The organism is Thermodesulforhabdaceae bacterium (assembly GCA_037482015.1).
Taxonomy (GTDB): domain Bacteria; phylum Desulfobacterota; class Syntrophobacteria; order Syntrophobacterales; family Thermodesulforhabdaceae; genus JAOACS01.
The window spans coordinates 288358-346028 of record JBBFKT010000001.1 but is presented as its reverse complement, the minus strand read 5'-3'; the positions used below and the strand labels follow the sequence as shown (position 1 = coordinate 346028).

At 43.1% G+C, this 57671-nt stretch carries 57 protein-coding genes and 1 riboswitch (2 of these 58 only partly in view); of the genes, 33 read left to right on the top strand and 24 right to left on the bottom strand.

What is annotated here, in order from left to right:
* Both WHS38_01565 and WHS38_01560 read left to right on the top strand, forming a co-directional pair.
* Positions 1-947, top strand: the 3' portion of a protein-coding gene (locus WHS38_01565) for an MlaD family protein (protein ID MEJ5299658.1). The gene continues 25 nt to the left of window position 1, outside the view; only the last 947 of its 972 coding nucleotides appear in the window; its start codon lies off the left edge, out of view; it ends in the stop codon at positions 945-947.
* Positions 944-1597, top strand: a complete 654-nt coding sequence (locus WHS38_01560) for a hypothetical protein (GenBank protein ID MEJ5299657.1) — start codon at positions 944-946, stop codon at positions 1595-1597. The genes WHS38_01565 and WHS38_01560 overlap by 4 nt, the downstream gene beginning before the upstream one ends.
* Here the strand turns inward: WHS38_01560 and dnaA are convergent.
* Positions 1581-3008, bottom strand: a complete 1428-nt coding sequence (dnaA, locus tag WHS38_01555; GenBank protein ID MEJ5299656.1) for a chromosomal replication initiator protein DnaA — start codon at positions 3006-3008, stop codon at positions 1581-1583. The two genes, WHS38_01560 and dnaA, sit on opposite strands and share 17 nt — an antisense overlap.
* A 663-nt stretch (positions 3009-3671) precedes the next feature.
* Here dnaA and WHS38_01550 point away from each other — a divergent pair.
* From WHS38_01550 to WHS38_01490, 13 genes are all read left to right on the top strand, one after another.
* Positions 3672-4232 (top strand): Spy/CpxP family protein refolding chaperone, encoded by a 561-nt coding sequence (locus tag WHS38_01550; protein MEJ5299655.1) that lies wholly within the window; start codon positions 3672-3674, stop codon positions 4230-4232.
* A gap of 21 nt (positions 4233-4253) precedes the next feature.
* A complete protein-coding gene (locus tag WHS38_01545; protein MEJ5299654.1) occupies positions 4254-4871 on the top strand; it encodes a sigma-70 family RNA polymerase sigma factor in 618 nt (205 codons plus the stop codon).
* Positions 4855-5157: a hypothetical protein gene (locus tag WHS38_01540; GenBank protein MEJ5299653.1), complete on the top strand. Its 303-nt coding sequence runs from the start codon at positions 4855-4857 to the stop codon at positions 5155-5157. Before WHS38_01545 ends, WHS38_01540 begins: the two co-directional genes overlap by 17 nt.
* A gap of 12 nt (positions 5158-5169) precedes the next feature.
* Entirely contained in the window at positions 5170-5607 is a 438-nt protein-coding gene (locus WHS38_01535) for a hypothetical protein (GenBank protein ID MEJ5299652.1), read from the top strand.
* A 92-nt stretch (positions 5608-5699) separates the two neighbouring features.
* Positions 5700-6203 (top strand): hypothetical protein, encoded by a 504-nt coding sequence (locus tag WHS38_01530; protein MEJ5299651.1) that lies wholly within the window; start codon positions 5700-5702, stop codon positions 6201-6203.
* Positions 6178-6783 (top strand): HD domain-containing protein, encoded by a 606-nt coding sequence (locus WHS38_01525; protein ID MEJ5299650.1) that lies wholly within the window; start codon positions 6178-6180, stop codon positions 6781-6783. Before WHS38_01530 ends, WHS38_01525 begins: the two co-directional genes overlap by 26 nt.
* A gap of 163 nt (positions 6784-6946) precedes the next feature.
* Positions 6947-7756, top strand: coding sequence for a DUF4198 domain-containing protein (locus tag WHS38_01520; GenBank protein MEJ5299649.1), 810 nt, complete (start codon positions 6947-6949; stop codon positions 7754-7756).
* A gap of 113 nt (positions 7757-7869) precedes the next feature.
* Positions 7870-8205, top strand: a complete 336-nt coding sequence (locus tag WHS38_01515; GenBank protein ID MEJ5299648.1) for a hypothetical protein — start codon at positions 7870-7872, stop codon at positions 8203-8205.
* Positions 8202-8588, top strand: coding sequence for a hypothetical protein (locus WHS38_01510; protein ID MEJ5299647.1), 387 nt, complete (start codon positions 8202-8204; stop codon positions 8586-8588). The genes WHS38_01515 and WHS38_01510 overlap by 4 nt, the downstream gene beginning before the upstream one ends.
* Positions 8575-9189 (top strand): cobalt transporter CbiM, encoded by a 615-nt coding sequence (gene cbiM, locus WHS38_01505; protein ID MEJ5299646.1) that lies wholly within the window; start codon positions 8575-8577, stop codon positions 9187-9189. Before WHS38_01510 ends, cbiM begins: the two co-directional genes overlap by 14 nt.
* Positions 9190-9418: 229 nt before the next feature.
* Complete coding sequence (locus tag WHS38_01500) at positions 9419-11458, top strand: magnesium chelatase subunit D family protein (GenBank protein MEJ5299645.1); 2040 nt, start codon at positions 9419-9421, stop codon at positions 11456-11458.
* A gap of 475 nt (positions 11459-11933) precedes the next feature.
* On the top strand, positions 11934-14147 hold the full coding sequence (locus tag WHS38_01495; GenBank protein MEJ5299644.1) for a sigma-54 dependent transcriptional regulator: 2214 nt from the start codon (positions 11934-11936) through the stop codon (positions 14145-14147).
* 691 nt (positions 14148-14838) lie between these two features.
* Positions 14839-14905: riboswitch (Fluoride riboswitch) on the top strand.
* A 57-nt stretch (positions 14906-14962) separates the two neighbouring features.
* A complete protein-coding gene (locus tag WHS38_01490) occupies positions 14963-16162 on the top strand; it encodes a cation:proton antiporter (protein MEJ5299643.1) in 1200 nt (399 codons plus the stop codon).
* Positions 16163-16173: 11 nt separating this feature from the next.
* On the opposite strand, the gene WHS38_01485 is transcribed toward WHS38_01490, so the two are convergent.
* Positions 16174-17205 carry a J domain-containing protein gene (locus tag WHS38_01485; GenBank protein MEJ5299642.1) on the bottom strand — a complete coding sequence of 344 codons (1032 nt, stop codon included), beginning with the start codon at positions 17203-17205 and terminating at the stop codon, positions 16174-16176.
* Positions 17189-18085 (bottom strand): DUF72 domain-containing protein, encoded by an 897-nt coding sequence (locus tag WHS38_01480; protein ID MEJ5299641.1) that lies wholly within the window; start codon positions 18083-18085, stop codon positions 17189-17191. The genes WHS38_01485 and WHS38_01480 overlap by 17 nt, the downstream gene beginning before the upstream one ends.
* 208 nt (positions 18086-18293) lie before the next feature.
* On the opposite strand from WHS38_01480, the gene WHS38_01475 reads away from it, so the two are divergent.
* The 4 genes from WHS38_01475 (at position 18294) to WHS38_01460 (ending at position 23021) form a co-directional block, all read left to right on the top strand.
* Positions 18294-20087, top strand: a complete 1794-nt coding sequence (locus WHS38_01475; protein MEJ5299640.1) for a VCBS repeat-containing protein — start codon at positions 18294-18296, stop codon at positions 20085-20087.
* 89 nt (positions 20088-20176) lie between these two features.
* A complete protein-coding gene (locus tag WHS38_01470; GenBank protein ID MEJ5299639.1) occupies positions 20177-20398 on the top strand; it encodes a NifU family protein in 222 nt (73 codons plus the stop codon).
* A 211-nt stretch (positions 20399-20609) separates the two neighbouring features.
* Positions 20610-21209, top strand: coding sequence for an XRE family transcriptional regulator (locus WHS38_01465; GenBank protein ID MEJ5299638.1), 600 nt, complete (start codon positions 20610-20612; stop codon positions 21207-21209).
* Entirely contained in the window at positions 21210-23021 is a 1812-nt protein-coding gene (locus WHS38_01460; protein ID MEJ5299637.1) for a radical SAM protein, read from the top strand. It abuts the gene before it with no gap.
* Here the strand turns inward: WHS38_01460 and bioB are convergent.
* Entirely contained in the window at positions 22997-23956 is a 960-nt protein-coding gene (bioB, locus tag WHS38_01455; GenBank protein MEJ5299636.1) for a biotin synthase BioB, read from the bottom strand. The two genes, WHS38_01460 and bioB, sit on opposite strands and share 25 nt — an antisense overlap.
* Before the next feature lie 378 nt (positions 23957-24334).
* Here bioB and WHS38_01450 point away from each other — a divergent pair, with 378 nt between their 5' ends.
* Positions 24335-25459 (top strand): HD domain-containing phosphohydrolase, encoded by a 1125-nt coding sequence (locus WHS38_01450; GenBank protein ID MEJ5299635.1) that lies wholly within the window; start codon positions 24335-24337, stop codon positions 25457-25459.
* Between the two features lie 76 nt (positions 25460-25535).
* On the opposite strand, the gene WHS38_01445 is transcribed toward WHS38_01450, so the two are convergent.
* The 8 genes from WHS38_01445 to WHS38_01410 all read right to left on the bottom strand — a co-directional run bounded on the left by WHS38_01445 (position 25536) and on the right by WHS38_01410 (position 31931).
* Positions 25536-25895: a NifB/NifX family molybdenum-iron cluster-binding protein gene (locus WHS38_01445; GenBank protein ID MEJ5299634.1), complete on the bottom strand. Its 360-nt coding sequence runs from the start codon at positions 25893-25895 to the stop codon at positions 25536-25538.
* A 15-nt stretch (positions 25896-25910) separates the two neighbouring features.
* Positions 25911-26801, bottom strand: coding sequence for an ATP-binding protein (locus WHS38_01440; protein MEJ5299633.1), 891 nt, complete (start codon positions 26799-26801; stop codon positions 25911-25913).
* A 3-nt stretch (positions 26802-26804) separates the two neighbouring features.
* Entirely contained in the window at positions 26805-27665 is an 861-nt protein-coding gene (locus WHS38_01435; protein MEJ5299632.1) for an ATP-binding protein, read from the bottom strand.
* Positions 27665-28024, bottom strand: a complete 360-nt coding sequence (locus WHS38_01430; protein MEJ5299631.1) for a NifB/NifX family molybdenum-iron cluster-binding protein — start codon at positions 28022-28024, stop codon at positions 27665-27667. The genes WHS38_01435 and WHS38_01430 overlap by 1 nt, the downstream gene beginning before the upstream one ends.
* A gap of 116 nt (positions 28025-28140) precedes the next feature.
* Positions 28141-28494 (bottom strand): DUF5320 domain-containing protein, encoded by a 354-nt coding sequence (locus WHS38_01425; protein MEJ5299630.1) that lies wholly within the window; start codon positions 28492-28494, stop codon positions 28141-28143.
* Between the two features lie 59 nt (positions 28495-28553).
* A complete protein-coding gene (locus WHS38_01420; GenBank protein MEJ5299629.1) occupies positions 28554-29201 on the bottom strand; it encodes a hypothetical protein in 648 nt (215 codons plus the stop codon).
* 226 nt (positions 29202-29427) lie between these two features.
* Complete coding sequence (locus WHS38_01415; protein ID MEJ5299628.1) at positions 29428-31083, bottom strand: acyl-CoA synthetase; 1656 nt, start codon at positions 31081-31083, stop codon at positions 29428-29430.
* A gap of 104 nt (positions 31084-31187) precedes the next feature.
* A complete protein-coding gene (locus WHS38_01410; GenBank protein ID MEJ5299627.1) occupies positions 31188-31931 on the bottom strand; it encodes a DUF6125 family protein in 744 nt (247 codons plus the stop codon).
* A 342-nt stretch (positions 31932-32273) separates the two neighbouring features.
* On the opposite strand from WHS38_01410, the gene ftsH reads away from it, so the two are divergent.
* The 7 genes from ftsH (at position 32274) to WHS38_01375 (ending at position 39656) form a co-directional block, all read left to right on the top strand.
* A complete protein-coding gene (gene ftsH, locus WHS38_01405; protein MEJ5299626.1) occupies positions 32274-34061 on the top strand; it encodes an ATP-dependent zinc metalloprotease FtsH in 1788 nt (595 codons plus the stop codon).
* A gap of 81 nt (positions 34062-34142) precedes the next feature.
* Positions 34143-35021: a dihydropteroate synthase gene (folP, locus tag WHS38_01400; GenBank protein ID MEJ5299625.1), complete on the top strand. Its 879-nt coding sequence runs from the start codon at positions 34143-34145 to the stop codon at positions 35019-35021.
* A gap of 138 nt (positions 35022-35159) precedes the next feature.
* On the top strand, positions 35160-36509 hold the full coding sequence (gene glmM, locus WHS38_01395; GenBank protein ID MEJ5299624.1) for a phosphoglucosamine mutase: 1350 nt from the start codon (positions 35160-35162) through the stop codon (positions 36507-36509).
* Positions 36510-36527: 18 nt separating this feature from the next.
* Entirely contained in the window at positions 36528-37346 is an 819-nt protein-coding gene (locus WHS38_01390; protein MEJ5299623.1) for a type III pantothenate kinase, read from the top strand.
* Between the two features lie 266 nt (positions 37347-37612).
* The gene (locus tag WHS38_01385; GenBank protein MEJ5299622.1) at positions 37613-38131 is read left to right on the top strand and encodes a hypothetical protein; all 519 of its coding nucleotides are present in this window, start codon (positions 37613-37615) and stop codon (positions 38129-38131) included.
* A gap of 30 nt (positions 38132-38161) precedes the next feature.
* On the top strand, positions 38162-38659 hold the full coding sequence (locus WHS38_01380) for a hypothetical protein (protein MEJ5299621.1): 498 nt from the start codon (positions 38162-38164) through the stop codon (positions 38657-38659).
* A 34-nt stretch (positions 38660-38693) separates the two neighbouring features.
* Positions 38694-39656 carry an LD-carboxypeptidase gene (locus WHS38_01375; GenBank protein ID MEJ5299620.1) on the top strand — a complete coding sequence of 321 codons (963 nt, stop codon included), beginning with the start codon at positions 38694-38696 and terminating at the stop codon, positions 39654-39656.
* Positions 39657-39736: 80 nt separating this feature from the next.
* Here the strand turns inward: WHS38_01375 and WHS38_01370 are convergent, their stop codons facing one another.
* Both WHS38_01370 and cobO read right to left on the bottom strand, forming a co-directional pair.
* Positions 39737-39928, bottom strand: a complete 192-nt coding sequence (locus WHS38_01370; GenBank protein ID MEJ5299619.1) for a hypothetical protein — start codon at positions 39926-39928, stop codon at positions 39737-39739.
* 15 nt (positions 39929-39943) lie between these two features.
* Positions 39944-40474, bottom strand: a complete 531-nt coding sequence (gene cobO / locus WHS38_01365) for a cob(I)yrinic acid a,c-diamide adenosyltransferase (GenBank protein MEJ5299618.1) — start codon at positions 40472-40474, stop codon at positions 39944-39946.
* A gap of 128 nt (positions 40475-40602) precedes the next feature.
* On the opposite strand from cobO, the gene WHS38_01360 reads away from it, so the two are divergent.
* From WHS38_01360 to WHS38_01345, 4 genes are all read left to right on the top strand, one after another.
* Positions 40603-42117, top strand: a complete 1515-nt coding sequence (locus WHS38_01360; protein MEJ5299617.1) for a carboxypeptidase M32 — start codon at positions 40603-40605, stop codon at positions 42115-42117.
* Positions 42118-42211: 94 nt separating this feature from the next.
* Entirely contained in the window at positions 42212-44227 is a 2016-nt protein-coding gene (locus WHS38_01355) for an ABC-F family ATP-binding cassette domain-containing protein (protein ID MEJ5299616.1), read from the top strand.
* A gap of 14 nt (positions 44228-44241) precedes the next feature.
* The gene (locus tag WHS38_01350) at positions 44242-44652 is read left to right on the top strand and encodes a hypothetical protein (protein MEJ5299615.1); all 411 of its coding nucleotides are present in this window, start codon (positions 44242-44244) and stop codon (positions 44650-44652) included.
* A gap of 91 nt (positions 44653-44743) precedes the next feature.
* Positions 44744-45967, top strand: coding sequence for a class I SAM-dependent rRNA methyltransferase (locus tag WHS38_01345; protein ID MEJ5299614.1), 1224 nt, complete (start codon positions 44744-44746; stop codon positions 45965-45967).
* A gap of 442 nt (positions 45968-46409) precedes the next feature.
* Here the strand turns inward: WHS38_01345 and WHS38_01340 are convergent, their stop codons facing one another.
* Positions 46410-47975 carry a 2-isopropylmalate synthase gene (locus tag WHS38_01340; protein ID MEJ5299613.1) on the bottom strand — a complete coding sequence of 522 codons (1566 nt, stop codon included), beginning with the start codon at positions 47973-47975 and terminating at the stop codon, positions 46410-46412.
* A gap of 130 nt (positions 47976-48105) precedes the next feature.
* Here WHS38_01340 and WHS38_01335 point away from each other — a divergent pair, with 130 nt between their 5' ends.
* Positions 48106-48753 (top strand): NUDIX hydrolase, encoded by a 648-nt coding sequence (locus tag WHS38_01335; GenBank protein MEJ5299612.1) that lies wholly within the window; start codon positions 48106-48108, stop codon positions 48751-48753.
* Complete coding sequence (locus tag WHS38_01330; protein ID MEJ5299611.1) at positions 48734-49228, top strand: GreA/GreB family elongation factor; 495 nt, start codon at positions 48734-48736, stop codon at positions 49226-49228. The genes WHS38_01335 and WHS38_01330 overlap by 20 nt, the downstream gene beginning before the upstream one ends.
* A 24-nt stretch (positions 49229-49252) precedes the next feature.
* Here the strand turns inward: WHS38_01330 and cobB are convergent, their stop codons facing one another.
* The 9 genes from cobB to cas10 all read right to left on the bottom strand — a co-directional run.
* Positions 49253-49990: an NAD-dependent protein deacetylase gene (gene cobB, locus WHS38_01325; protein MEJ5299610.1), complete on the bottom strand. Its 738-nt coding sequence runs from the start codon at positions 49988-49990 to the stop codon at positions 49253-49255.
* Between the two features lie 36 nt (positions 49991-50026).
* Positions 50027-50659 carry a hypothetical protein gene (locus tag WHS38_01320; GenBank protein ID MEJ5299609.1) on the bottom strand — a complete coding sequence of 211 codons (633 nt, stop codon included), beginning with the start codon at positions 50657-50659 and terminating at the stop codon, positions 50027-50029.
* Positions 50660-50699: 40 nt separating this feature from the next.
* Positions 50700-51818 (bottom strand): hypothetical protein, encoded by a 1119-nt coding sequence (locus tag WHS38_01315; protein ID MEJ5299608.1) that lies wholly within the window; start codon positions 51816-51818, stop codon positions 50700-50702.
* Between the two features lie 173 nt (positions 51819-51991).
* Complete coding sequence (gene csx20 / locus WHS38_01310) at positions 51992-53686, bottom strand: CRISPR-associated protein Csx20 (GenBank protein ID MEJ5299607.1); 1695 nt, start codon at positions 53684-53686, stop codon at positions 51992-51994.
* A gap of 39 nt (positions 53687-53725) precedes the next feature.
* Positions 53726-54847 (bottom strand): type III-A CRISPR-associated RAMP protein Csm5, encoded by a 1122-nt coding sequence (csm5, locus tag WHS38_01305; protein MEJ5299606.1) that lies wholly within the window; start codon positions 54845-54847, stop codon positions 53726-53728.
* An 84-nt stretch (positions 54848-54931) separates the two neighbouring features.
* Positions 54932-55951 (bottom strand): hypothetical protein, encoded by a 1020-nt coding sequence (locus tag WHS38_01300; GenBank protein ID MEJ5299605.1) that lies wholly within the window; start codon positions 55949-55951, stop codon positions 54932-54934.
* 13 nt (positions 55952-55964) lie between these two features.
* Positions 55965-56675 carry a type III-A CRISPR-associated RAMP protein Csm3 gene (gene csm3, locus WHS38_01295; GenBank protein ID MEJ5299604.1) on the bottom strand — a complete coding sequence of 237 codons (711 nt, stop codon included), beginning with the start codon at positions 56673-56675 and terminating at the stop codon, positions 55965-55967.
* 25 nt (positions 56676-56700) lie between these two features.
* A complete protein-coding gene (gene csm2 / locus WHS38_01290) occupies positions 56701-57105 on the bottom strand; it encodes a type III-A CRISPR-associated protein Csm2 (protein ID MEJ5299603.1) in 405 nt (134 codons plus the stop codon).
* A gap of 21 nt (positions 57106-57126) precedes the next feature.
* Positions 57127-57671: the final stretch of a type III-A CRISPR-associated protein Cas10/Csm1 gene (gene cas10, locus WHS38_01285; GenBank protein MEJ5299602.1), read on the bottom strand. Its footprint extends 2071 nt past the window's final position; 545 of the gene's 2616 nt are visible here — the last part of the coding sequence; its start codon lies beyond the right edge, outside the window — the gene reads right to left on this strand; the stop codon is at positions 57127-57129.

Sequence of the window (57671 nt, the reverse complement as noted above, 5' to 3'; positions counted from 1 at the left end):
ACGTCGGGCTTTTTCTGATCATTACGATTTTTCTGGGTCTAGCGGTTACATTCTGGGTTGGACTATCACAGCTTTTTGAAAAAAATAAACTATATGTTTCCTATTTTTCCGAATCAGTAAAGGGACTTCAAAAAGATGCTGTGGTGAACTACCTTGGGGTTCCTGTCGGAAGAGTAAAAAAAATCGGTATTGCCCCAGATGGAAGGCTCATTGAAGTCGTGCTTGCTATTTCAGAAGACTTTATTGTCGATGACACTCTTATTGTAAGGTTAAGGGAACAAGGTATTACGGGGCTTCGATTTCTCGAAATAGACAAAGCCCCACCAGATACGGACAAACTCACCCCACAGATTGCTTTCACTACACCCTACCCCATCATCCGCTCCTACCCGTCGGAAATGCAAGCCATAAAAGATGCTCTCGAGAGACTCTACGGAAAAATAGTCTCCATAGACTTCGAGGGCATCGCCAGAACATGGACAGAGACAGCTTCATCAGCTCAAAAAATTCTCTCAAACCCGGAACTTGAAAACTCTATAAAGGCTGTATCTATTTCTGCAAGAAATCTTCAGAGCTTTACAGAAGATCTAAATAAGGCTCTGAAGAAAGAACCTCCTGAAAAACTTCTTCGCTCGGCCGATGAATTTTTCAAAGAAGCAAAGAACACAGCAATGAGCCTGAATACAAAGCTGGCAAATATTGATTGGACAAACCTAAATAAAAGTCTCACGGCCGTGAATGAAAATATAGCAGCAATGCAAAAGACCATTTTAGACCTTGACCAAAATATGACCATAACTCTCGTAGAAACCCAAAAAGTCCTGAGAGAACTTCAAGCAACGGTTGAAGAAATAAAGCGTGAACCGGGAAGGCTTATTGTTAGTCCAGGTCAAAACGATCCGTTTGCTTTTAAGATCAAAGCACAATCATCTGAGAGGGCGAAATGAAAAGAACGTTACTTTTTATCCTGTGTGCCTTGATAATCTGGGGATGTGGAGGATCGATCATACCCAAAGCACCTCCCATAGAATATCATCAATTAAATTATTCCTACCACGGGATTACTCCACTATCCTGTTCAGCAATTCAAGACAAGGTTCTTAAAGTATGGTCATTTCACGCCGCCAGCCCTTTTGACAGCACAGAAATGGTTGTAGAATCAGGCAACTTCCAAGTGTCAGTCTCTAGATCTCACCAATGGATTGATAGACCCGGAACACTTCTTGCCGAATGGATTCGAAAAGATATCGACCGAGACGGTATGTTTTCCGGGGCTTATGAAACTATCGAAACCAGCGGCAAAATGATAGGAATGGAGTTAAGCGGAGTAGTAGAACGCTGGAGCTGGGTAAACACCGAAAAAGGATACTATGCCGTAATGGAAGTTACTATTACAGTATGGCAAAAACAGCCAAAGGCTTCCATTCTTTTTAAGAAGCACTATGAAATGAAAAGCCAGCCAGTATCCACAAACAATCCGGAGGCTTTTGCTCAAAAAATAACAGAACTCACCGAGCAGCTTTCCAAAACCTTTCGTAAAGAACTTTATGAAATACTTGCTAAAGAGTTGTGCCACGGTTCTAAAGCTGAACATTAAAACGAGCAAAGGCACACTGAGCTTTTAGTTTGCCTGCAACATAGTCAATATATTTACGCAACGGATCACTCTGAGAATTAATGTTTTTTTGAACTTCCTTAAGAGCGTGAAGAACGGTGCTATGAGTTCTATTAAAAGCTCGAGCGATGCTCTGAAGAGTTTCTCTTGTATATTCACGACTAAGATAAAGAGCGACCTTTCGAGCCATCATTATTTCCCTTTTTCTGCTTGCAGATAAAAGATCTTCTTTGCGAATGTTGAACGCTTCGCATACCAGATCCTGAATTAGAGAAATGCTCACAAGTGGCAGATTGCCCTGGACCGTAGCCACCACGTCCTTAGCCAGTTCCATGGTGATGGGGACACCAAGAATATTGCTTTTAGCAATTATACCCACGAGAGAACTTTCAAGTCTTCTTACATCGCCTTCAATGTATTCTGCCAAAAATTCCAAGACCTTGATAGGAATTTTAGCTCGTTCTTTGGTTGCTTTCTTTTTAAGAATGTTCAGTCTCGTTTCAAAATCGGGATAATCAATAGGAGTAATAAAAGCTCCAGAAAAACGTGATTTAAGTTCAGTGTGTAGGCGGGATATATCACGTGGAAGTTTAGATGAAGTGCAGATGATCTTTTTGCCGCGATCCATTAGTTCATCCAGAGTGTAGATAAGCTCAGACTGTATCTTTTCCTTGCCACCGAAAAATTCTACTCGTTCCAAAAGCAAGATGTCGCAGTTGGAACGATACTTCTCCTTAAAAGCCTCCATACGATCCTGTTTAAGAGCCGATATCATCTCATTAGCGAATTGCTCTGCGGTTGTGTAGTAAACCTTAACCTGGGGATTGTTCTTAAAAATGTAATTACCGATAGCCTGAGAAAGATGACTTTTTCCAAGACCTGAATCAGCCATTATGTAAAGAGCTTGAAGGCTATAGTATTTCCCCGTTGCCACAGCAAGAGAGGAAGCATAAGCTAGTTGGTTACATTGTCCAGTAACAAAATCGTCGAAGGTAAAACGAGGATTAAAAGGTGAAACCCTTACCGGATATACATCGCCAATGCTCAGTTGTCGTGGGAGTGGTGAAGTTGGTTTGGAAGCAGGCAGCTCTTCTTCGTTTTCGCCCTTATTATTGAGCACATCATTTTTTTTATAGTCATTTACAAGTTGATATCGGATTTTTCTAACCTGGGGAAGAACAGTTTGAATGACACCAAGAATCTTCCTTTCAAGTCGCTCTCTCATCCACTGAACATGAAACTCGTTCTGACAACCAAGAAAAAGAACTTCGCCTTCTGTTCCAAAGTATTCAAGAGGAGCAATCCATAAATCGAATTGCCCTCGCGTAAGAGTCTGCTCGAGCTTTGTTCTGATGTCCTGCCATACACCGGCGTCCAGCACACTTCCTGACACTCGAACACACTCCTTTCTTAGTCCCTACCCTAGCCCCAGCCTACAGGGCACAAAGGTGCTGTGCCCTGCCAACCAAAAATACAGTTACTAAGCACACTAAACTGATTGAGTATCCAAAAGTCACGTGATCGCCTTTTCTAACAATGCAAGAGATCATTATTTCTAATAACCACTCTAGAGAGAACTTTGACTGCCGAGCTAAGAACCTTCTGTCGCCACTAGCCTTATTGTTTTACTTCACGAGCTATCACCATTCTAAATTCCAGCGGTGTTGCTCAGGATTACTACCCCAAAGACTTCTGCTCGGTCAAAAACGATTGAGGGCAACTTTTCGATAATTCCAACTTGGACATCCCCATTCAAAATCATCTAGCGAGTCGGAAAGTTAGAAAAGAGAGAAAGGTAACCCTTCGGTTCAGCACATTTTTTCAAAAAAACGAAAAAGTATCACATAATGAGAAGTTAGCGGATTTCTAAGAAGCAAGATAGGGGTATGATAGCTGTAAATCTCCCCTAAAGGCGTTTTTTCTTAAAAAAACAAATTAAATCGTGAAGTAAGAAGAGATTAAAAACTTAGTAACTTTTTCACGGCTTACCGACTATTAAAACGAATTCGGTGGGTAAAAACCGAACAGATCAAAAAGTGAACAGGAGGATGTAAGGATGAAAACTCTAATGAAAGGACTGATCGTGATCGGATCAGTAATTGCTTTTCTAGGGGTGGCAAGGTATGGATTCAGTGAAGAACAGTCACCAAAACCGGCACCACAGGTCCAAGCTCAGGATCAACAACATCCAATGGTGGAGCCGCATCGTTCAATGATGGGCCCAAAGATGGGTATGGCAGCTCCTCACGGGACAAAGCCCCACAAACTATCTTGCCTGGCGAATTTACAATTTGACGAAAAGCAAAAAACTGAACTGAAAAAGATTTATGAATCTCACAGAGCAGAAATTAACAATCTCTGGTCTGAGCTAGACAACAAATCGGAAGCTCTTCAAAACGCCGTAAAAAGTGGAGACGAACAGACTATCAGGAAAGCCTTTCAGGATGTCAGCAAGGTCAGGGAAAATATGCTAATTCTAAGGTTGTCCATGCTGAAGGAAATCAAAAATTTGCTTTCCGACTCTCAAAAAACCCAGTTTGATAGCTGCATCCAGAAGCGATTTGACAAATTCCATCGAAGATGGGAAGGTGAATTAATGCGTTTCCTAAATGAATAAACCAAAAATATAAAAAGGTGCATGAACGATTTTTCTTCCATATCAGACGAACTGGTAATTGAAAGTGTTCTTGCGGGAGACATTCAAGCTTTTGAAATTCTCGTATTGAAATACCGGGACCATGTGGCGCGAATCCTATCGCGCCACGTCCCCTACCAGGATGTAGAAGACGTGGCTCAGGAAGTTTTCATCAGCGCCTTTTCCAATATCCCCAAAATAAAAGATCCTCAAGCTTTCTCAAGCTGGCTAAGCCGAATCGCTGTAAGGGCATGTGTGAATTACTGGCGGCAAAAAAGTAAACAGAAGGAACAAATACTTTCAGAATTGGGAGACGAACACGCGGATCTCCTGGAACGAAAATTAGTAGGAGCGGCAAATAACTCAGATGACGAGGATATTTCAGAAGAAGAATTCAAAAGACTCCAAGAATTACTCCAGTGGGCAATGGGGCGGCTTAATCCTGTGGATAGAATGGTGGTTGAACTCGTGTATTTTGAAAATCGAAGTCACAGTGAAGTTGCTGATTTAATAGGAGCAACAAGGGGTGGAGTAAAAATTCGTCTTTTTCGAGCAAGAAGGAAACTAAGATCAATGATCGATAAAGAACTAAGGAAGCGAGGTCATGGACAAAAAGTCTGAAGAAAGACTTTTTAGACTTTTAAAGCGCCTGTATAATGCTCAGCAGAACGTTAACTTAAGCGATAAATGGCAAGAAAACCTCATGCGGAAAATTTATGACATAGCAAATACTGCTGATTTCCTGCCATATTCCTGGGGCTTTCCATTCCCAATCAGCAAACGCTTTAGTATTGGTATTGCCTTAGCCTTATTTTCAGGTTTCGTCATGCTTCTTATCGTCCAGCAGCAGCTAAATCTTGATATAGTGGGTTTAGCTTTTGAATTAGAACAGGACATTATTTTGTAAGAGAGTAGACTTATGAAGGAATTCCTAAAAAGCGTCTATAGTAAAGTCCTGATACTCACGCTAATAGCATTTATATGCGGTTTCTTCTGGGGATGGGCCTGGGGCACTTACTACACCAAGAATAAAATTCACAAGATCTTCAGCCGAAAACCGGAAGATCGGCATATGCTGATAGTAGAAAGGCTTGACCGAGAACTTAATTTTACGCCAGATCAGTTTAAAGCGGTCGACGAAATTGTTTACGAAAGTCTAAAAAAAATAGAAGAGATCAGAAAAAGACATTTCCCTGAAGAAGATGCTGTATTCAGAGAGGGACTGGAAAAGATTGAGAAGGTTCTCACCGAGGAACAAAAAGAACGTTGGATCAAAATCAAATATAAACTTATTAAGGATAGAGAACGTTTCAGAAAACACCGTCTCGAATCACATCCACCGCCTCCTCCAGAGTAAACCCGGGCGGTTGACGGTCATACACTGAACTGCTATATAGCGGATGGTTTCTAAAACCTTATAATAAAAATATCATCATTGGCAGGGATAAAATGAGGGTTCGTGACAACACGGTTGTGACCTTTTCTTATTACTTTTTGTCTTCTCCCGAGGAAGACAGTAAACCAGAACCTAGCAAGATACACAAAATGGAGGTTCTTATCGGGCGTGATATGCTACCAAGAAACATTGAAATTGCCGTAATTGGCATGGAGGAAGGTGCTGAAACGACTCTGCCCATAAAGCTTTCTCCATCATCGCCACCCGATCAGGCAATTGAGTTCTTCCCCTTTTCGTCTCTTCCTGAAGGCATTGAGCCTAAAAAAGGAATGAAAGTTCCGGTTATTCAAGGCAACGGTTCTACTGAGATGATCTTAGTAGATGATGTGCTTCCCGATGGCATAATTGGCAAAAAAATTACCGAAGCCGATGAAGAACCTCGATGGATTAAGATTCGGATAGAATCGGTAAGATGGGCAACTCTCAGAGAATTCCAGGAAGGTAGAGTTATTTCTACAACGAGGCATCATCATGGGCACCACTACCACGTCAACTGATAGAGAAGGCATAGCCAAATTTCTTTTTGAACTGGGCATGCTTAAGAAAATGCCTCGCCTCGGCTATCCTTTTCTTGGTTCGGGGGGAGAATCTATTGCAGATCACTCATTTCGAGTAGCCTTTATATCTCACGTTCTCGCTCTTATGGCTGAACATCCCGATCCAGCCAAAATAGTTATAATGGCTTTGCTTCACGACATTCAGGAAGCCAGAACCGGTGACCACAATTACGTTCACAAAAGATACGTCTCGGTCAACGAAGAAAAAGCCTTCATTGACGCCACAGAAAACCTTCCCTGGAAGGAATTATACAGAGCCTACTGGAATGAATACAGGACTGGATGTTCAGAAGCAGCCAAACTCGTTCACGATGCCGATCAGCTTGATCTTTTGCTGGAACTAAAAGAACAGAAAGATCTTGGAAATCCCTACGCTTCTAAATGGATCGAGTATCTTCTTAAGAGACTTTATACCCATCAAGGAAAACTTTTAGCCGAATCCATTCTCGCAACTGACTGGACCGACTGGTGGTTCAAAGGCAACGATGATTGGTGGGTAAAAGCCTGCGAAAATCCATAAAATCTAACTTTAGGATGATTCTATTGACAAAATAAAAAGTAAAGTTGTATGCAATTACTGCTTTAGCTGAAGCTAAAGTGATACTGGTCAGAAGGCCAGCTTTTCCATACAGGGGAAGCTGGCTTTATTTTTTGTCAACCACTTAAGCGACAGGAGGAGAAAGATGCAAAAAGTAAAATTCTGTTTCATTTGTTTGGGTATTGTGATTTTCGGAGTGTTAATTGCGTCCTCTGCCAGAGCTCACTTTGGGGTCATCATTCCATCGGATGACATCATCATATCCAAAGATTCAAAGAAGATAATCCTTGACATCAAATTTATCCACCCCATGGAAGATGTTTACATGGAAATGGAAAAACCCAAGAAAGTGACTGTATTTCATAGCGGACAGGAGGAAAACCTGACTCAAAGCCTTGTGGCTAAAAAAGGTAAGGGCAAATCCCAGGACAAATCTTATACTTACTGGGAAACATCTTACACGGTCAAAAAAGCTGGAGATTACATCTTCCTGGTAGAACCGGCACCATACTGGGAACCTTCAGAAGATAAGTTCATAATTCACTATACAAAAGTCATAGTTAACGCTCTGGGAAAAGAGGAAGGCTGGGACAAACCGGCAAATCTTCCCATAGAAATCGTTCCGCTTACTCGCCCTTACGGTTTGTGGACTGGTAATGTTTTTCAAGGTCAGGTGCTAGTCAATGGAAAACCAGCTCCGTTCATTGATGTCGAAGTGGAATATTTAAGCTCTTCTCCAGAAAACAAAAAGAAAATATCCATCCCGGCTGATCCTTATGTAACTCAAGTAATCAAAACCGACGCTAATGGTGTTTTTACTTACGCAATGCCCAAAGCGGGCTGGTGGGGATTTGCAGCCCTCACTGAATCTCCTGAAAAAATCGCTCGAGATGGGCAGGAAAAAGATGTTGAAATAGGCGGAGTAATTTGGGTCCACGTGGTGGACATGAAGTAAAAAACATCATAGAGGTGATTACTTAACATAAAATTACACAGGCTGTAGAGATACTGCCAAGTGATCGCCTCTTGAATGAACATCAACAATCTAAAACCAGGAGGTCAAAGAAAATGTTTTCTCGTAAATGTGCTTTTTTGGCTGTTATGGTTAGCATCTTTACTTTTTCTGCTTCCCTTGTTTTTGCTCATAAAGTTCAAATCGCAGCCTATGTTGAAAAAGACAAGGTGTTTACCGAAAGTTACTTTGCAGATGGATCACCGGTAAAAGGCGGAAAAATCGAAGTTTACGGGAAAGACGGATCTAAAATTACTGAAGGCACAACGGATGATAAAGGCGCTTTTTCCTTTGACATCCCCAAGGACCCGGTGGGAACAAAAATCGTCCTTGACGCAGGAATGGGGCACAAATCTGAATATGTTCTCAAGAAGGAAGACATAGGAAAATGAAGATCATCGCAGGAATTTTGCTTTTTATTACCGCCATGTTTACTACGCTCGGGCTAGCATCAATACTTAAGGCTCAGGAAAATCCCTCTGTTTCAGACATTCAGAAGGCACCCCCTGAGCTATCTTCGAACCAAGTCATTTGCGATCTTTCCGCAATAAAAGATCAAATCGCTCAACAGTCCCAGGAATTCAGCCAGGAAATGCGACAAATTAAAAGAGAAATTGCTCTGCTTCGCCATACAATGGAAAAACCAGGACTGAAGGAAGTTTTTGCTGGAATTGGCTATATCTTTGGGTTATGTGGGGTTGCCTTTTATTTCAGCGCTAGGAAAAAAAGGAATTCCCGAAACTCCCGGGAGGATAGATCCAATGCACATAGCTGATGGAGTGTTGCCAACGTCGGTTGCGGTAGCAGGTTATGTTCTAAGCGGGGGAATTCTCGCCATAAGTCTTAGAAAAATTTCTCACGAAGATTACCCAAAGATTGCCTTAATGAGTTCGGCTTTCTTTGTGGCTTCCCTTGTTCATATTCCAATCGGTCCCACGAGCGTTCATCTTTTGTTACCCGGAGTGGTGGCTATTGTGTTAGGAGGAATGAGCTTTATCGCTATAACTCTAGGGCTTATCCTACAGTGTATTCTATTTCAATTCGGGGGCATTACCGCACTCGGAGCAAACACACTAATGATGGGATTGCCGGCTCTACTTTCAGGATGGTTCTTTCATTCAACAGCCAGGAAAACATCATCTCCTACTAGCATCGCCTTAATTGCAGGCATTGCCGGTGTGATGGGCGTGATTTTAGCCGGAACAATTCTCGCTCTACTACTTTTTCTTTCAGGCGAGGTATTTCTTAACGTTGCCAAACTCGTGTTGCTGGCTCACATTCCCGTTGCAATTATTGAAGGCATTGTAGCAGCCGCCATGGCAACTTTTTTGAGAAAGGCAAAACCAGAACTGCTAGGCATAGGAATAGCCCAATAAAGGGAAAGCTCTGTGATAACATCTGAAGCAAGGTGTTTCCGGATCGATATTGTTAATGGTTGATAGTTGATAGGTCCATCAACAATCAACTATCAACCATCATATACCACCTAAACCATTCGTCTCAAATCATTCAACTTCAATTATCCATCTGCATATTTGAGAAAGAACATACGCTTGGAACGTTTTTTCTTATCCTTGACCCATGTTAATTTTGGGTGATAGATAAATGCGACTTTGTTTTCACTTTCTTATGGATGATGGTTCGCTGCTTAAAGAAGGTGATACTTCTAATTTTATAACGCTAAGGAGAACTGGAGTAACTGTGGAACGCGTCAATTTCCCGTTTTCGGCTCTGGTAGGGCAAGAAATGATGAAGCGAGCGCTCCTTCTAAATGTCGTAGATCCATCGGTGGGGGGAGTGCTCATAAGAGGCGAACGAGGCACAGCGAAGTCAACAGGGGTTAGAGCTCTCGCCAATCTTTTGCCTCCCATAAGAGTCGTTGAATATTGTCCTTTTCAATGCGATCCCGATGATCCATCTCACCTCTGCGTATTCTGTCGGGAGCGTATGGAGCGAGGCGAAACTCTTCCGGTAATAGAAAGACCTATTCGACTGGTAAACTTGCCTATCGGAATTACCGAAGATCGTTTGCTTGGCACCATAAACATTGAAGAGGCTCTCAAGAAAGGTAAAAAAGCTTTTGAACCAGGGCTTCTCGCTGAAGCTCATAGAGGTATTCTCTATGTTGATGAGGTAAATCTTCTAAATGACCATATCGTAGATCTGCTCCTGGATGTTGCTGCTTCGGGTGTAAATGTGGTTGAAAGGGAAGGTATTAGTTTTTCCCACCCAAGTAGATTCGTGCTTGTTGGCACCATGAATCCAGAAGAGGGCGATTTGCGTCCTCAGTTACTCGACCGATTTGGACTTTGTGTTACTGTAAAAGGTCTTGCTTCAGCTGAAGACAGAATGGAAGTTGTAAAAAGAAGGCTTGCTTTCGAAGCAAATCCTGAAGGTTTTAGAAAAGCATGGAATGCGGAAGAAGGAAAACTGCGAGAAGTAATTTTAAAGGCAAGAGAGATTCTAGACCTGGTAACAATAACAGACGAAATTGTGAGTCTTGCGGCAAAGATATCGGTTGCAATGGAAACGGATGGGCATAGAGCCGAGATCACGATGATCAAGGCAGCTCGAGCCAATGCCGCTCTTGAAGGAAGAAGTTCCATTCTGCCGGAGGATATTCATATTGCTGCAAAATTAGCTCTTGCTCATAGAGTGAAGAAAAATCCATTGGAAAAAAAGGAACTCGACGAAAAGAAGATTCAAAAAATTCTTGATGAGCACAAAGAAAGTTCTGAAGAAGAATCGGGTCAATGGGAAGCTTACCACGCAAATCATAACCTAAAAGAAAAAAAAGATAATACTTCCTATACTTCGCCCATAGCCTGCGTAACACATCGATGTAACGGCCGTCCGCCTTTTGTTAATCCAGTATTTCCCTTTCATCGCCTTATGTTAGGCACTCACCCTGGAAGAAGATTTCCTTTACCTTCTCAAGACCGTTATGGCTTTTCTCTGGGAACTCGTCTTCCTAGACTTCATGAACCTCTAAAAGATATTTCCATAATTGGGACTCTTAGGGCGGCAGCACCCCATCAAAAAGTCAGATCTGATAATGGAAAAATAGTGATTAAACCGGAAGACATCCGCCTGAAGAAGCGTTTTCGCAAAACAGGTCTCACAGTTATGCTTATCGTCGATTCAAGCGCTTCCATGAGAACAAACGACTGTATGTCTATAACTAAGGGCATCATAGAAGCTCTGCTAAGGGACCTTTATCTGAAACGCGATAAAATCGGAATCATTACTTTCAGACACACTAACACAGAGGTTATCTTACCGATTACAACCAATATGCATGATGCCAGTTCCAGAATAGAAGACATTCCAGTAGGGGGACGAACTCCTTTAGCTCTGGGATTAAGCACAGCCCTGAAACTTCTTGACCAGGAAAAATACAAAAATCCTGAAGCCACCCCTGTCATTGTGCTTTTTTCTGATGGCAGACCAAATGTAAGTTGTTTTGGTAGAGATCCGATTGACGAGACTTTGGATTTTGCTACCGAGATAGCGCGTCGAGGTATTCAAGCCATTTTTGTAGATACCGAACAAAATCCTATGGCTATGGGTTATGGCTACTTAATCGCTGAAAGAATGAAAGCGATATATCTTCCAATAGACAGGCTAATTTCTAGAAACGGCTGAACTCTTATATTTGAACTCGGTATGGAACCACAGCCAAGTGCATTCGACAGAATACTCTGAGCTGATTCCTATTAAGGTTGTTCGAAAAAGATCATAGTGATAACTCTAGCGATTATAACAACATAGTAGGAACAAGGTATGCTTACCCATATCAGTACAAATAAGTGATAGTCTTCTAACACCATTTGGAATTCCTTGACAAAAAAAGGTTTTAAGTAAAATATATATTTCGATTTCGGATATTTTTTCACAGTTTTTTCCTCTCAGGAGGATGAAGTTTTATAATCCGAAAAAGTTTAGACTTTCTGAAATTTTGGAAATTTTTTCTACAACCTGAATCTCTGGCTATTCGTAATGCCTTCCTTGTGTTCTCCTTTTCCTTCTCCTGGAATAGATTGATCTCCTGAGAGGGAGTGGAAGGAAAGTTACCTTATAAATCGTTAAACATCACACAATTCTTTCGGGGAGAAGGAAAATGGGACAAATTACAGATGCGGTGCGAGTCTTTATTGAATCCGTCCCAGATCCTATAATCTGTTATGACCTTGCCTGTCACATTTTAGCAACAAACAGTAAAGGCAGATCACAAATTCTCAGAACATTCAACGACATAAGTCATCTAAAAGCCTGTGAAATAGTAGGAGAATCTCATTCCAGCAAGAAAGCCTGCAATCTTTGTGTTTATGAAAAGGTCAAACGAAATCACCAGGATTTTTCAATTGAAGGAGAGGTGATCCTTCCCGATGGGCAACGTAAACTATTCAACAGACATGTCTCACTGTGGCCTATCAATGGGAAAAACATTTTGGTGGAAATTTGGAAAGATCTTTCAAAGGAGTATTCTCTTGCGAGAGAAGTAGAACTCAAGAAACTCATAATTGATGGTTTTTTGGAACTATTTGATATTCCTGTTTTCGTTACCGATGAACATTTCCGCCTTGTTGGCATAAACAGGTTTTTTGAAAAGTTCGTTAAGATTCCCTATTCCCATATCATTGGACGCTCTCTGTGGGACGTCATAAAATTAGGAGAACAGGACACATACGGACTGACTAAAACAGGACAGCGAGTGCTTCTAAGAGCCAGGCTAAGCCGTAACCCAGAAGAAGAATGTAATGTTAGATTTTATGCTGTTGGACACAATGGCAAAGTGACGGGTCATGTTGGATTTATACTGAAAAAATGGCAACCAGGCATTCCAACTCACTATCCTCACTACGAAATGGAATATTTCTTTGAAATATGCCGGGAAGCTTCCCACAAAGAAACTCTTCAAGAGTTCGCAGCTTTTGTAAATAAGCTTGCTAGGGAGAGATTCCGGGTGTCTCTTGATATGGTCATGATATTATTGAATGAAGAACACAAGAACTTCATATGGATAGACGATAAAGAGCAGCCGGATAAATTTCAACAACAGATCAGGTCTCTTCTTTCTGGTCACGAGAAATTCTCTCTCTTCAACGCATCCCTTTATGGAGCCGAATCACAAATGCGGTTGGCTCATTCAGGCGATCCATCTTCTCTCCCGAGCCTAATGATACCTTTGGCGAGCAGTTATTCAGAGTGGTTTGGTTTTCCTATTACAACTCACAGGCGAGCTCTAGGGTATTTCTTCATGGGGTTTACGGACTTAGTGCCCCAATTCCGTGAAGGAATGTATTTCTTCTACGGGTTCATAAGTCAGATGGCAGGACACATACGACAACTAGTTTTGCGAGAACAAATGGCTAGAAGAGCAGGTAGCGAACAAGATATTCCTGAACGATTTGGTCGCATCATAGGAAAAAGCGAAAAAATGCAAGCCGTTTACGAACTCATAGAACTGGTAGCTCCATCTGAAGCAACCGTTCTTATTACGGGTGAAAACGGGACAGGAAAAGAACTTGTAGCCCTGGAAATCCACAGCCGAAGCCCCAGAGCAAGCGGTCCTTTTGTGGTTGCTCACTGCTCAGCCTATTCCCCTACTCTGCTTGAGAGCGAACTTTTCGGACACGAACGTGGAGCCTTTACCGGGGCTATCAAACAGAAAAAAGGCCGCATAGAACGTGCTCAGGGAGGAACCCTGTTTCTAGACGAAATTGGAGACATCGCCCCGGCTACTCAGGTGCTTCTTCTTCGATTTTTACAGGATAAACGCTTCGAGCGAGTGGGGGGTGAAAAGACTCTCACAGCCGATGTAAGAATTATCGCCGCAACCAATCGCGATCTTTACGAAGAAGTGCAGAAAGGTCGTTTTAGAGACGATCTATTTTATAGACTTAATGTTATAACTATCCATCTACCGCCTTTAAGAGAACGAAAAGAAGACATCCCTCTCCTTGCTAGGTATTTTCTTGAAAAATACAGTGATAGAGAAAAAAAATCGCTGAAAAATATTACCTCCGATGCCATGAAGCTGCTTCTAGAATATGATTGGCCTGGCAATGTAAGGCAGCTAGAAAATGCTATAAGTCACGCAGTCGTGCTCGCTCAACCCGAAGAAACATCTATCACGGCTTCCCATCTTCCAAGCTTTTTAAGGTCTCAGAAAATCAACGATGATCAAGTCTCTCTTTACGAACAGGAAAAAACGCTCATCAAAAAGATACTAGAAGAATGTAAAGGCAATAAACATGAAGCTGCCAGGAGACTACGCATTAGCCGAAGCACTCTTTACAGCAAGCTTAAACGTTATGGACTTGCAAGTTAAAATCCAGAAGAAAGTTTTTTCGTAAGTTCTTATATTTAGGGGTATTTTGCAATGTGTCTTTACAATATTATTAAGGTTTATTCTCCACAATCTTTTTAGAAAACTCTCACATACCATCGGACATGTTCGGCAATAGGCACACAATCTGTAGGGGCGACGCATGCGATTTAGTGCGCCCGGCATGGGCGTGCTCCTGGAGGTGAAAGTCCTCCCGTCGATTGATCACAGCGAACGAAGGGAAGCGTAACTGCGCGAGGGTGACCGAGTGTGGGGAGGAAGCGTGGAACGAAACTGTGAGCCGATGAACAAGAACCGGACCCCTCCCCGTCAACGGGGAGGTGCTAACGATAACCGTCCCGTAGGGGCAGGCCTTGTGCCTGCCCGATTACGGGGCAACCACGGGGGTTTCCCCTACAATCCTGGTTACGGGGTAACCACAAGGGATTGCCCCTACACTTATCTTATCGAACCGCCCGGTGCGAACCCGCATGCCGGGTGGTGTGGGAGGGGATCGGTCATACTGACCGCCCCTATCCAATTCTGACGAGCCATATACTGAGTGTGGCAAGGTCTTCCAAATTGAGTTTCATTCCTGCGTTTCTATGGTTTATGTGACTTTGCCACTCAATAAGGGAAGTTTTCGAACAATCTCTAATTTTCCTTGACTTTCAATTTATCAGAGTGTAGCCGAAGATTCTTGGGGGATGGAGTCCCCCTTTAACCACCTGCTCCCGCAGGTTGATGACTCCTACCATTGAACTGGTCTTTTATACTGCCACATAAAAAAACTTTTTCAAATCAGGAGGTCTTCCAAAATGGAACAGGTGTATGTTGTTGCTACAGCCTGGTTGGTTTTAGCAGTTATTTCAGCAGTTATTGCTTACCATCTACGAGTTGCAATTGCTCTCATCGAGATTTGCGTGGGGGTGGTTGTAGCAGCTATAGCAGGGTATTTAGGAAAAGCCGATTTGCTCGGAGCAAACTCCGAATGGCTTCGCTTCCTTGCTTCAACAGGCGCGGTGTTACTTACGTTCCTTGCTGGAGCCGAACTTGAACCGGAAACACTGAAGGAGAAGGCAAAAGAAGTAAGTATCGTCGGTTTGATAGGCTTTCTTTCTCCATTCCTGGGTTGTGCCGCCATCGCTTACTACATTCTAGGATGGGATTTTCGAGCCAGTTTGCTCGCTGGAGTAGCTCTCTCCACAACATCAATGGCTGTAGTTTATGCAGTCATGATTGAGACTGGTTTCAATGAAACCGAATTTGGAAAAGGGATCCTGGGCGCCTGTTTTATAAACGATCTTGGAACAGTTATAGCTCTAGGGCTTATTTTCGCACCGTTTACTTATAAAACGGTTGTTTTCGTCATTGTAACCATTATTGTCCTAATAGTGCTCCCACGCACCACCAGATTTATCACCCAAATTTATGCTTACCGCACAGCGGCTATAAGAACCAAATGGGTGGTCTTCATTCTTTTTCTCCTTGGTGCACTGGCTTTATGGTCAGGTAGCGAACCTGTTTTACCGGCATACCTGGCAGGTATGGTGCTTGCTCAGTTTTCCCAGAGTGACACCTTCTGGTTAAGACGATTAAGAACGCTTACTGTGGGTTTCCTAGCACCTTTCTACTTTCTGAGAGCGGGAACATTCGTGTCTCTTCCGGCACTTATTTCAGCGCCTCTTGTATTTCTTGCTCTATTAGGTGGAAAAGTGTTCTCAAAAATTTTTGGACTTTACCCATTTATCTCGCTCTTTCGCAAGGAACACAATGAACGGTGGTATTATACTCTCCTTATGTCCACGGGTCTTACTTTTGGAACGATATCGGCTCTTTATGGCTTTACCCATAACATTGTAACTCAGTCTCAATATTCTTTCCTCGTGGCAGCGGTAATTGCCAGTGCAGTAGTTCCAACCTGGATTGCTGGAGTAGCCTTTACGCCACGTCATCTACTACCCAAACCAGAAGCCGTGCCATACCCACCCAAAGCAGAACTGGACGAGGAAGGCTAGTATTTGCATTCCTAGGCTCGCCGAAGTTTCGTGGCAACAAGAGCCCGATAAGCTTCGGTGAGCTTAATAAATGCATCGTGATCACCCCCTGCATCGGGATGAAGAACTTTTGCCTTACGACGATAAATCCTGGTAATTTCCTTTATAGAAAGCTCTTTCCATCGCTCAGAATCAATTCCGAGGTGAGAACAGGCTTCAGACACGGATACAGTGGATCGTTGCATCCAACGTCTGTAGGCACTTTGCTCTTTGGCGCCAAAAATGCCCCTAATAAACTCCTCCCAATTAAAAAGTGGCTCAAAAATCGAATCAAAATACATCACAAGATATTTGCGAAGATAGGGATGAAGGTTAGCAGAATCATGATCTGGAACACCTCTAAAAAAGTCTGAATCTCTATTCAAAGCACAAATAGCATCGAGGAAAGCTTCATCCACCCGATCCTGATTTAGAGCAAAGGGATGGTTCTTGATAATGGAATCCTCGAAATAATTCTGGAGATTAAAAGCTGTGTAAACATAGGACTTGATTTCTTTCGGTTTAAGATGCCGCTCCATTTCATCTATAATCGTTTCACGCTCATCCCGGCACTTATCTATAAGGATATTGAGAAATTTCCACGGTCGGTTATCAAGCTTCCCAATATCTACTCGTCCACATCTAAGGAAATGCATTCGGCGCTTATCGAAAGAATGAAGTTGTTGCTGCTTTACTAAAAGTTCTTCATCAGAATGAGGAATATCGGGGGAAATGCGATGTATTTTGAAGCCATGTTGAAAACTCATGATAATTCTACGTATGTGTGGATCTAGAAAGGGAAAAAAGAGAGCTTCAAGATCTTCCGAGGAAAAATTAACTCCTGCCTTTTCAAGTTCTTCTTCTAATAACTCATCAAAATAAAACCCGGTTCCGCCAACGTAATGAATGTAGGAGCCTGGATCCGATCCTAAATCAAAAAGATCACGATGAGTCCAATTCCTTCCATCCCAGTAAGATTCTCTGATAATGTAGTGGTAAAACTTCCCCTCACAAATTTTTTTCATATACATGGGTTTCATCCTCACGGCTCAACTTAGATGCAGACAGCCACCATTCAGGCCAGGGCTTATTCCCTAAACCAAGCATATCGGCAAATTCCATAGCATCGAAAACTTCGTTACCTTTAAAGTGGTTGTTAAAGATCACAAAAGTTTTCTCAGCCTTGGATGCTATACTTTGAGCCGTATCAACAAGTTCACGAAGTTCTTCATATCGATAACGGTAAAAGTAGCGGGAATCTCGATTACTCTTTTCCCCAAACCAGGTGTTTTTATTTCTCCCATGGCATCTTAAATAACCAACGGATGTAGTTACAATATCGGTCAGGGGGAGCGAGAAGGATACTTGAGGTTGGTCAATATTGCAGAATCCCAGATTAAGTTCCCTGAGAAAAGTCTCAACGGCTCGATGTAGCCATGATCTATGACGAAATTCAACAACCAGAGGTATATCAGGAAATTTTGCTCGGAGTTCAGCAATATATTTTCTGTTGTCACGCGTATTGTGGAAACGGTATGGAAACTGAGCCAGCACAGCTCCCAGGAGTGCCTTATCTCTAAGCACTTCCACCACTTCCATCATAGAATGATGGTCTTTATAAGTTGTAATTGTGGGATCGTGAGTAAAACCGCGGTAGAGCTTCACAGAAAAAAGAAAAGAACCTTCACGGCGGACTCGTTTTGTCCATGACTCTACAGTGGAACGGGATGGAATGCGGTAGAAAGTGCTGTTTATTTCTATCGCATCAAAATAGGAACTTATAAACTTCAACGCATCAACTCTTCCCCCAATTCCACTAAAAACCGTATTTCGCCAATCAGCGTAGCTCCACCCTGCTGGTCCTATAAAAACACGGTGGTTGTATTGGGAAGACGATGTTTCCACTTCTTATCCCTCTCATGCATCCTGATAATACCAGTAAATTAGCATAACATCACTAAATCTGTCTGGCTCCCATTAAATCACAGGATCCTACAAAATTACATCTTCAATAATAACTCACCTTTCCCAACATAAAAGAATTATTGTTTGAGCACCTCTGTTTTTCTGGTATCATAAACCGGCTTTAACCTTAATAGGGGAGGTTTTTCAAATGCGAAAACCAATCAAACTTTTGAGCACCTTTAGCTTTATTTTTGCGATCATAGGAATTCTATTCTTTGGATGGGGAACTTGGACGGTGTCTGAAAATAACCTGGCTGCTGCTCAGCAGAGTTCTTCGCGAATCGCTGTAGCTCCCTTCTCAATTCAAGCACCTCCTGATCTTGCTTATCTTCAAAAAGGAGTGCAGAATTTGCTGGTTTCTAGAGTTAATGTGCCTGGAAAGATTGATACAATCCCGATAAATTCGACACCTTCCGGGCTTACACCAGGAGCATCTCTTAATCCCGAAGAGACTAAAAAAATCTCCAGCACAGTTGGAGGAACCCATCTCATTGTTGGGACTATAACCGCCATTGGCGAATCGGTAAGCATTGATGCCTGGTTATATGATCTATTATCGGGCGGAGCTCCAAAAAAGTTCTCTGTTCAAGGAGGAACGATTAGCCAGGTAATTCCTCAGGTTGACCAGATGGCAAAGGAGATAGGCAGTGCCCTAGGGGCAACCCCTGTTGCAACAACCACACCCACCCAATTATCTCAAGCTCCCGTAGCAACTGCTCAGCCCCAGCAAGGAGCTCAGTCTAGAGTCATGGAAGTGCTAGCAAATCCCCTTTTAGAAGAACAAAAAATTTCCTACCTTAATCCCAACTTTATTGAGATTACCCCAGAAGAATCCCTTCAAAATTTAGGTGTATGGCGAAGTCAGACTATCTCTGAAGGTATCGTTGGGATGGATGTCGGGGATGTGGACGGTGACGGCATTCCAGAAATAGTTACTTTAAGTTACAAAAAACTAAGTGTGTATAAGCGTATTGGAACGGCTCTTAAACTCATTGCAACTTACGAAGCCGATAAACTTCAACGGCTTGTGTGGTGTTCGGTAATCGACCTTAATGGTGACAAACGAGCGGAAATTGTCGTTACAGCGATGGTACAAAAGAATGTAACCTCTGGGGGTTACATGGAAAGTATGACGGGGGTAGCAACAGGACATGAAATTCCTTCCTCCGTAATCTTTTCTCTTCAGGGGACAACTCTTCAACCCATAGCAACAAAAATTCCCTTCTTTTTGAATACATTCACCACCGCCACTGGAGAAAAAATCCTTATTGGTCAGAGACAAGCAACAGAAAAGGGATTTGCCCCTAACATCCATGAAATGCGACTTCAAGGTCAAAAGCTTGAACCTTTACAGGAAATTCATCTTCCATCTAAATGCAATGTGTTTAACTGCGCTGAGTTTGACGCAGATGGAGACAGCAAACCAGAATATGTCATTATACTTCCAGACAATCGCATGATACTCACTCGAGCAAACGGTTCTGTTATGTGGAAAAGCCGTCATCGGTTTGGAGCTACAACTAACTACATTTTGGGAAAAGCCGAAGATCTAAGATACAATCAACAAGATTACTATTATATTCCCCCACCAATGCTGGTAACAGATCTGAACAAAGACAACCAAAAGGAAATCGTTGTTAATCGTTCCCCTGAATACAGCCGCTTGCTTCCTGCAGGTTTCAAATACTACGAAGCAGGACAGGTAGTTTCCCTTTCCTGGGATCAAATTGGACTTATTGAAAACTGGGCTACCAGGGAACTCAGCGGAATGGTGACAAGTCTTCGCATTGCCGACACCAACAACGACGGAACACCAGAACTTGTCGTAAGCGTGGTGCTTGGCAAGGAACTCCTGCAAGTTTGGAAATCCGAAAGTGTAATCTTTGCCTACGATCTTAACGTGGATAGAAAAGTGAAGAACAAAGCCAAAGAATCCAGATAAAGGCTCTGGTCACAGCACCTCAAAATGCTTAAAGTGAATTTACCATCCAACAGGATGATTAAAACACAGAAAAAGATGGAGGCAAAACAATGAAGGAAAAGGTAGAAAAGGTTCTGGAAAAAATCAGACCGATGCTTCAGCGAGACGGCGGTAACGTAGAACTCGTCGAAATAGATGGAACAACGGTCAAGGTTCGACTCACGGGAGCCTGTCACGGATGTCCCATGAGCCAGATGACTCTTAAGGCGGGCATTGAACGAATCATAAAGCAGGAAGTTCCTGAGGTTTCTCAGGTTGTTGCAGTGATGTAAAATCCACTGAAGAAGATTTGGTTATAAGACATCCCGTTTATTTCACATCAATTTTTTAGGGTAGGGGTGAGTTACACTAACCCCTATCCTAAAAGCCTAAAAAGATTGTTTAGACAAACTAAATAAATTTCATTTATACTTCCCACCTGGTTGTGATATTCTAATTTACGGCGAGTTGAGAAAACCCATTCAAACTGGAATAGGAGATGCAATGAGCGATCAAGATCTTCAATCCGCTGTCCGAGCTCTCCAATTGGGCAACAAGATAAGGGAGCTAAGAGACAGGAGACGTTATACTCTTCAAGAATTATCGGCAAAAACCGGTCTTTCTAAAGCTCTTCTTTCCCAAATAGAGAACAATCGTGTAATTCCTCCAATTGCCACCCTTCTTAGGCTTTCTAAAGCTTTGGAAGTAAGTCTCAGCTACTTTTTCCAGGATGAAGTAAAAGGACAATCCATTTATGTTACTCGAGCCGACGAACGCCTTAGAGTAGATAGACGCCAGCACCATAAGGAAGGCGAGGTCAACTACATATACGAAGCTCTTGAAACCAAAAAGCACGACAAACACATGGAACCCTTCTATGTCGAATTTCCCCCTATGGATGTGGAAGAAATGGTATTTACAAGCCATGAGGGAGAAGAGTTTGTATATGTACTTGATGGGACTATTGAGTTTCGAACAGCTAACACTACAATCATTCTGAAATCGGGCGATTCGCTTTATTTCGACGCCGCCCAGGGACATGCCTTTCGCTCTCTTGACGAAGACACCGCCAAAGCAGTTATTGTGGTCTGGAACAAACCGTAAATGACTCAACCAAGAATCCTGTTTATCCAGCTTCCTGTTCAATCCCACGATTATTACTACAACCTTGGCCATGTTCCTCTAGCGTCGGGAGTTCTTGCGGCATTTCTTAAACATCGCTTACCAGATGTGGAAGTTATTATCCTGGATAATTTCCTTACTTCCTGTGCAAGCACTCCTACCCTGATTAACCACATCCTGAGCATTGATCCAAGCATAATCGCTTTTGGGTGCTATCTGTGGAACATAGAAAGGTCAATTTTTATAGCTCGCACTTTACGTCAGCAGGGGCTTAAGTCTCTGATGATAGCTGGAGGGCCTGAAATCCATCCAGATAATTCCCTACTTTTCGATCCGAGTTGTCCCTTTGATATACTGGTTACAGGGGAAGGCGAAAGAGCCCTATATCGGATTATTTCTGCTCTAGGGTGTGAATCTGGATTTGAAAAAGGTTCCTTCGTAAAAGCTGATCCGATCTCTCTACTGGAAATCCCATCTCCATACCTAATGGGTATTCTACCTCCATCACCAGAAGGAAACTTACTAATTGAAACTTCTCGTGGTTGCCCATACCACTGTGCTTACTGCTACTATCATCACAATGTGTCACGAATGGCTGAATTTCCCATAGAACGGACAGTTCAAGAAATACGGTGGGCACGCCAGCAAGGGTTAAAAAAAATAACTTTTGTGGATCCCAGCTTTACTTCAAGGCGTAACCTTTCAAAGTTTCTTGATGTGCTTTCTGAGATAAATTCCGACAGATTTTTCAGCTTTTCGGCAGAGCTAAACGCTGAGCTTTGCGATGATGCTCTTGCGAGGATGCTAAGCAAAGCCGGATTCAATCATGTGGAAGTGGGGCTACAGAGCATCAACTCGAAGGCTCTCAAAGCCATCAACCGACCAGTAAGGATTGATGCCTTCGTAAAAGGTGTAAAAGCTCTTAGAAAATACGGTATCAAGGTTATGGTCGATCTTATTGTGGGACTTCCAGAAGAAACACCGGAAAGCTTTATTCAAGCCGTAAATTTTTGTGTGTCGGAAGACTTATCGGACGAACTCAGCATTTATCCACTCAGCATTCTCCCCGGCACAGAACTGAAAAAGCGATCCGGAGAACTGGGCATCTTCTATGATCCTTACCCACCATACTACGTAAAGAAAACTCTGTGGATGGACGAGGAAGCCGTGAGACAGATTTTACGCTATGCTGAAGATTTAACAGGTATTGACTACTTTCCTCCGGAATTCCCTCGCCTCCACCCCATCCCTGGTGAGCTATCTCATTTATGGTCGCTTACTGCAAAAGATGATGTATCTAGCTGGAGCCAGATTATTTTGAAAAACTCTTTTTTGGGACAGGCAGTAACTTTAAGGCTGGAAAGGAACGACTGGTGGACATATCAGGAAGAGTTTGCAAAGTTTTTTGAGAATCTTCTACAACAAGATCCATTCATGCTTGTTTCCTGGGTCATCCCCGAAGAAACCATAACATCTGTTCCCCTAAAAATGAGACTAAGAATTTTCGAAAAATTCTTTCCCAAGCGGAACCACTATAAAGACAGGGAATTGTTTTCCACTTCAAGTTCAATGAAGTCGTCCCAGGTGTTCGTTCAAATATCTCACCAATCTCTTTGCGACGGTATCACCCTTTTATGGATTACCCTTGAACTTATCTCGGGGCAAAACGACGAACTATGGTTTCTTACAACTTGCGATGAAGCATCCTTTCCTGAAAAATACGCTCTTTACCGATCAAGTGAGCTTCTGGGCATTTCAGAAGACGTTCCTTACAAGGTCACTTTCATCTCTTGAAACGAGCTTTCCGCTTCTCGAATCACTGTAAGATCATCCTCCAGCGGATTTCCTTTAGTGGTCAAGTAATGTCCAACCATAAGCCAGTTTATGGCAGTTTCAAGGGCTCGCTTCTGTAATGTCCCTAGAGCTCGCTCTCGCCCTCCACAGAGCCTCAGTTCCCCGTCGGGAAAAACCAGCCGGAAAACCGCAAGAGTTTTCATAATCTCGTTTTTGGGAAGAGGAGGCTGTTTTTCCAGAGGAGTGCCGGGAATTGGGTTCAAAATGTTTATAGGAACAGATGAAACGTCCAGTTCTCGCAAAGTAAACATCATATCAACTCTATCATCCAGGCTTTCGCCCATTCCGAGAATTCCTCCAGAGCAGACTTTAAGACCAGCTTCTTGAGCAATACGAATAGTTTCGAGTCGGGAAGAGAATGTGTGAGTAGTGCAAATGCTGGGATAGAATTTTTCTGATGTCTCAATGTTATGATGATAAGTGGTAACGCCCGCTTCTCTAAGAGCATAGGCTCTTTCTTCATCAAGGCTTCCAAGAGAGGCACAGATAGCAAGCGATGGAATTTCTTCTCTCAAAGCTCGCACAATATCGATAATTTGTAGAAACTCTCTTTTACTTAGCTTTCCTCCGCTGGTAACGAGAGAAAAACGCTCTACTCCTGCATTTGTCATCATCTTTGCCTTAGCGATAGCCTCACCAACGGGAATGACAGGATATTCTGGAGCACCAGTTCGATACCAGGAGGATTGAGCGCAAAAGGCGCAGTTCTCAGAACATTTGCCTGAACGGGCATTTATAATAGCACACATGTGTATTTTGGCTCCACAGAATCGATACCTTATCTGTCGAGCTTCCTCTAACAACAGTTCCAGTTCGTTATCGGATACTTTTATCAACTTCAAGGCGTCATCTTTTCCAATTCCAGATAATTCCATTGAGATTGCCTCCTTTAATTCTACTTCTTCGAAGAACCATATTCGAACATTCTACTTTACTACAAGAGTGCTCGAAAATTTTTCCCACGCAGGGTTATCCTGGTAATAGCCTAACAGTTTGTAGGGGCGACGCATGCGTCGCCATTACATTTTCTGGCAAATCACATATTGAGTCGTTTCTTAGCTGCTTGCATCTGGAAAGATTCTCCAAGTTGAGTTCTATCCCGGTATTTCCTATAGTTTATGCTACTTTGCCACATCATAAGAGAAGCTTTAGAACACCATCATTCTACTATTGCTTTTTTAAAAAAAGTGCTTAAATTTCAAAAGACACAAAATCTTTTGACCAATTGATAACCCCAAATAGGAGCAACAGCTTTGGAAGCCCCTGTAGCTAAAGTGCTAGTTGTGGATGATGACCCCCTCATTCTCAAAATGATCAACGCCTTCTTAACTTCCAAAGGCTACATGTGTTTTTTAGCATCTAACCCTGACGAAGCCCTTAACATCGTCCATCAAAACCACATTGATATAGCGATTGTGGATGTTATTCTGGGCGAAAAGTCGGGCATAGATCTTATACAAATTTTAAGGAAAAGCTACCCCAAACTTCCATGCATTGTTATTACAGGTTTTGAAGACGAAAAAACAGCACGTCTCGCTCTGGATGTGGGCGCTTATGGCTATCTATCAAAACCTTTCAGCTTGCTTGAATTACTTGTAAACATTGAAGGAAATATCAGAAGACGGCGATTAGAAGATTTAAGAGACAATTACGAAGATAATCTTCAGAAGACAATCAGTGAAAAAACAGAAGGTCTCAGAACATCCCTAGATCTTCAACATAAAATTATCGAGGGCATAGTTAAAGCGATTGGAGAAGTTGTAGAAGTTCGTGATCCTTATACAGCAGGGCATCAACGCCGAGTGGCATCTCTTGCTATGAGTATAGCTCAAGTCCTTGGACTCCCCCAAGAAACAATAAATGCCGTTTATTTAAGCGCTCTTTTACACGATATTGGTAAAATAGCGGTGCCAGCGGAAATTCTAACAAAACCAAGCAAATTGGACGCTATCGAATTCGAACTTGTGAAGCGCCATCCACGAGTAGCTTTCAAGATCCTTGAAAACATTCCCTTCCCTTTTCCTATCCACGAAATTGCTTATCAGCACCACGAACGTCTTGACGGATCCGGCTACCCTGAAGGACTAAAAGGTGACAAGATCAGGCTAGAAGCCAGAATTCTGGCTGTTTCCGATGTTGTTGAAGCTATGATGTCCCATCGTCCATATAGACCTGCTCTTGGAAAGGAAGCGGCCCTTGAGGAAATTTGTCGTAACGCAGGAAAACTCTATGATCCTATCGTAACATCAGCTTGTGTTGAGGCTTTTAAATCCCGCGGCTTTGAATTTAGATTAATAGAACCATCATGGAAATACTGGGAAGACAACAAAAGCGAGAAACAGTCAAAACTTTCCGAACCTTGTTCCGAAAGGCTTTAAAGGGGCATCCTTTAAAAGATGTCCCTTTAACCAGCCAGTACACCCTCCCCATTGACGGGGAGGGATGAGGTGGGGGTTACCCACAACGATGATCTGGTCCGTGATCACACACATTGGCACCAGTTTGCAAAGTGCCGTTGATGTAGGAACGGACTATCTGTTCCGGTTCGAGAGATGGCGCACCTGTAATTACCCGAATACCATACTGAGCGAACAAACCAAGAGCTCGCCCTCCCATGCCTCCAGCAAGCACTAAATCAACCTTCTGTTGAGCCATCCATTGAGGCAGAAAGCCCGGTTGATGTGGTGGCGCCAAAACTTCTTCTTTCTTCAATATCTGACCAGTTTGAGGATCTACATCAAAGAATGCAAATCTTTCACAATGACCAAAATGCATAGAAAGTCGACCATCAGTAACAGGAATGGCTATTTTCATGTGTATCCCCTCCATTTAGCTTATAAATTTACAAAGTGAGTCCCACAGTTGTTCTATTTCTTCACCTACTCGGCGAAATTCTTCCCCTTCTATTTCAAAGACGGTAAGGCCGTTAATGAGAGCGGTCACTACAGCGGCATTGTAAGCCACTCTTCCAAGTAGAGTTGCACCTTTGTCAAGGGCCATTTTTTCAAGGCGATCAGCCCCATCGGGGTTAATGTCCCATTTGTTTACACAAAGGAAAGCGGGAATATTAAAGTGTCGAGCAAGACTGAGAGCACGTTCGGCGTCATGTTCACCGGAGAGAGTAGGTTCAGCAACCACAACAACCGCATGAGCGCCAGTCAGAGATGAGATGACCGGACAACCAATCCCGGGAGGCCCATCTACCAAAACAAGTGAAATTCCGTGAGTCTTAGCAAGATCCTGAGATGCCTTTCTAACTACAGCAACCAGCTTTCCTGAATTTTCTGCCATGGGGAAAAGTCGAGCGTGAGCCATAGGACCCACCCGAGTTTGCGATACCATCCATTCTCCGCAAAGTCTTTCAGGGAATTCGATGGCACCTTCAGGGCAAAATCGAACACAAAGCCCACACCCTTCGCAAGAAAAGGGATCAACAACAAACCCGCCATCTTTTTGAACCACTGCCCTGAAGCGGCAGAGTTCCTGACAGACTCCACAGCCTGAACATCGATCCTTATTTATAAATGCCTCGTGCCCACTCCAAAACTCATGCCGCTCAAGCACCTGAGGGTTCAAAAGTAGATGCAGGTCAGCAGCATCAACGTCACAATCGGCAACCACGACCTGTCCCGCCAGAAGAGCAAAAGCTGCAGTAAGGGTTGTCTTTCCCGTCCCGCCTTTTCCACTGATGATTACGATTTCTTTAATTTTCTCATCCATAGTTCACACTCTTTTGGACTTTTCTGCCAGATCTATTAATCTGCTAAAAATTTCTTCAATCTTAGCCCTGTAACCCGACACAGAGTTGATTATTAAATCACCTCTGGCATAAGCCTGAGCTACAGCACGATTCAGAGGGATTTCACCAATAAGAGGAATTTTTTCTTTCTCAAGATACTCGTAAAGAGAAGGATAGTTTTGGCCTGCTCTGTTGATCACCACTCCAAAAGGAATTCCTAAAACTCGGACTGTATCAACGGCTAGAGTTAGATCGTGGAGCCCAAAAGGAGTCGGTTCGGTCACGAGAAGAACCACATCCGCCCCTTTGATGGACTCTATAACCGGACAGGAAGTCCCGGGTGGACAATCAATTACAGTAAGAGGTGCACCGTGATCTCTTGAGTTTTTAACCTCCCTAATAAGGGGCGTAGCCATGGCAACACCGATAGAAAGAGTTCCATAGATAAGTAACAGGTCATTCTGAACCTGTAATGTCTCTACTTTGCCAATAGGGCGAGGCACTTCGTCGATAGTCTTTTCGGGACAGATAAGCCGGCAGCCACCACAACTGTGGCATAGCTCTGGAAAGACAAGGACTGTCTTCCCGATAACAACGAGAGCTTTAAACTGGCAGAAATTACTGCATTCTTCACAACCCGAACATTTTTCTTCATCTACTGATGGAATCGTAACGGAAACGGTCTTGCTTTCGAGCGTTTGTCCTTTCAGAAAGAGGTGAACGTTGGGTTCTTCCACATCGCAGTCGAGCACCTGAACAGGTCTGGGATTAGCCACGAAAGCCAGGTTCACTGCAAGGGTTGTTTTTCCTGTTCCTCCTTTTCCGGAAGCTACAGCGATAACCATTACCAGTGTCCCTCCACATCGGGAGCTTTAGCTTCCTGAAGCTTACCATCCTTTAAGGCGGCAATTGCATCCTTTACTGTTACATTCTGAGCAAGGAAGACCTTAATGCCAGCCTTTTGCAGAACGAAGAAAGCCTTGGGACCACAATGCCCCGTGATAACACAGGAAACCCCTTGACGGGCTATGTTTTGAGCAGTCTGCAAGCCGGCTCCCTGGGGTGCATTGAGATTTACGGAGTTATCAAAGACCTCAAAGGAGTCCGATTCCGTATCATAAACCATGAAGAACGGGGTTCTTCCAAAGCGTTCACACAAGGGTGAGTTAAGATCTTTTCCTGTTGTCGTAATGGCGATTTTCATGCCGGTCTTCTCCTTCTGACCAGGTGTATGCTACAATTCGCTAACCAATAATTACGTCTCACCGAAAACAAAACGGGTAGAGACGACTTTGGTGATCGCCTCTACCCAAAGCTTATCTACTTTTCTTCAGCACCTTTTTCGAGCAATTCTAGTTCCCGGCGAATAGCTTCCATTTCATCATTTAGCGCTTGGAGTTGATCCTTCAGGAACGCCTTCCTATCTTCTGGGGAAGAAACTTCTCCCCAGCCCCAGGCGAAAGGGGAAGAATACCACCCACGGTAGAACCATCGATGTCTAAAACCTCTTCCCCAGCCTAATCCACGACCGCCTCTTCGCCAGCCCCATCCCCAGAAGCCTCTTCCAGGTATGGGATTCATAAAACCGGGCATTCCATAACCGGCACAAAAGCCCGCTGCTCTACCCGTCATGGGACCAAGTCCCCATGGACCCGTGCGATCTCCTCCTGGCATAATTTGCCACCTCCTATCGATTTATATTTGCGCTCCTCTCTTCCCAGGAGCAATTTCGATCACATTTCTCTAACCATTTCCGAACCACAAACAGGGCATTTTTCTTCAACACAGGGAACACCTCGTTTGTGAGGTTCTCTGTGGCCACACTTAGGGCATATGCAAAAGCCACCAGGTCCACCTCCCATTCCCTGCCGTCGAGGACCGCTTCCTGCTCCACCTTGCCCTCGTCCTCTACCCATTCCTCTTCCTCTACCCCCCTGACCCTGCTGTCCATTAGGCATTGTCTTCTCCTTTCCGGGAACACTCACACCCCAGGCTACATTCCACATCCACCGTTTTTTACAGCAGCCCGGCATAACAAAACGGTTACTCCTGATTTTCCCTTCAACCCAGGCGGCAACCACTTCTTCGTAGGATCCCGAAATGAAAGGAATAACCCGAATACCGTGAGATTCAATAAGCCAGTAAAGATGTTTTGAGATAGCACCGCAGATAAGTTCGTTTACGTTCCATTCCAAGAGAGACTTTACCTTGCTGAAGCTTTCTTCTGGTAGATCTCTTTCTTCCTGTTCCACAATGTGTCTATCAGAAGACAATCCCACGAGGATTGCTATCTTAGCGACGTCACAAACCGGAGAGATGATCCCGTTCCATACCGTAAAAGCTCCTTTTGTTACCACCTTTTGAGTTAAAGTTTCGACCATAAGATAACCTCGCTTTTTGTTGATCTTCTGGCGTAAACATGTGAAGGCATATTTTGTGCCAAGACGGCCAGTGTAGGATTTTAAAGGTTTTTTAGAAAGAGATAGTCGCATAACGACAACATAGTAATCACTTTATGTTGCAATTATGCTACTTATAAAACGTTAGAGGCAACCGCTAGCGATTGCCTCCAGGGAGTGATTTCAAGGGGCGAAAAACTTCAGGTCCTTACTTAGAAAAGAAATCCTGATAGGCTTTGCGAAGGTCTCTCTTCAAGATTTTTCCAGTTGGAGTCTTTGGAAGCGATTCCATAACAATAACAGCCTTTGGAACCTTAAAGCCAGCAAGCTCTTTCTTACAAAGTTCGAAAATTTCTTCCTCACGAATCGTCTGACCAGGTTTTGGGACAACAACGGCTGTAACGGCTTCAACCCATTTGGGATGAGGTAGTCCTATAACCGCAACCTCGGAGACTCTGGGATCCTTGTATATGACCTCTTCTACTTCGCGAGTAGAAACATTTTCGCCGCCCGTCTTTACCATGTCTTTTTTGCGATCCACCACCGTAATGTAGCGATCCTCATCATAAACGCCCACGTCTCCCGAATGGAACCAGCCGCCTTTCATAGCCTCATCGGTCTTATCGGGATCCTTGAAATACATAAGCATCGCGTGGGGTCCCCTACCGCAGATTTCTCCCGGAATGCCCGGTCCTTCAATCGGATTGCAAAAATCATCAAGAAGAGCAGTTTCCATATTAAGCCCACCCATTCCCGCAGAACCGGGTTTACGAAGCTGATCAGCCGGTTTGAGGATAGTGTGATAAGGTGATAGTTCTGTTTGACCGTAGTAGTTATAAAGTCGCTGACAGGAAGGCAAACGCCGCTGAATTTCTTTAAGCACTTCAACGGGCATAATTGATGCTCCATAATAGCCTTTTTGAAGCGAAGAGAGATCACGTTTATCAAAGTCAGGATGTCTCAGCATTCCTATCCATACGGTGGGTGGTGCAAAGAAAACCGTTGCGCGGTATTTTTCTATAGATTCCAGAATTACGGGAATGTCAGCCTTGGGAAGCAAAATATTGGTTGCTCCAACCCAGAAAAATGGCGTAAGAAAGACATCCCTTTGAGCGCAATGGAAGATGGGAAGAGCGTTGAGATTTATGTCATCCGTAGAGTATTCTCCATCCACTATACAACCCATATATTCTGCAAGGAGTGACTGATTGGTGAGCACCACTCCCTTTGGAAGAGCTTCCGTTCCGCTCGTGTAAACCAGTTGCACAGGGTCCTCGATGTAAAGATCAACATCCGGCTCTTCGGAAGACGCTCCCGCCATCCAGGAATCAAAATCTATCCAGCCATCCGGAGCGGGGATTTTCGAACCCTGATTCGACCAAATCCAGTGGCGCACACCGGGCATTTGATCGCGAGCCTCCGCTACAAGATCGTAAAGAGCATCTTCTACAATAAAAATTTCGGCTTCCGAGTGGTTTATACAGTAGGCAATATCTTTTCCTCGCAGAAGATAATTGATGGCGAGATAAATACCGCCAGCTTTTGCGGTTCCAAGCCAGGTGAGAACATGGTGTGTGGTATTGTGAGCCAGGATAGCAACACGGTCGTATCGCTTAAGCCCAAGGGAAAGCAAAGCGTTGGCTACACGGTTTATGGCTTCGTCGAGTTGAGAATAAGTAAAAGTTGTATCATCGAAGATAAGAGCAGGTTTGTTTGGATAGCGATAGGCACTTCTGTGAACAAGATCTGCCACAACCCAGCGAGTAATCCTATTGTAGCGGCGTCTTAAAAACTGAACTGTTTCTGGGCCAAGGGAATTAAAAAGTTCACGCTCTTTAGATGTAAAAGGCGGAAATTCTTTCATGGTGGCTCCTCCATCTTTTTAGTCATCAAGAGATGCCATCTATTTTTACAAATCTTGCTCATAAAAACCCTTTTTCCTCACAGCTTATTAAGACTGTAGAACGATTATTCCACGAGCGTAAACTTCCAGGCGCACCACCAGTCTTCGGGGTGTTCATCTGGTGGGCAACCAACACACTCTGTGCGGATCCGTGGATCAATCATCTCAGCAAAGGTAGGATACTCAACAAGACCAGCAGATTTGCAGGGATAGTCTGGAAGTCCTTTACGTTTTCTGGCTACTTGAACCCGACATTCATTCATGCGGAAAATGAAGCTTTTTTCATCCACATCCTCGATGGACTGTTTATTAATCCGAGCATAGAGTCTGAAACTAAGAGCCTTCTTCAACCCGTCAAGCCCTGGCAAGTCAGAAAGTCCGATAAGTTTTTTGATACGATAGGCTTCATAGGGCGAAAATCGCGTCCAGCAAGTATCGTTACAGCGCTTCGCATAATCCATTCCGTAAACCTTTTCTACAGCTTGAAACCAGACCCCGTCATTTGCAAGCCAATTGACACAGACAGCATCAAGGATCTCCCAGAGTTCTTTTTCTGTCTTGTTTTTAAGAGCCACAGGAACACCATCTTCCACTTCAAAACCAAGCACTTTCGATAGTCTCTGGACGGTAATGCTCCAGGAAAGATCTCCCGCTTCATGTTCTACTTCCACGGCTTTTTTTATACCGACCTGATAATCCACTTCACGGAACCAGCAACCATAGTGAACAATGGTTCGTCTCAATCCGTCCATGATCCATCGAATCAAAACATCCTTCGAAACATTTTTGTGATACTCATACTCGCTCATAGCCACTCTCCTATCCTGTCAGGTTAGTTTCAAACGAATTCGACCTTGACAAACTTCGTTTTGCTCAAAGTAAAAAGATTCTGAACGGTCGTCAAGAAAGAAGCTATAAAATTGTTGGGTTACAATTTTTATGCAGTAAAAAATCATTGAAGAGTTTCATCTTTGGCGCTTAAAATTAGTTTTTCCAGAAACACCATCCTCTTGGCTCGTGTGCTGGAAAAGCATTATGATATTATATGTAAGGAGTCCGTAAAGGACACAGCAAAAGCAAAAACGAAAAGGAGGTTTTACGCTTTGAATCCGTTCTATAAGAATCTTGCTCTCTGGTTAACCATCACTCTTATGGTGGTATTTCTTTTCAATGTGTTTAACAAGCCCCAGCATAGCGACTTTGAAGTATCCTATAGCGCTTTTCTTGATGCTGTGGAAAAGGGTCGAGTTGTGCAGGTGACGATCCAGGGTAATAACGTATCCGGAGCCTTCATTGATGGGAAACCATTTAAGACCTACGCCCCTGAAGATGCTGGGCTAATTAACATCCTGAGGAAACATTCCGTGGAGATTACCGCCAAACCGAAAGAGGATTCTCCATGGTATATGACAATCCTTGTGAGCTGGCTCCCTATGATTGTGCTTATTGGAGTGTGGGTTTTCTTCATGCGCCAGATGCAAGCAGGTGGTGGTAAGGCAATGAGTTTTGGAAGGAGCCGAGCTCGCCTCGTCCACGAAGGAATGACAAAAGTAACTTTTGCAGACGTGGCGGGAGTTGATGAAGCCAAACAGGAACTCCAGGAAATTGTCGAATTTCTCAAAGATCCCAAGAAATTTACCAAACTCGGTGGAAGAATTCCCAAAGGTGTACTTCTCGTGGGTTCTCCTGGCACAGGTAAAACTCTTCTTGCAAAAGCCATTGCTGGTGAGGCTGGTGTGCCATTTCTTAGCATAAGCGGATCGGACTTTGTGGAGATGTTTGTGGGAGTTGGCGCCGCTCGAGTAAGGGATCTTTTCTATCAAGGAAAGAAACATGCTCCTTGCATCATATTTATTGATGAGATCGATGCTGTAGGGCGCCAGCGTGGAGCAGGACTTGGTGGTGGTCATGACGAACGAGAGCAGACTCTAAACCAACTCCTTGTTGAAATGGACGGGTTTGAATCTAGCGAAGGCGTAATCTTGATAGCGGCAACCAATAGACCTGACGTTCTCGATCCTGCTCTTCTTCGACCAGGGCGGTTCGATCGCCAGGTTGTTGTTCCTGTGCCGGATATTAACGGTAGAGAAAGCATTCTTAAGGTTCATCTCAAGAATAAACCGCTTGCACCAGATGTGGATGTGCGAACCATAGCTAAAGGCACTCCCGGATTTTCCGGCGCCGACCTGGAAAACCTCGTCAACGAAGCGGCGCTTTTGGCTGCTCGCAAGAACAAGGAAGTAATTGAAATGGAAGATTTTGAAGAGGCGAAAGACAAGGTGCTAATGGGGCTTGAACGAAAGAGCATAGTGCTGAGTGAAGAAGAGAAGAAAACTACAGCTTATCACGAAGCAGGACACGCTCTGGTGGCAAGACTCCTTCCCGAAACAGACCCAATACACAAGGTTACAATTATCCCAAGAGGACGGGCTTTGGGACTTACTCAACAGTTGCCAGAAAATGATCGACACACCTATTCGAAAGAATACCTTTTTAACAGCATCTGTATTCTTATGGGGGGGCGAGTTGCCGAAGAAATTGTGCTGAACAAGCAGACCACAGGAGCCGCTAACGACATTGAGCGAGCAACTTCCATAGCTCGACGTATGGTGTGCGAATGGGGCATGAGTGAAAAACTCGGACCGCTTACATTCGGAAAACGTGAAGAGCACATCTTTCTCGGAAGAGAAATCGCCCGACACCAAGACTACAGCGAACAGACAGCTATAGAAATCGATCGAGAAGTGCGATCCATCGTGGAAGGTTGTTACGAAAAAGCGAAGAATCTTCTTACTGAAAATTTGAACATCCTCCATGCTATTGCTCAAGAACTACTGGAAAAGGAAACGCTTCAAAAGAGAGACATCGATCGAATAATTGAAAGCATAAAACCAGGTCTCATTTCGGCAACATCCAAGGAAGATTCTCAATCTGCGTAGGATGAACAAAGGCAAGAATCTTTCCCGCGGTATTGGATTTCTGAAGGCCGATAATGAATCTAAACAAGGAGGGACAAAAAGTTGTTCATTGCGGAGAGAAAGTCTTACAAGATAAGTCTCCCTAGAGGAAGAGAACTAGCTCTTGGCGATAGAACTTATGTCATGGGTGTTCTGAACGTTACTCCCGATTCCTTTTCAGATGGCGGAAAATTTTATGGAATTGATAGAGCCGTAGAAAGGGCCCGAGAAATTATCGATGCGGGAGCAGACATAATCGATATCGGGGGCGAATCTACCCGTCCCTTTTCCGATCCAATAACGCTTGAAGAAGAACTCGCCAGAACTATCCCGGTTATTGAAGCTATAAGAGAATTTTCGGATATTCCTATTTCCATTGACACCACCAAAGCAGAAGTGGTTAAAAGAGCCATTGCGGCAGGAGCCGATATAGTAAACGATGTTAGCGCTCTCAGGTTTGATCCAGAGATGGTTAAAGTGGTTGCTGAATACGGTGTTCCGGTAGTGCTTATGCATATGCTCGGAACACCTAAAACAATGCAACAGAAGCCTCATTACGACTGTCTATTTGGCGAAATTTTGGGATTTTTACAGGAACGGATTGAGTATGCGGCAAAAAACAGTGTAGCGCGAGAACAAATAATTATTGACCCTGGTATTGGTTTCGGCAAAACGGTAACCCATAATTTACGACTTATTAGAGATCTTGCCGTTTTTAACACATTAGAAAGACCGATACTGTTAGGACTTTCAAGAAAAAGATTCATCGGAACTGTTCTGAACCGTTCAGTAGAAGAACGAGAACTAGGAACTGCTGTAGCCAACACTGTTGGGATTATAGCCGGGGCTCACATTGTTAGAGTCCATGACGTAGCCTTTCAGATAGATGCCATTAGAATGGCTGATGCCATTCGGGCAGGTTTTTTCGAGGAGAATACGTAAAAAGGCCTTCTATGGGGAGTGGAAATTCTATATTTATCTCTATGCTTGTTTATTCTGAATTTCCCAGTGGGAAGCAACCATTTTCCTTATTCAACGGATGCTAAATCGCAGTGCAAAAAGAGCCAAAGGAGATAAACAATGGGGAAATTGTTTGGCACGGATGGAATTCGAGGCATTGCTAATGCTTACCCTATCACTGCAGAAATCGCCATGAAGGTGGGATCCGCTGTGGCTTCAGTGCTAAGAAATAATACCCATCACCCCAAAATTCTCATCGGTAAGGACACTCGGCTTTCTGGTTATATGTTAGAATATGCCATGACGTCCGGAATATGTTCCATGGGTGTTGATGTATTCCTGGTGGGTCCTCTCCCTACACCAGGTATTGCTTTCATAACAAGGGACATGAGAGCCGACGCCGGGATAGTTATATCCGCTTCCCATAATCCATACGAATACAACGGCATAAAGATCTTTGGAAGCGATGGCTACAAATTGCCTGATGAGATTGAAGAAAAACTTGAAAATATAGTTCTTAATTTCGGTTCCATTGCTTTTGCTTCCTTTGATCATATTGGGAGAGCCAAACGGATCGAGGATGTCCAGGGACGTTATATTGTTTTTTTGAAGCACACCTTTCCTTCCGAGTTGAGCCTTGAAGGTTTAAAGCTGGTGGTAGATTGCGCTCACGGAGCTTCTTATAGAGTAGCTCCGCTTGTGTTTCAGGAACTTGGAGCTACAGTCATCGCTACAGGAGTCCAGCCTGATGGAAGAAACATAAACGACCGTTGTGGAGCACTATTTCCAGAGCACATGGCTGAACTAGTCAGACAACATGGTGCCGATGCAGGTATTGCCTTTGACGGCGATGCGGACAGAGTTATCATGGCGGATGAAAAGGGTAACATTCTCGATGGAGATTTTCTAATGGCTATATGCGCTGAACAAATGATCCGAGAGGATAAGCTTCCAAACCGCACGGTAGTAGCAACGGTTATGAGCAACCTCGGATTAGAAAAAGCTCTTAATGCTATGGAAGCTCGACTTGTCCGAACTCCAGTTGGAGATCGCTATGTCGTAGAGGAAATGAGAAAGCACGGCTATAAGCTTGGCGGAGAACAATCAGGGCACATCGTCTTTTTGGATTACAACACAACTGGAGATGGAATACTTTCGGCCCTTCAGGTTCTTTCCATCATGCTTAAAAGAGAAAAACCCCTGTCTGAACTCGGTCAAATTATGGAAAAGTTCCCCCAGAAGCTTGTAAATGTTCCCATACCTTACGGAAAGAAACTCTTGGATAGCCCGGGTATTCAAGAACATATTGCCAGACTTGAAAAGCGCCTGGGAAATGAGGGACGGCTTCTTATTAGAGCTTCAGGCACAGAGCCGGTAGTAAGAGTTATGGTAGAGGCTTCTAGAGAAGATCTCATAGAAGAGACCATTGAAGAAGCTGTAAATTTTATTAAAAAATATCTAAACAGTTAGAATATAGAGGTCGTCATCATGTCTGTTCAGGAAAAAAAATCCAGAGAAAAATCCAGAAAGGAACGCTCTATGCTATTAGCAGTCGATATAGGAAACACTCAAACAGTCTTAGGATTATTTGACAACGATTCCCTTCTTTATGAATGGAGACTCCGAACCGCTGTCGATGCCACAGAAGATGAATGGGGAGTTTTTATCTACGAACTCTTCAAGATGGAACAAATAGAATTTAACGTTGTAAAAGCGTGTATCATTTCTTGTGTGGTTCCTCCTGTCCTACATTCTATGGAACGTTTTTGCGAAAAATATCTTCAGGTAAAACCTCTAATAGTGGGTCCAGGTATAAAAACTGGCATGCCCATTCTCTACGATAATCCGAAAGAGGTTGGAGCCGACCGCATTGTTAACGCGGTAGCAGCCTACGAAATGACAAAAGACACCACAGTTGTGATTGATTTTGGGACAGCCACCACTTTCGATTACATCTCCGAGAAGGGGGAATACCTTGGAGGGGCTATCTGTCCTGGCGTAATGATTTCTTGCGAAGCTCTTTTCCAAAAGGCATCTAAACTGCCAAGGCCACAAATTTTCGTTCGACCTAAGTCTGTTATTGGTAAAAACACTATCGATTCAATGAACGCAGGCATCATATTTGGGTATGCCGGTCTTGTGGAAGGTATCGTAGCCAGATTCGAAAAAGAAGCTGGACGCCCCTTAAAAACCATAGCAACAGGAGGATTAGCAACTATCATTGCGCCTGTATGTCCGGCTATTCAAACTGTCGATCCTCATCTTACTCTTAAAGGCCTTAAAATATTATTCGAGCGAAACCAATAAAAACTTTGTTTCAAGGGCGCAGATTGCGAAACTAAGAAATTTCAACAGCTTCTCACATATGTTTTATTTTGTGGGGGTTACCTCTTCACTTACAAAATAACATTGTTATTCCTGGAGTGCGAATTGCTAAAGTTTATCTAGCCATAGGAAATAAAACATCCTGGAATATAATATTAGCGCCAAAGAATACTGTGCAGAGAATGTTAACCTGGCGAAAGTGCTAAGAATGTATAACTTTGGCAAAATTGATTCAGGAGGATATGCCCATGAACTTAAAAGGCATTATAGCGGCTTTAGTTCTTTTGACATTGCCAGGTTCACCCTGCCTTGCTGAGTCCGGCTTCACTCAGGAAGACAGAGACAGACTGATACGGCTGGAAGCTACCCTACAGACCTTTATGCAACAGGTGGATAAAAGATTCGAACAGATAGACAAGCGATTTGAAGAACTACGCGAAGACATGAACAAGCGATTTGAGCAAGTGGACAAACGATTTGAACAAGTGGACAAGCGTTTTGAAGAACTGCGCCAAGACACCAACAAGCGTTTTGATCAGATGATGACGTTTTTATGGATTCTCGCCGGTATTTTTACAGCCTTAGTTGCCGCAGTTATAGGCTTTGCCTATTGGGATAGGAGAACTATCATTCGAAGAGCCAAAGAAGAAGCAATGGAAGAAATGAAAAGACAAGGGCTTATGAGAGACATCATCGAAGTGCTGAAAGATATTGCTCCAAACAACGCCAAACTGGCTGATGTGTTGAGAAGACACAATCTGTTGTAGAAAACGGCAAGATTTCAGGAGGGCATGCCAATGAACTTTAGAAACATGATATTAGCTTTGTTTCTTGTGATATTTCTAGTCTCACCCTGCCTTGCTGAGTCCGGCTTCACTCAGGAAGACAGAGATAGACTGATACGACTTGAAGCTACACTGCAGACTTTCATGCAACAAGTAGACAAGCGATTTGAAGAACTACGCGAAGACATGAACAAGCGATTTGAGCAAGTGGACAAACGATTTGAACAAGTGGACAAGCGATTTGAAGAACTGCGCCAAGACACCAACAAGCGTTTTGATCAGATGATGACGTTTCTATGGATTCTCGCCGGTATTTTTACAGCCTTAGTTGCCGCAGTTATAGGCTTTGCCTATTGGGATAGAAGAACCATCATTCGTAGAGCCAGAGAAGAGGCAATGGAAGAGATTAAAAGGCAAGGGCTTATGAGAGACATCATCGAAGTGCTGAAAGATATAGCTCCAAACAACGCCAAACTGGCTGATGTGTTGAGAAAGTATAATTTTCTCTAAAAACTGGGGCAAATGGCACAAGGAGAATATCTATATGGCTCTCAGCTTTGATTGGGTTCCAAACGTCGTTCCGACTAAGAAGGCAGCATCCAAAAATTCAAAACCATTAGCTCACTCTTTAGAACCTAAAATCCCCACTGGAGCAACCATAGCTCTTGTTGCTCCCGCCGGGATTTTTAATTCAGACGCCTTTGAAACATCGTTACAAATACTCCATGCTCAAGGCTATTCTGCTATGTATTCCAAGCGCATATGGAATTGCAGAAAAGACGTTTGTGGCATTGAATGGGAACGGGTTTTAGATATTATCGAATTTATGAAATCCCCATCAGTCGATGCAATCTGGTGCATCAGAGGTGGTTACGGAAGTAGCCAGATACTGCGATGGTTACCAAATCTTCCCTGGGATCAAAAACCCGTTATTGGTTATAGCGATATTTCTTTTTTGCATTTTTTTATTCATTCAACCACCGAAGCCATCACATTTCATGGTCCAAATTTTATTGAATTGGCCACAATGAGCCAAGAAAACCAAAGTGAAATCTTTTCACAACTCCGAGGCGAAACCAGTTTTTCCTGGTCTTTTGACCAATCTCAGGTTCTTAGACATGGTGCCACACAAGGTAAAATAATAGGTGGCAACCTAACATGCCTTGCCCATCTTCTTGGAACTCCCTATTTGACAATTGAGGCTTTTCATCAAACTATACTTTTCATTGAAGACATCAACGAAAAACCCTACCGAATTGACAGAATGTTAGTCCATTTAAGAGACGCTGGAATAATGGATCACATTTGTGGGCTACTTATCGGGAACTTTACCGGATGCGGTGAATATAAAACTGACCTAAAAGAACGGATTCTACGGATCTGTGCTCCCTACCACTTTCCTATAGTTGAAGGCTTTCCGGTAGGACACGGAATCCCGCAAACAATCATTCCTATGGGCATTAAAGTTTGTTTGAATACCCTGGAAGGTATTTTGTCATCGCTATAAAGCAATATTCCCATTATAATCATAAGCAGTAACATGATTTACTGGGGCACCCATAAAGGATGCCCCGCTACCACGTTTCACTACTTCAGCCCGGCAAAAAATGGATCCTGTTTGCAGTCACCCGTTTTTTCCTTGAGTTCGCACACTGAACAGAGTTTCCCGTATTCTGGTTTAGATTGGCGAGTTACAACATCATCTCCTTTTGGGTAGTCAGGACAATTTGCACACCAATGCCATGTGTCAGATCCTTCTTTTCTCTTGTAGGTAGGCATAACACACCTCCTTTGTTAGAATTCGATCCCCTTTTGAGCCCTTACACCTTTATCTCGAAAGTGGTGCTTTACTTGTCGCATCTCCGTTACCATGTCGGCAACTTGAACAATTGGTTCAGGAGCATAACGACCCGTAAGCACCACGTGGACTTCGGAAGGACGATCCTTCAAGGTTTCTTGGACTTCTTCTATGTCTAGAAAACCTCGGTGAAGAACATAATTAATTTCATCGAGAATGATCATGTCGTAGAGACGGTTGTAAATTGCATCCTTAGCCCGCCCCCAGCCTTCTTTTACAAGCTCGGAATCCCTGGATAGATCCTTCTTTCTTCTTGTAAATCCGTCTCCAAAACGAACAACTTCAACAGTGGGAAGCAGAGACAATGCTTCCAACTCACCAGGATGCCATCTACCTTTGATAAACTGAAAAAGTCCTACTCGCATTCCATGACCAGCCGCTCTAAGAATCATACCAAGGGCAGCAGTCGTTTTTCCCTTGCCCTCGCCCGTGAAAACGATCAATAATCCCTTGCGCTCTTCGGTCACAACAATATCTCCTTTTATCAACTGAATTTTTTTATAGTTTAACCGTAAAAATAAGGAATTTCAATTAACAGGTTGAAACATCCCTATCGCTTAAAAAATAAAGAAAAAAGCTTAAGGAGAAGAAACTTATGATAACCTCCCTAGAAGCATATGAAAAACTTTTGAAATGGAGTCGTGAGATTGCCATAATACAAAATGTCATAGAACTTATTGAGTGGGATCAGCGTTGTTATATGCCACCAAAAGCTTATAAACACCGAGCCGAACAAATTAAGTTTCTTACAGCCGAAAAACACCGACGTTTGATGAACGAACAGGTCAAAGAATGGATTGAACAGGCTGAGGAGGCTTTTTACGATGCAGATCCCCACAGTGTAGAACGGGCAAATCTTAGGGAATGGCAAAGATGGCATGAGAAAGCAACAAAAGTGCCCACAGAGCTTGCAGAAGAAATTGCCAGAGTTACATCCGAAGCCGAAACCATATGGGAAAACGCCAGAAAGAATAACGATTGGAAAAGTTTTGAACCCTATTTAGACCGCATTTTTTCGTTAAAGACTAAAGAAGCAGATGCTCTGGGTTACGATAAAGAACCCTATGATGCTTTATTTGACGAATTTGAGCCGTCTTTCACAACAGAAGACTTCGATGCTATAGTGGGTTCTACGCTCCCAGAACTTAAAAGGCTTCTTGAGATGGTCATGAAAAGCCAAGAAAAGATTGATTCTTCCTGCCTTTATCGTCACTTTCCTGTGCCCCTTCAAGAAAAGTTCGGTCGTCTTGTAGCAAAAAAGCTTGGCTACGATTTTGACGCAGGACGGCTTGATATGACTGCTCACCCTTTCACCACATCACCTGGTCCAGATGACGTTAGAATAACCACTCGATACAGCGAACAGGACTTTTCTCTTGCTTTTTTCGGTATCGTCCACGAAGTTGGTCACGCCCTCTATGACCAGGGACTTGAAAAGGAACACTGGGGCACTCCAGCCGGCATGCCTGTATCTCTAGGTGTTCATGAATCTCAGTCTCGCTTTTGGGAAAATATAATAGCAAGGTCTTACTCCTTCTGGAAATTCTGGTACCCTTCTCTTTTACAACATTTTCCTATCCTAACAGATGTGTCCATGGAGACTTTCTGGAAAGCTTTAAATCGAGTATATCCTTCTCTGATAAGGATCCAGGCAGATGAATTAACCTACGCCTTTCACATTATAATTCGTTATGAAATTGAGCGAGATGTTTTGAAGGGTCGCATTAAAGTGTCTGATCTTCCTGACTGCTGGAATGAAAAAATGGAAAATTATCTAGGTTGCAAGCCATCAACCTTCGCAGAAGGGGTTCTTCAAGACGTGCACTGGAGCGCTGGGCTTATAGGGTATTTCCCAACTTACCTGCTCGGAAACATTTACGCAGCCCAACTTACTGCTACAATGGAAGCAAATCTAGGCGGAAGTATTGATGAATTTGTCGGAAGCGGATTATTTGGAATCATTCTTGGGTGGCTTAGAGAAAATATCCATAAAAAGGGGAGTCGATTTACGTCCAAAGAACTTATTTTGGAAGTGACAGGTTCGCCGCCAAATCCGGAATATTTTCTAGGGTATCTTAAAAAGAAACTCGGTGTGGTATATGGGTTTTAAAAAATCAAAAGTCTGCGTCTGCACTCATAAAAATCCTATGGCGAAACCGGAGTGGATTTTGCTTAGTTTTAATTAAGAGGAGGTTAAGAAGTAGGTGATCTCGATCCAGAATGTTTCTCAATGGGTTGGAAAAGAAAAACTTTTCGAAGGGATTAACACTTACATCCGTCCCAAAGACCGAATTGGGCTTGTGGGGAGAAATGGCACGGGAAAAACATCTCTTTTAAGGATTATTGCCGGTGAGAGCGAACCCGAAAGTGGCACTATAAGTCGTCCGCGTTATCTACGAGTTGGCTACCTCCCTCAGGAGTGGAGTCCTCAAAGGGATGCCCAACTTATAAATTATATCACTAACATTCATGGAGAACTTGACATAGCAAGAAAGCAACTAGACGAGGTTACAACTGCTATTCAGAACGCATCATCTCCAGAAGAAATTGATCAGCTTACTCTTCAACAGGCGGAGTTGATAGAACGTATTGAACACTTTGGAGGTTATGACCTTCACGCTCGAGCCGAAAAAATACTTGCGGGACTTGGTTTTTCTTCATCCACATATCGTAATCTGATAAGCACTCTGAGTGGTGGATGGATCATGAGAGCGGAACTTGCTCGAATTCTTCTTTCCGAGCCAGATTTGATTCTTCTAGATGAACCTACCAATCACCTCGACTTATCCTCTCTTCTATGGCTCGAATCCTTCATCAAGGAATCCAGAGCAGCTTTCGTGATAATTTCCCACGATAGAGAATTTCTCAACCGAACTGTCCACCGTATATGGGAACTCGATGACGGATCATTCTACGAATACTCTGGAAACTACGATGACTATGAACGCCAACGGTCAGAACGGATAGAACATCTTAAGGCGATGGCAAAACACCAGAGGGACAGGATTCGAGAAATCGAGGAATTCATTGCTAGAAATAGAGTTCGGAAGGACAGAGCCAAGCAGGTGCAGAGTCGGCTAAAGATGCTGGAGAAAATGGAAATTATTGAAGTCCCGGATGATGAACGTCCTCCCAGCTTTTCTTTTCCCGAACCAGAGCGAGCCCCCAAACGACTTGTGGAACTCCAAAACATTTCAAAGCGTTTTGGCGGTACGGTGTTATACGAAAATCTTTCAATTACCATCGAACGTGGAGACAGGATCGCCTTTGTGGGATCAAACGGTTCGGGAAAGACAACCCTACTTAAAATTATAGCCGGCATGGTCGAGCCAGATTCAGGTTCGCGGTTAGTAAGCCCCAACGTTAAGATTAGCTATTACGCTCAGCACCAGTGGGAACAGCTTAACGGGGATCGGACAGTTTTTGAAGAAGCAAGATCCGTATCTGGAGATCTCCCTCATAGCACCCTAAGGCAGATTCTCGGGGCCTTCAGGTTCAGTGGTGAGGATGTAGAAAAAAAAGTCTCTTGTCTTAGCGGAGGCGAAAAGGCTAGATTGAGTTTATGCAAAAAAATTCTTGAAAGACCAAATCTTCTTCTCCTTGACGAGCCCACTAACCATTTAGATATTGCATCTCGTGAAGTGCTCGAAATGGCTCTAAAAGAATACAGTGGCACAGTATGTTTCATAAGCCACGATCGTCGATTCATTAACGCTCTTGCAACAAAGGTTCTCTTTTTCTACGATGGCAAGTTAGAATTGCTATATGGAAATTATGACGATCTTGAGAAAATTTGGTTTCCAAGGCTGCTAAGTGATGAAAATGCCCTGCCAAGAAAACTCGATAAAGAACAACACCAGGAAAAACAATATACCACCAGATCTAGTGGAGCCAAAAAAGAGGCACAAAAAAAACGCCTGGAAGCTCAATGGAGAAATGAACTCTACCGTATCAAAAAACCCGTTCTCGAAGAGATTGAAACCCTGGAGCAGGAAATTGAATCTCTTACAGCCGAACTTGATAAAATTCAGACTCTGCTCGCTCACCCAGACACTTACAAAGACGGCGAAAAAGCAAGAGAATTGAAAATAACCTATCAAACTCTTCAAAATAAGGTTAAAATGTTCACTACTCAGTGGGAAGAAAAAATGTTGTTCCTGGAGGAGTTGGAGCAACGCTTTTGGGACGAGAAGAAAAAGACAATCGAAAAAACCAATTAACATGGGGGAGCCTTATGAAAAAGATGACAGCAACAATTATAGCGCTGATGTTAATGAGTTTTGCACTTGCATCTTGTTATGCTCCCGGGCAGCCTACTTATCAACATTACGAAACAGCTACCTGGTTAGGTGCTGTCGGCGCAGGTATAGGGGCTCTAGTAGATAAGGAAAACAGGTGGCGTGGAGCTGTCATAGGCGGTAGCCTTGGGGCAATAACCGGTTATGGTCTTGCAGAAATCAATCAGCGGGCGGCTCAGGAAGCGGCCTACAGGAGAAACACTGTTACCTATTACAATCAGCGCACGGGTGAATGGGTTCAAGCTGATCCCATGAATTATGGTCCAGGTTACGCTGATGTTAGAGTCAGAACAGGTTACGGACAGCAAGTTCAAAACGAAAGATACGAACGAGTTCCTTTAAGATAACCCTCATTATAAAAGCTTTTTATAGTAAACCCTCAAACCTTTTATGGGAATGAGGGTTTATTCGTTCAAATCTGCGTGAGGGAGTTATTTCATGAATTTCGACAGTTCGGAAATACCCACCTTCCCTTCTCGATTGGAAGAATATCCTGCGATAAGACTTGAGAAAGGTCGAGAAAAACGCCTTCTTTATGGTTACAGATGGGTCTTTAGTAATGAAATTCTTGATTCCTTTCGCGATCTTACACCAGGAAGCTGGGTAAGAGTAGTAAGTCACAAAGGCGATCATTTGGGGCTTGGGTATATCAATCCACATTCACTTATCGCCGTAAGAATTGTTTGCCCTCCGGGCACTAAACCTTCTCGGATGTATTTCAAGCGGTTGTTGGAAAGAGCTCTGGAAATGCGACAAAAGCTATTTCCCAGGTCCAACTGCTATCGGCTTTTTTACAGCGAATCTGATGGCTTGCCGGGACTTATCGTGGATCGCTACGGTGACGTAATAGTTTACCAAATCACCACTGTTGGAGCATCCCGACTTGAAGGGCTAATCAGGGAAATACTCGTAGAACTCTTACATCCCATCGCTATTGTTGCTCGAAATGACAGCTCAGCAAGAACACTCGAGGGACTAAATCTGGAAAAAAGCGTCGTATGGGGTGAACTTCCTCAAGAATTATGGATCCATTTAGATGAACTGTTTTTCATCATTGATCCCCTAAATGGTCAGAAAACAGGACACTACCTCGACCAGCGCGAAAACCGTAAAGTCCTAAAGCGATTTTCGTCAGAAGCCTTAATACTAGATCTTTTTTGCTACGATGGGGCATGGGGACTCTTCGGAGCCCTATATGGAGCCAGAGAAGTAGTATTCGTCGATCAGTCCAAAGCAGCATTAGACAGAGCCAGAATTAACGCTGAACGTAATGGATTCTTATCAAGATGCCACTTTGTGGAAGCAGATGTTTTTGACTTTCTAAAAGCCAGCACCAGAAAAGACTTCGATGTAATTGTGGTGGATCCTCCAGCTTTTGCAAAAAACAAAAAATCTCTTCCTCAGGCAATAAGTGGCTATACAGACATTAACCGTCGTGCACTTTTAATGCTCCAGGACGGGGGCACTTTCATAAGCTGCTCGTGTTCACACCACGTATCAGAAGAACTTTTTGAAGAAATTCTTCGTAAAGCCGCCCTAGCAAGCGGCAAACAGCTTTTAGTCCTGGAAGCTCGAAGCCAGTCTCAAGATCATCCTGTGCTGCTTTCAATGCCCGAAACGCGTTATCTAAAATGTTATGTGACAAAAGTCCGAAGCAAGTAGGAACAACCGGCCGGTCGTCTTACAAAATCCATTCTCATGAATGATGGTGAACACATTTCAATGTGTTTCAATAGAATTGTTCACAAAAATTACAGGGGCGCACACAATTCTGCGCCCGACTTAAACTATACCTTACGGTTATTCCCATAATAAGACAAAGAGGCAAAGAGGATGTTCTAAAACTTCCCTTATGGGATAGCGAAACATAGAAAAGGCAGGGACGAAACTCAGCTTGGAAGACATTCCCAGACTCAGGTAGCTAAAAAATGACCTCAATATATGACCCACCACATAACTGTAGGGGCGACGCATGCGTCGCCCCTACAATTCTATTACGGAGTTTTTTAGAACACCCTCAGTAGGTAAAGAGAGTATCCGTAGTTGAAAGAAAGATGATTTTTGAACATTCCATTCTCACAGATAAATCTTCAAATATTATTATCTAAAGCTTTACAGTCCAACTTTCGTCTTCGCTCATTTCAGAAATTTCTCGTTTTCCACGGTAGAATTCCAGCTTATTAAGAGCGTCTATTAGAGCTAGAGCACTAGCCATAACTATGTCAGAATGGACGGCTCGTCCATCCACAATAGTATCATCTTCCTGAAGTCTCAGCAAAACCTGTCCCTGAGCATCGGTTCCCATGGTAGCTGCATTGACCTCGTAGCGTAAAAGCTTCGGAAAACGTTTTACCATCCTGAAAATAGTTTTGAACGCAGCATCTACAGGACCATGACCAAAGCCGGCATCCTGGAGTATCTGTCCATCAATATCGAGTTGAACAGTCGCATGAGGCACAGGAATTGAACCGGCTGAAACGTTAAGGTAGAGCATTTTGTAACGCTGAGGGACCTGAGAAAGCGTCTGGTGAACGATAAGGGAAAGGTCTTCGTTAAAGACGTGCTCTTTTTTTCTAGATACTTCTTTAAAGAGAGAATAGGCTTTCTGGTAGTTTTCATCGCTAAGAGAATATCCCAGAGTAATAAGATGCTTTTTGAATTGTTCGAAATCGGTTTCTTGATCGAGAGGCCGTTCTTCTGCACAAGGCAAACCGATTTGGTCTGGGGTAATAACAGCAAATGGAGGCTTTTCCGTAATATCACCAAGTTGAGGAGTTGATACATCACATTGGAAAGCATTAGCACCTACAAGAGGTTTTAAGAGACTTATGGAAAGTCCAGTATAACGTTCAACCATCTTGCTAAGCGGATAAAGGCGATTCAGGACTATAGAACTAGCCAAGCCATATTCTGAACCGTAAAGAGCAACGAGAGCAGCAAGTTCTTCAAGGGGAGTATTGCCAGCTCGTTCACCTAGACCGTTTACGGTGCAGTGAGCCTGTTCAGCTCCAACTTTCAGTGCAGCAAAGGAATTAGCTGTAGCCAATCCAAGATCGTTATGACAGTGAATGCTGAAACGAACATCATTTCCAAAACGCTTTTTTACCTCACCAAAAAAGTTTTCCACCTTCCAGGGAGTAGCACAACCCACAGTATCCGCATAGTTAACTATATTTGCTCCAGCGGCAATAATTTTATCAGTCATGGTAAGAACTTCATCAAGATTTGCTCTATAGGCATCTACTAGGGAAACCTCTATTTCGGAAGCTACGTCTTTAGCTCTTTTTACCGCTTCTTGAGCGATCCGCACCGCTTCATCAAAAGATTTTTTCAAAAAATGCTCTCGATACATGGGCGATATAGGCACAAATGTATGAACTCGCCCTTTGGAAGCTCGTGAGAGAACATCCTTTGCCACGGCAAAATCTTCTAGATTAGTAGCTCTTGCCAGCACACAAAAAATAACAGATTCATTCACAGCCTCAACAACGGCGCAAGAAGTTTTATATTGATCTTCTGAGGCAGCAGGAAACCCGACTTCTAGCACCGTGATACCAACACTAGCCAGTTGTTTGGCAATTTGGATTTTCTCATCGACTGTAAGATATACTCCCTGAATTTTTAGGCCGTCTCGAAGTGTTGTATCAAAAAATGAAACTTTTCGTGTCATACCCTTCCCCCTTTGCAGTAAATTCTTCCACACCCAAACCACGGTAGTCGTGCTTAATAGTGACGGCATAGCGAATAGGTGTCAAATAAAAAGGAAGTTTTCATAGGAGCTTAGATAAAATTTGACTGAAATGTCGAGAACCTACTACCAGAAAATCCAAATGGCTGTTTACAATAAAAGCGAAAATGGTAGAAGAAAAGCGGATCCATGGAGAATCGGAAATAAGGAGAATCTAAGAATGGAGAAAAAGCTTCACACTATCGGCCTTCTAAATACATTTCACTTTACAGCTTACCTTGATGAAGTAATCTTGAAAACGGGCAGAACATCTAGGCGCCTAAAAATAGACCATCCAGAAGCTATAGCTATCGTGCCTTTTGTAGATTCTAACCACATTATCATGGTTCGTCAGTGGCGGTATGCAGTGGGACAGGAAACACTCGAAATACCAGCTGGAAAAGTTGATCGCGGGGAATCCATAGAAGAAGCCATCCAGAGAGAACTCATAGAAGAAACAGGATATAAGGCAAAGGTTATAAAGCCACTTGTATCTTACTTCCCCGCAATTGCCTATTCTAATGAGATCATCCACATTTTTGCAGCTACAGAACTCAGAGCTCAGGAAAGCAGGCTTGATGAAGATGAGATTTCAGGGGTTGAGATTGTTTCCTTAGAAGACGCTCTAAAAATGGTCAAAAACGGAACTATTAGAGACGGTAAAACCATTTTAGGAATTCTATTTGCTCAGGATGGATTCAATGAGCAACAAGGCGGATGACGATTATCCATCGGTTATTTCGAGACAAGAACATATAAGGCTTCTAGATAAGCTTTCTTACCTTTATCATGTAGTGCGTCCAAAAATTCTGGAAGAGGTTCAGAATGCGAGGGTTTGGAGTCACCGAAGAGACAATTTTGAATATCTCGAAGCTAAGGCAAGGCTGGCAAGACTTTATGCCACCATTGATGAAATCGAACGAAAGATTGCCCAAAGTGAAATCCTGGTTGGATGTAAGTCCTATTCAAGAAAAATATCTGTTGGAGCAACTGTAACTCTACAAAATATTGAAAACGGGGAATATGTTAAATATGTCCTGGTAGGACCTTATGAATCAGATATTCACAACGGACATCTTTCAGTGGCGTCCCCTCTGGGAAGCGCTCTTCTTGGGCATGAAGCAGGTGATGAAGTAATTTTCGAAGCCCCGTCGGGATTAAAATCTTACCGAGTTATAAACGTCGAGTGGGTGTAATATAAAAGGCATTCCTACATTATTTTAGGACAACAAAACTTCGATGATGCTAGACAATGCATCACCAGCTTTTTCTCTAATTGATACATCCGCATGTTCGGTCAATGGAGTTTTATCCGGGTTAACTTCTACAATAACTCCTCCTCTACTTTTGATCACCAGAGGAAGTCCTGCAGCAGGATAAACGAGTGCCGATGTGCCAGCTACTATCATCACGTCGCTAAGGTTTGCTTCGTCAAAAGAGCGATGCAGAACATCTTCTGGAATTGGCTCGCCAAACCAGACCACCCCAGGTCTCAATAACCCTCCACAACTACAGAGCGGAATAGGAGGCACAGTGGGAGGTGTGCTAAGATCAATTGAGTTTCCACAGCTAACGCACCGAACTATCCTTAGAGCTCCGTGAATGTGAATTACATTCTTACTGCCGGCTCTTTCGTGGAGATCATCAACATTCTGTGTAATAAGTGTCTTAAGAAGTCCCATTTCTTCAAGCTTTCTTAAAGCATAGTGTGCGGGATTCGGATTTGCTGCCCAGACTTTTTCCATCCTCCAGGCATACCATTTCCAGACCGTTTCAGGGTCGCGGGCAAAAGCTTCAGGGGTGGCAAGCTCTTCGGGGCGGTAGCGGTTCCATAAACCATCTTTTCCACGAAAAGTGGGAATGCCACTTTCAGCAGATACACCAGCACCAGTAAGAGCCGTAAGGTAACGGGCTTTACGAATATAATCTGCGGCTTTAGCAATATCAGCGCTTTTCATAATGTATCAACATCTTCTTATCTGTGTTAAGAATATTCAGATCTTTCCTAGCCATTTACGGGCTTCTTCTTTCACTCGTTCGAATACCTGTGGAAGGCTCTTCCAGAAAAAGTGATTTTCACCTTCAATAATTGTAACTGAAGCAGATTGATTTTCTTTAAGCCATGCCTCGAGGCGGTTTTTATGGCAAAATTCATCTCTGGATCCTACTAAAATAAGGCCTGGCGTAGAAGTTGGAATATTCAATCCTTCAAAATCCAGCATATTCAATGGGGGAGCAACCAGAACAAGTCCTTTGAAAAGCAATTTTTGCAGGGATCTCAGTAAGATCCAACTTCCAAAAGAATACCCTGCCCCGTAGAGATGTTCAACTCCGCGACTTTTTATAAAATCACATGCAGCTATCAAGTCGTCCACTTCACCTTGCCCATCATCGTAGTTCCCTTCGCTATCCCCCGCTCCACGGAAGTTAAATCTCAGAGTCGTAAAACCTTCACCGGAAAAAGCCTTTTGTAAAGCCATCACAACTCCATTATCCATATCACCGCCGTAAAGTGGATGTGGATGGCATATAACCACACCGCTAGCACCACCAGGAGCAAGCCTTCCTTCAAGCCTTAGGATTTCTCCCTTTGTGATCACAGAAATCGAAACAATTTCTTCTTTCATTCAGATCCTCGTAGCAGAATTGGAATAAGTAAAATTACGACTATTCTTCAAGTTCATATGACCAAAGATACGGGATACCCTGGGTTTCCAAAAACTCCTCGATAGCAGGTGGAAAATCGTGGGCTACCATAATCAAAAACGGACTCATTCCAAGTTTTTCCGCTATTTTTTCGGCATATTTCCTAAACCTAACTATTTCTTTCTTAGACGGCCTAACTTTGCACTCACCTAAAATCAGAACATCCTGCTCCCCTTTTTTACCGCGACCGTATATATTCACTTGAATTTGCTTATCATCAACGGACACATATCTTCTAATAAGTTTTCCATCAACTCTCACATCATATCTATCTTTTAAGAGACGCGGCAGTTTTACGTATGTTCTATTTTCAAGACTGTAGCCAACAGAATTTGATATGCCTTCAAGACGCTCTTCAATAATATCGACTCTTTTTACCAGTATTCTTATTTCTTCTTCGGTTTTCCTCTGCGCCTCTGCCAGTTCCTCCAACCTTGCTTCTGTTCTTTTCTGAGCTTCCGCTAACTCCTCCAGCCTTGCTTCTGTTCTCTTTTGCGCCTCCGCTAATTCCTCGACCCGTTTTTCAGTTCTCTTCTGCGCCTCAGCCAGCTCTTCAACCCTCTGAGCTAAAGAATTTAACCTCTCATCCGTCTTCCTTTGCGCCTCTGCTAGCTCCTCAACTTTCTGAGCTAGAGAATTCAGCCTTTCATCTGTTCTCTTCTGCGCTTCCGCTAATTCTTCAACCCGTTTTTCGGTTCTCTTCTGCGCCTCTGCTAGCTCCTCAACTTTCTGAGCTAGAGAATTCAGCCTTTCATCCGTCCTCCTTTGCGCATCCGCTAACTCCTCCAGCTTTGCTTCTGTTCTTTTCTGCGCTTCTGCCAACTCCTCCACCCGTTTTTCAGTCCTCTTCTGCGCCTCTGCTAGGGTTTCAACTATTTGAGCTAGAGAATTTAACCTCTCCTCTGTTTTCTTTTGAGCCTCTGCAAGGTCTTGTACAATATCTCGCAGTTCGTTAAATTCTTTCTTGGTAGCCGACTCCTCCCTTTGACGTTCTACTTCTCCAAGCAAGTCGATAAGAACGCCTCTCAGTTGAGGATCAACAGACTCAAGACGCTTTATGAAAGATACACTGATGGTCATTTCAAATCTCCCTGAACTTACAGAAGTTACACCCACAATTTTCAATAACTTGTCTAAATACTAAAAGCAAGGAGCAAACTTACCCAGAATTAAAGGCAGAAATACAGTCAAAATAGGGAGAAGCGAATAATAAGAGACTTTAACAATTCAGGCAAAACTCCGTGATTTTAACCTTAGTCAAAGTATTTCCTGAACTTAACATGCCTGAAAATTCTTTCGACCTTAATACTACCATCGGGAAGTTTATTCTCTTCCAACACTCTTTCGGTCGTTGCATAAATGGGGATAAGTCCAATCTCCCGAGATCGCATTGCCACTCTTACAGTTGCGCCGTATTCTCCTTGCACTACCACCACATCTCCCGGAGATGAACAAGTTTCCAACCAATCAATAACCGGTTTCAATTCCTTTTCCAATGAATCTACAGAGGGTGAAATCTTTTCCCATGCTTCCCTGACCTCGGAAGGCATAATTACAATTTCTCTGACCGACCAGATAGAAAAAAGTTCCTTTTTTTGCTCATCTGTTAGTTCATGAGACAAGACAACAAATGCTTTCTTTTTGCAGCCTTCCCTGTAACCCTGGTATTCCGCCCAGTTACCGCGAAGTTCTGACAGATACTCTCTTATATTGCGTATAAGTCTCTGAGATTTTATTGGTTTATCTCTCCACCCTCCATGGAGATAATCATTTCTATAGGCTCTGAGTTTCTCAAAAGTCTTCACTAACTTACGCAAAGGTTCACCGCCCCTATTTACAACTTGAACCGCTAATGCTCCGCGTTCCTTAATTTCGTCCAATTCATTCTTAGATAATGCATGCAGAAGAGAACTCCAGAAACCTTCACGGTTTTTCTCATCTAAATAATCAAGTCCTGAACAATCGCACAACCCGGTGATTACGGCTTCTCTAAGGAAAATATAAGCCTGGGGTATCATCATGTGATCCAGACACCACTCTGCCGCATTAAAAGTCCTTTTCATGGGATCGCTCTCTTCAAAACCAGCCAAACTTTCTTTAAGTATTTCAAAAAGTGGTTTCATAGGTGGAATAAGATCAGAATCTTCAATCTTGTTTATAATGTCCGAAAACGAAGTAAAATCATAAGAATAAATCTCCGCGCCTCTTGCGGTTGCGAGGCTTTGCACCAAGCTTTCAAGGCGGCTTTTCAAAGTAGAAAACATCTTTAGTAAATTCTTGTCGATTTTTTTGCTTTCGTCCTTGAACAAAGATCCAAGATTCTTGTTTATAAGTGCTCCCAAGTCATCCACATATCCGGCTTTTTTGAAAACTTCTACTGCTCGGGCCCATTCAATAATTGAATCATAGGCGGTAAGATCAAACACCGGAACATCTCTTTCGTCTTCAGGCATTTTTTTAACTTCTGGAATTGTTCCAAGAGCTTCCAGAGCTCCGTAAAATATACCTCCTACTGAAATTCCCTTAACCACTTTACCGTAATTAATTGCAACAGTAAGAAGAAGCGGTATTGAGCGAAAGGAGTGAGTTATATCCATGAAAACTTCATCACCAGGCTTTAAATTCTCCATTACCTTAAGAAATATAGCCATTATTTCGTTTTCGCTTTTTCCGCTAGGGACGGAAATCATGCAAATTTCAGGTGGATAGTTACGACTTTTCAGCCTGGTTTGTAATCCTTCAAAATTATCATGATCGCACCAGTTCTTCTTTTCAGCTTCTTCTGTGCAAAACACTATTACCCGATCTTTTTCACCCCAGGTAGGACATAGATAATCGAAAAGAGCTTCCTGGACGAAAACAACCAAATTGGATCTCCAGCCGTTAATAATGTAATGACATGGCACATAATCCCCGGTTCCCAATGTGCTGACAAATACTTTTGCCATATAGTTTCCACCCCGCCGTAGAAATTATAAAGGTTATTTTTAGCTTCCAAACGTCAATTCACACCACCCAAAAGGGCGAGCACCTAAAGGACGCCTTCTATCGTCTGATGCAAGCCATAACGTAGTCGCATGGTCGAGATAAGAAGGGCTTTTACCCATTATTTTGATCTTTCGAAATCCTTCAATAGTTACACATTCTGCTCCACTATGACGGCCAATGCGAATCAAAAAACCAGATATTTTCGGGATTGATACTTCAATCCCGCACGATTTAAGTTCATTAAGTTCTCGATCAAATTCTTTTTTATAAAACTCTCTTAAACTCCCTTTCAGATCTTCGAAACCCAAAGGTTGTTTAACGTCTCTACCGTTTTGAGGTTCCATAATGGTAATTTTGCCTTTGAACTTACCCTGTAGCACCACTTCGAGAATCTGGTATGGCCCCCTTCCCCCTTTTCCAGATCCCTTTTTAACATTCACAGCATAAACTATTTTTACCCTTGGTTCTTCTACAGGAAGAAAGTCCGAAACTTTCACAAGGCTAAAGGGATCTGTATGAAAAGATCCTTTTAGAATGTCTCTTTCAAGATCTTTATTTTGATCAACACTATATCGCTTATTGGCTGCATTATGGCGCCATAAATTAAGGACAGCCGTTCTTATGGCACCCTTTATAGACGAGCCCGGAATAATTGGAAGCTCTTTTTCCCGAGTTTCAAAGGCTGTCCTTCCTATTGCAAAATTAGTTATAACCCTCTGGGCATTAATTCGTGGATCTATGTGACGATTGTAATTATCAGGACGACGATTCGTCTTTCCACCTTCAACTACCTCCTCGTAGTGCTTAACAAACTCCTGAGATACTTGAATTTTCCGTGACACAACCCCTTCTTTGTTTATAATATCTTTCCGTTCTCCAAGTCGTCTTAGAAACTTATACATTTCTAAAAGAGACTCTATCGTGCCTTTACGGCATATGTTGGAAAAATCACTCCTCAATTTAGAATCCATAGCCCTCAGTAGGGGACCGAAATCTAAAATCAGGATTTCTTTACGGCTAGTATCCACAGTGAAAGAAAAAGGCTCATAAAACTCTCCACACCCCACATGCAAAGGAGTCAAAATTTTTATGTAGCATTCTCTTACATCCAAAACGTTCATAGTTTCACCTCTTACTTTTAGTAGTCCCCTGCCCTACCCCAAGGGTAACCATCAAGTATCCAGGCTGAAACAAATCCTTTAATTCTAGGTTTCCGTGACGGGGATATTAAATTCACAGGGGATCACAATTGCATAGCCTTGACCAATAGCTTTTTCCTGGATTTTGGAAAGACCCATCAAAGCCTTACCAATGTATGGCTTGTCCGCATTGCTTTTTTCAATCACCGCTCCTTCGTCAGCCATAAGCACAGGATTTTTAAATGGATTGCGAGACACTGCCAGAATATTACCGTGGCGCCCAAACCGAACAAAAGGCTTATACCAGATACCACCACTTTCATGTTCAGCTGGGACAAAGGGTGAAAGGGCGTAACAATATTTAGAACCAGCAAAGTCTGGGATATTTCGTTCCAGACATTCAATTACATCAAACCTTCCCAAGCCAATCGAAGCATCCCTTCCAAACCCATAGCTACCAATACAGGAAAGCCCCTTTGCAATTCGATCTACATCTGTTGCTTCTTCGTCGAAGAGAACAAAGACCACCAACTCCAATTTAGGTGCAAACCAGATGTTCTCCATTACATATGGAGCAAACTCCCCCTCCCCGGTTGTAAGACTTAAACGATCAATAGTGTTGTGCACCTGAGAAAAATCCAGAAGGATTCTCTCTTTGGTTAAACTCACAGCTTCCTTGAAGAGTTCCCTGAACAGTTCCCGATCATTCAGCAATTCATCAGCTTTAGGAATCAATCTAAGGGTATCACCTGAAATCGGTACCCAGCGTTTACTCTTTATCTCCTTAAGGCTACTCAGAACTTCAAAACATTGTTCTTTCACCGGAACAGAATAGTAAAAATGCAAAGGACAGGAAGGAACTGGGAGATAGTATCTTCGCTTGCCGTTTGAGCGAAGAACAGGAAAAGCCGAAGAGAAGACAGCAAAGGGCTTTTTATGATAACAATCTCTCCACTTTTCAAAGCCACCATTTAAGAGCGAACCATCCATAACAGCTTGCCAGCAAAACTGGCCAAAGATAGTATCGCCCTTCAATGGCGTGCCAAAGGCAGAGTGAGGGCGGAGGACTAATTCACAGAACTTCACGATAGTTTCCTCCCTATTTTTTATGGAAAACTAATATGTCCTGGAATTTTCTATTGAGATTCTCATCGTCGAAGAAGAATTTCACTCTTCCATAACCTCGACTTCCACTACCACCCAGGGCATCGTATTCTACAAGTTTCAATCCTTCCAGGAACTTATTTTCAAGATCGTCAGGATTATCGCTGTCAAAAACCTTCATTGTGATGTAAAAGGAAAACTCAATTCCTGCAGGAACACGCTCGGTAAACCGAGGGTTCTCAGCAGTTCCTTTTATTCGGTTTATGGAATTTTCCGGCTTAATTTCTGTCAACACCACATCACCCTTGCGAGCCATTTCCCTAAATTCTTCAGCAAGCATGCAGTCGGAGAAGGAAAGCCTTGAAGGTCCGAATTGGGCAAGCTTTTCTTCTTCTGCTCCACTTGTCCCGAAAAGCTTTATAATCGCTTCACCGTAAGCCTTTAGATCCTGAGAAGCCTTACCAAGAGCATTTATTGACAAAGGCTTGCCATCTGTGAACGCCATAAGACCGCTTTTAAGTTCCATCAGAGATCTAACCTTCCCTTTGAGCGATGATCCGGGAATGTATGGTTCAAAAGTGAAAGGATGTTTAACGACGGGATTGTCAGTTCCACCTATATGCATCTCCATGTCGCCAGCACCTATGTGCAATCCAGTTATAACCCTAATACGCCCGCGATATTCCCTGATTGCCGTCAGTTTCATAGCAACCTCCTTATGCTCCATAAAATTAATCCCTTGGCCGATACTGCTTATAGAAAGCCATGAATGCTTCAAGAAAAGTCGTTACTGCGTGCAAATGCTCTCTGGTTTTAACGTTAGAAAGCATTTCTTTTAATTCGTTTACAAAACTGTCAGTTACAAGCCCTCTTCCTTTAGCGTAAGCAGCCTTTGCTATAACCAGGTGGACATAAGGCAGAATCTCATCCCAGTTACTCTCCTGAGCACGAGCTCTCTGGTTTAATTTAAAAATCTCATCGTAAAACTTCCTTAACTGGGAAGTCTTGTTCTTCCTTTGATTCTGATCTTCTCCGCTGATCTTTTTTGCCCATTCTTCGGCAATTTTGGAGAAGGCTTCCGGATTAACTAGATTTGTTTTTTCATCCTTCCAAAGTTCTTTCCATAAACTTGCCATCTTTTCCCTCCTGTCTTTATATTAAAAATCTCGCTTTTTTCTGGTGTCGTATAGGACACTCCAGAACGGTATAATCATTGCGCCGCGGTAATCATTTATCCATTTAGCCAGTTGACCGGCTATCTGTGTCTGCACTCTCTGAGCATCTTTCTTATCCCGTATCTTCTTTGCGGCATTTCTTGCCACCTGATACCCGAGGAAAGCTCGCCACTTAACACACTCAATGTCCGTAATACAAACGCCCTTGCCTCTACTGATCGCACATTCTTCTATCTCCGCCATCTCCACGAGTTTCAAAATCCTGTGGAACGCTGAACGGGACAGCACATCTTCTGAAAGCCACTTTTTTAAATTTTCGCGAACTTCATCAACTAAGCAGGAAAACGCATCCCAGGAAACCGAATGACCAAACATAGTTACTCTATTTCTCCCGCTCGCTTTTGCCATACCGAGAGCTTCTTCAGTTTCTTCAGCAATAACATCCATAGGCGTAGATGGCTTATGCAGGGTGATGCCTGCGGAGATATACACCATCCGGTTTTCACAAACGTAAGTTCTGAACTTGC

Bases quoted from the DNA above. Each gene is read 5' to 3' on its own strand.
- WHS38_01530 (MEJ5299651.1), top strand. From the start codon at position 5,700: ATGAGGGTTCGTGACAACACGGTTGTGACCTTTTCTTATTACTTTTTG.
- WHS38_01375 (MEJ5299620.1), top strand. From the start codon at position 38,694: ATGGCTCTCAGCTTTGATTGGGTTCCAAACGTCGTTCCGACTAAGAAG.
- WHS38_01520 (MEJ5299649.1), top strand. From the start codon at position 6,947: ATGCAAAAAGTAAAATTCTGTTTCATTTGTTTGGGTATTGTGATTTTC.
- WHS38_01350 (MEJ5299615.1), top strand. From the start codon at position 44,242: ATGAAAAAGATGACAGCAACAATTATAGCGCTGATGTTAATGAGTTTT.
- WHS38_01460 (MEJ5299637.1), top strand. From the start codon at position 21,210: ATGACTCAACCAAGAATCCTGTTTATCCAGCTTCCTGTTCAATCCCAC.
- WHS38_01320 (MEJ5299609.1), bottom strand. From the start codon at position 50,659: ATGAAAGAAGAAATTGTTTCGATTTCTGTGATCACAAAGGGAGAAATC.
- cobB (MEJ5299610.1), bottom strand. From the start codon at position 49,990: ATGAAAAGCGCTGATATTGCTAAAGCCGCAGATTATATTCGTAAAGCC.
- WHS38_01500 (MEJ5299645.1), top strand. From the start codon at position 9,419: ATGCGACTTTGTTTTCACTTTCTTATGGATGATGGTTCGCTGCTTAAA.
- WHS38_01440 (MEJ5299633.1), bottom strand. From the start codon at position 26,801: ATGGATGAGAAAATTAAAGAAATCGTAATCATCAGTGGAAAAGGCGGG.
- WHS38_01425 (MEJ5299630.1), bottom strand. From the start codon at position 28,494: ATGCCAGGAGGAGATCGCACGGGTCCATGGGGACTTGGTCCCATGACG.
- bioB (MEJ5299636.1), bottom strand. From the start codon at position 23,956: ATGGAATTATCTGGAATTGGAAAAGATGACGCCTTGAAGTTGATAAAA.
- WHS38_01475 (MEJ5299640.1), top strand. From the start codon at position 18,294: ATGCGAAAACCAATCAAACTTTTGAGCACCTTTAGCTTTATTTTTGCG.
- WHS38_01490 (MEJ5299643.1), top strand. From the start codon at position 14,963: ATGGAACAGGTGTATGTTGTTGCTACAGCCTGGTTGGTTTTAGCAGTT.
- WHS38_01495 (MEJ5299644.1), top strand. From the start codon at position 11,934: ATGGGACAAATTACAGATGCGGTGCGAGTCTTTATTGAATCCGTCCCA.
- WHS38_01470 (MEJ5299639.1), top strand. From the start codon at position 20,177: ATGAAGGAAAAGGTAGAAAAGGTTCTGGAAAAAATCAGACCGATGCTT.
- csm5 (MEJ5299606.1), bottom strand. From the start codon at position 54,847: ATGAACGTTTTGGATGTAAGAGAATGCTACATAAAAATTTTGACTCCT.
- WHS38_01340 (MEJ5299613.1), bottom strand. From the start codon at position 47,975: ATGACACGAAAAGTTTCATTTTTTGATACAACACTTCGAGACGGCCTA.
- WHS38_01430 (MEJ5299631.1), bottom strand. From the start codon at position 28,024: ATGAAAATCGCCATTACGACAACAGGAAAAGATCTTAACTCACCCTTG.
- WHS38_01435 (MEJ5299632.1), bottom strand. From the start codon at position 27,665: ATGGTTATCGCTGTAGCTTCCGGAAAAGGAGGAACAGGAAAAACAACC.
- csm2 (MEJ5299603.1), bottom strand. From the start codon at position 57,105: ATGGCAAGTTTATGGAAAGAACTTTGGAAGGATGAAAAAACAAATCTA.
- WHS38_01410 (MEJ5299627.1), bottom strand. From the start codon at position 31,931: ATGAGCGAGTATGAGTATCACAAAAATGTTTCGAAGGATGTTTTGATT.
- WHS38_01345 (MEJ5299614.1), top strand. From the start codon at position 44,744: ATGAATTTCGACAGTTCGGAAATACCCACCTTCCCTTCTCGATTGGAA.
- WHS38_01525 (MEJ5299650.1), top strand. From the start codon at position 6,178: ATGGGCACCACTACCACGTCAACTGATAGAGAAGGCATAGCCAAATTT.
- cbiM (MEJ5299646.1), top strand. From the start codon at position 8,575: ATGCACATAGCTGATGGAGTGTTGCCAACGTCGGTTGCGGTAGCAGGT.
- csm3 (MEJ5299604.1), bottom strand. From the start codon at position 56,675: ATGAAACTGACGGCAATCAGGGAATATCGCGGGCGTATTAGGGTTATA.
- WHS38_01335 (MEJ5299612.1), top strand. From the start codon at position 48,106: ATGTCGAGAACCTACTACCAGAAAATCCAAATGGCTGTTTACAATAAA.
- WHS38_01360 (MEJ5299617.1), top strand. From the start codon at position 40,603: ATGATAACCTCCCTAGAAGCATATGAAAAACTTTTGAAATGGAGTCGT.
- WHS38_01420 (MEJ5299629.1), bottom strand. From the start codon at position 29,201: ATGGTCGAAACTTTAACTCAAAAGGTGGTAACAAAAGGAGCTTTTACG.
- WHS38_01510 (MEJ5299647.1), top strand. From the start codon at position 8,202: ATGAAGATCATCGCAGGAATTTTGCTTTTTATTACCGCCATGTTTACT.
- WHS38_01465 (MEJ5299638.1), top strand. From the start codon at position 20,610: ATGAGCGATCAAGATCTTCAATCCGCTGTCCGAGCTCTCCAATTGGGC.
- ftsH (MEJ5299626.1), top strand. From the start codon at position 32,274: ATGGTGGTATTTCTTTTCAATGTGTTTAACAAGCCCCAGCATAGCGAC.
- WHS38_01540 (MEJ5299653.1), top strand. From the start codon at position 4,855: ATGGACAAAAAGTCTGAAGAAAGACTTTTTAGACTTTTAAAGCGCCTG.
- WHS38_01515 (MEJ5299648.1), top strand. From the start codon at position 7,870: ATGTTTTCTCGTAAATGTGCTTTTTTGGCTGTTATGGTTAGCATCTTT.
- WHS38_01380 (MEJ5299621.1), top strand. From the start codon at position 38,162: ATGAACTTTAGAAACATGATATTAGCTTTGTTTCTTGTGATATTTCTA.
- csx20 (MEJ5299607.1), bottom strand. From the start codon at position 53,686: ATGGCAAAAGTATTTGTCAGCACATTGGGAACCGGGGATTATGTGCCA.
- WHS38_01385 (MEJ5299622.1), top strand. From the start codon at position 37,613: ATGAACTTAAAAGGCATTATAGCGGCTTTAGTTCTTTTGACATTGCCA.
- WHS38_01545 (MEJ5299654.1), top strand. From the start codon at position 4,254: ATGAACGATTTTTCTTCCATATCAGACGAACTGGTAATTGAAAGTGTT.
- WHS38_01445 (MEJ5299634.1), bottom strand. From the start codon at position 25,895: ATGAAAATAGCCATTCCTGTTACTGATGGTCGACTTTCTATGCATTTT.
- WHS38_01485 (MEJ5299642.1), bottom strand. From the start codon at position 17,205: ATGAAAAAAATTTGTGAGGGGAAGTTTTACCACTACATTATCAGAGAA.
- WHS38_01415 (MEJ5299628.1), bottom strand. From the start codon at position 31,083: ATGAAAGAATTTCCGCCTTTTACATCTAAAGAGCGTGAACTTTTTAAT.
- WHS38_01315 (MEJ5299608.1), bottom strand. From the start codon at position 51,818: ATGACCATCAGTGTATCTTTCATAAAGCGTCTTGAGTCTGTTGATCCT.
- WHS38_01560 (MEJ5299657.1), top strand. From the start codon at position 944: ATGAAAAGAACGTTACTTTTTATCCTGTGTGCCTTGATAATCTGGGGA.
- WHS38_01330 (MEJ5299611.1), top strand. From the start codon at position 48,734: ATGAGCAACAAGGCGGATGACGATTATCCATCGGTTATTTCGAGACAA.
- WHS38_01550 (MEJ5299655.1), top strand. From the start codon at position 3,672: ATGAAAACTCTAATGAAAGGACTGATCGTGATCGGATCAGTAATTGCT.
- WHS38_01370 (MEJ5299619.1), bottom strand. From the start codon at position 39,928: ATGCCTACCTACAAGAGAAAAGAAGGATCTGACACATGGCATTGGTGT.
- WHS38_01535 (MEJ5299652.1), top strand. From the start codon at position 5,170: ATGAAGGAATTCCTAAAAAGCGTCTATAGTAAAGTCCTGATACTCACG.
- WHS38_01390 (MEJ5299623.1), top strand. From the start codon at position 36,528: ATGTCTGTTCAGGAAAAAAAATCCAGAGAAAAATCCAGAAAGGAACGC.
- glmM (MEJ5299624.1), top strand. From the start codon at position 35,160: ATGGGGAAATTGTTTGGCACGGATGGAATTCGAGGCATTGCTAATGCT.